The organism is Bacillus cereus, from assembly GCF_002577405.1.
Lineage (GTDB): Bacteria > Bacillota > Bacilli > Bacillales > Bacillaceae_G > Bacillus_A > Bacillus_A cereus_AU.
Window position 1 is genome coordinate 400,901 of sequence record NZ_NULR01000003.1, and the last position, 56,766, is coordinate 457,666.

Consider the following 56,766-nt stretch of genomic DNA (forward strand, 5'->3'; position numbering starts at 1 on the left):
TGTTATAATACTTATTTTTACCGTCTAAATAGATAACTTCAGAATTGAACTTAGGATCATCAATAGCTATATAAGCTCCTTCAATAGAAGCATTTTTTTCTAGTTCCAAAACCCTAAAGTTTCCCTCTACAACAAATTGCGTTCCATAACCAAATAATAATTTAACACCTTTTTTAACAATGATCGGTGACGTGATTTTATATTTTTTATCATCGAGCAATACTGTTTTAATTTCACTAGACTCAGCCTTATTAATAGCAGATTGAATTTTCTTTGAATCATTATTCCCTTTAAAGTCTTCTACATACAACTTATCATTTTGAGCTGAATTTTCTTTTTTATTGTATTGATATAAAGCAAAAATAATTAAAACTATACCTAAGAGTAAAGCGATTATTCTTTTCATAATACTCATCCTCTTATTATATTTCCTCTTTAGTTATACTTCTAACACTCTAATATTCGTCTCTTTTTTATTTTCCTCCTCCCTCGTTCCATAATCCTTTTACAATGTCATATTCTCTATTTAGCATAAGTATTTCTTCATTTTTTTAATAAAACATAGTGTGCTTGTACATAATGTGATACATTCCTTTGTTCCTGATAAGCTCTTACTGGCAATATAAGATGTACTGCTGCAGGTTGCTCTCCTGCTTCAATTAATATCGGCCTCATAGAACCACCAAAGCTTAAAGTAACTATATCTTCTTTTATTGCTTTTAAAGCATCGACCATAAATCGTCCATCGAAAGATATATTTAATTGTTTTTCGCCACGAATAGTATTTATTTTTTGTGTCTCAGATATTTTACCGATTTGAGTAGCGTTAGAAGAAATTTTAATAGTGGATTCGTTGATGATTTCTAAGTTGACGTTGTTATTTGCCCATTCACTTGCTAATAAACTTGATCGATCTACACCTTGTAAAATCTTTTTTCTATCCAAGTTAATAACCGTTTGAAATTCATTTGGAATGAGGCTAGACATATAATGAAATGATATCTTTATGAAGATTGATGAATGATTGTTCCGTTAAAAAAGTAAGGTACTGTTTCTTTCTTTTGTAACATATTTAGTAAATGTGCTGATATACGTAAATGCGGCGCTGCTATATGTAATTCCATCCAAGAAATCTCTTCGATTTCTTTCGGCCTTGATATATATGTCTCCCCGCCGATTATTTCGCCTAAAAAATTAAAGAAAATTGCATGATGGTCTCTCTCTTCGAAAAAAGCTTCGCTGATGGAACAAATCCCATGTACAGATATATGTAGCCCTGTTTCTTCTCTCACTTCCCGAATTACTGCCTCTTCTAACGTTTCTCCATATTTAACTGCGCCACCTGGTAATGTGTAATAAGAGCCATGCTTCCCTTTATTTTTTACCATTAAGATCTTTTCGTTAGTTTTATCATATAAAAGCGCGTATGTAACATTGACTTTTTTCATACTTACCTCCTCTATTTTTAATAAAAGGAATTTTCTGTCTTCATCTCATTCTACCATTAACTCGTTTCAAATTGTATTGTCCTTTCTTTACATTAACGGCGTTGTAATGAAAAAGAGCCCTATCATAAGGACTCTTTTTCAAATTAAGCTGTTTTTCGATGTAACGATTTTATTTCTTTCTTCTTTTCTGCATTTGGAGGACGGATTAATATAGAGATAACGAAAGAGATAACAGATAGAACACCGATTGTAATAAACGTTGGTTGAAATCCTCCAAGTAGTGCTCCAATGAACGATCCTGCAAGTGCACCAAAACCGAAACCTTGGTAAACAATCCCGTAGTTTGTACTATGGTTTTTTAATCCGAAGAAATCCCCGACGATGGCTGGGAATATAGTGATATTACCACCAAAGCAAAAGGCAACGCTTGCTACACAAGCAAAATATATCCCGTAATTTAGTGGAATGAAACTTAAAGTGAAAACGGACAATCCAATAACAACAAACGTTGCAGAGACAATTTTTAATCGACCTATTTTATCTGATAATGTTCCGAGAATGATTCTACCAATCGTATTAAAAACTGCGATCATTGCAACGGCGTTAGCAGCGGTTGCTGCACTAAGTCCAACGAGTTGTACTCCAATATCTTTTACCATACCGATTAAATACAACCCGCCCATACACGATGTAAATAGCATGAAAAACAAGAGATATACTTGTTTCGTTCTCATCATTTCACGCGGCGTATAATCATTGTGTGATGTTTCCGTTACTGTGTTACTTACAATTGCTTCACGTAAGAAGAACGATCCAGTTAATACTAAAAGTAAGACAATAATACCCCAATATAAAAATGCTTGTGATACACCAAGACTATCAATAAGATTACCGTTTACATATCTAAAAATTAAGCTCCCCATTCCGTATGCTGAAACAGATATACCAGAAATGAGCCCTTTACGGTTTGGAAACCATTTAATTAAATTAGATAGTGATGTAATATATGCTGTTCCATCAGCATATCCAACGACAACACCGGCCAATAAATAAAGTAATGGTAATGAGGAAACTTGTGAACTAAGTATTAAACCGAGTCCTAAAACAATTCCTGCAGTAGCGATAAGTTTACGAAGGCCAAATTTTTGTTGTAGCTTTCCTGCAAATAGAGTTGAAAATGATAAAGAAAAACTCGTAATAGAAAAAGTAATCGCGACTGAATTGAGATTCCATCCAAACTTACTTACAAGGGGTTGATTAAATAAACTCCATGTATAAATTGTTCCTAGGCCAATTTGAACAATGATTGTACCTAGAACAATTAGTAACGGATTTACAGATGTTTGTTTCATACGTACTGTCCCCTTCTTTTATCATGACATGAATTTTCACAGTTAGTATATCCATGATAAATTGCAAGATACTGTACGAAAAATGGAAATTAAGTTAGTTTACACAAAAAGACACTTCATAAAGAAGTGCCTTTTCGCAGGTTATATCAGATATCTTTAAAGAAAGCTTTGTTAAGATAAGACATTTTCAAATGCTTATGTATACATATTACCAAATGATCAATTAAATGTGATGGGACTTAAGACGTATTTTTCATTCATCATATAGTCGGATAAGAAATTAATATTCAATTTCATCAAAATCCTTCGGCTGCGGTACAGTTTGCATATTAGCTGCATCTTTTGGATCACTATAAATCGCATTTTGTTCTGTATTTGTATCTTTTATAATTTCTTTTTTGTTTTTGTTTATTTTTTTGTTCATTTAAGTTCACTCCTTTTTATTATAGGAGTAATTATGCCCTATTACCGCTACTAAATGTATCGGCGACTAAATTGCTAAATTCACGTAAATAATATAAATAATTATCACCGCCGTAGTTATATCTTTTATTGTACATTTTCGCAACAACTACATTATATTCAGGTATTACTAAAATGGTCGGTCCAGTAATTCCTAATATTTGATATGCTCCTTTTGGAACACGTTCACCAAGTTCACTTAATTGTGCAGGTTCATTTTGAACGAACCAAAACAAACCGTTTTGTGGTAGCTCATTATTTTTATACGTCGTACTCTGCAAACTCGTAGCAATTTCTATAACTTCTTTTGGAACAATCTGTTTACCATTTATCATACCTTGATTTAAATGAAGGTTGCCCCAATAAGCAAATTCTCTAGCTGAAACAAACAGATTTTTTTCAGTACCGTCATCTACTGTACCAACCTCACTGATCGCGTCTTCATTTGGATTATCAATTACTTTAACTAAATTTTCATTTTGCTGTATTCTCCATCCTGTTTCTTGGAAATTAGCAGGGGTAAATACACGCTCTTTTAACAATTCAGGAAAACTTATGTTATAAAGCTGATACATAAGACGCGTCATCATTCTTACATTAATATCTCTATACGCCCAAGCTTGTCCAGGTTCAAATTCACGAAAAATCGTCCCATCATCAGTTTCTTCCAAACCGTGCGAATGAGTTACTAAATGTCTTATCGTTGTTTTACCAAGTAATACAGCGTCGAAGTCTTTAAAATATTTTATCGCCTCATCATCAATTGAATCTATTTTCCCCTCATAAAGCGCATATGCTACCATTAATCCTAAATAACTTTTTCTCGCAGAAGCGACGTTGAACTGTGAATATGCTGTCACCTTTTTACTATTGGATGTATTTGAATGGTATCCACTATAATGCTCTAGTACAATTTTGTTATCCTTTATAATACAAAGCGCCGCAGCTGAACTATGATTTTTTTCTTTTATATTCTCTACCCAAGAAATCAATTTTTCGTATGTATACAAATAAATCCCCCTTAATACTAATAAAAAATTACAGCATGAAAGAAAAGTATAAAATAGTATTTACACCTTTCCTTCATGTGAAATATTATTGATTTTCTATGCTTAAATAATCCACCAGTTCCAGCAATTAAAACAGCCGAAACAGCCAGCGCAACCGAAACAGCCGCCGCAACGACCTGCACAACCACCACATCTGCCGCCACAACCTCCACAGCGTCCACAGCCGCCGCAACGACGTGCATCGTCTTGAATGTGATAATATGGATATTGATTTTGTTGTTGTTGATCCCAATACACAACATGACCAGATTGATAATCATTAAGGTTTAATGATTGTAGTTCTTGTTGAAACTGATTCATTACGAACCCCTCCATTTATCAATATAAATTCCGTCCAAATATTAAAATTAATATAGAAACAAGGCTATAGACTAAATGCGTACATCAACAAAATATGAACTTACACTAGGTGATGTACCTTGTTTTGCAGCCTATTTTCTTTATATCCTTTCAATGGACGAATTTACTATCAATAGAGTGAGTTAAAAATTGCTAATCCAACAATTTAGTAGTTCATCACTTAATTTTCTTTCTAGTAATTCTTTAACTGAAGGCATTGGCATGATTTTATAAGTATTTAAAGATTCTTGATTATAATCTATCCAGTGAAACGCTAAATGAGATTCTTTAGATTTTGGTATGAAATCAATATGTAACTCTTGTGAATCTATCTCAAAAATATGATTGATTTCATGGTGAAGAACTTCTCGATCTTGCCATTGATTTTCTATGACGCCTAAAAATTGTTTTATACTACAGTTTACTCCAATTTCTTCTCGTAGCTCTCTTATTAATGCATTTTCTGCTGATTCGCCAGTTTCAACGTGGCCACCAGGTAAGAAATAATGATGGCCAATATATTCAGCAACTAGTAATTTTTCATCTTTTATTATGACAGCTCGTACAATATGATGGAATTTACTTTTCATTGGGTATTCCTCCTAGAGTCATTCAATCTATAATTTCTAAAAAATTTTCATTTAAAAGCAGGATAATATAAATCATAGGTGTTTCATACGCAGGAATTATATTTATGACTGCAAGAATGCCTTTTATTTCGAGCCTTTACTTTATAAATGTTAAACCAATAAACGATATACTTGCTCGCCATCATAATCTTGTTCTAATGGTTGAAAACCGTTACGTTCATATAGTTTCTTTGCAAAAATATTATCTTTATGTACAGTTAATCTAATTTCTTTGCACTCTTTAAATCTATTTTTTATTAAATTAATAATTTCCTGTAATGCTGCTTTACCATAGCCATTTCCTTGCTGCTTTTGATCAATGATAAATCCGTTTATCCAATACATATTTGATGTTTCTCTTACAAAAGCATGCATAATAAAACCAACTATAAGATCGCCATCATATATAGCAAATGGTCTATACTCTACATTCTCACCATCTGGCTTTATATATACTTTAGCAAGCGAAACTGCTACAGCCGGGACAAATTTTGTTTGACTTTCTTTAACTTGTAACTTTAATGCGTCTTCCCAATTTTCTCTCGTAACAACCTTTAACTGGACATTCAATATTTTAAGCTCCTTTATAAAGAGGATGTATTTTTATATTCGACAGAGTGAAATAATTCCCTTTTTAGACAACACCTTATAAAGTGTTTTTTATAAAATCCTGATTGAATTTTAATAAGTGAGTACTTGATATTTAGAGATGTGTTGAAATTGTAGTTTGTATATAAAGGAAAAGGCTAGAAGTATGAATGAAGCAATTAACAAGCGTAGTAAAGTAAGATGTTCAGGTGTGTAAGATTCAAGCCCCATACGAATTGCTGGAAAAGCAGTTCCCCCTAGTAGAGTCGTAAAAGCGTGAACACATATGATTCGAAAATCCCATTTTTTTATTAAGCATGTTTCGCTTTTAAATAAAGTCACGGAGTTTATTTAAAAGCTCGATGTTTTGCCCCTTTGGATCTGTTTATCTAAAAGGGGTGGATAGTGAAAAGAAGATCTGAACTGAAAGGAGAATTAAGGAACTGTTGAGTAGTAATAAAGTTACTCAGCTAAAGGGCCAGTTCGTGGAATAACACCTTTAAAGAAAATTGGATATCTATGTTTAAGTAAAAATCCCGAAACCAATAAAGGATACGGGATTTTTATTTTTAAATATTGTGTATTACTGTCTAATGGAGCTTAGATTCCAGCCCACACATCTTTTCCATATCGTCCTTCACGTTGCAATTGGTCTAACCAATTTCTTGCCTCTTGTTCACTTACCCCATGATTTCGCTGATAAGCTTGACAAAGAGTATCCTCTACATCTGGAGCCATTCGACTTCCATCACCGCATATATAAAGATGAGCGCTGTTATCTAATAAAGAAATTAACTTGTCTCCATCTTGTTGCATTAAATGCTGTACATATGTTTTTGGATGTCCTTCCAGACGCGAAAAAGCTGTGTGTAAGGATAATATGCCATCCTTTTCATCTTTTTTTAATTCTGTACGATAGAGATAATCCTGTTCAGGATGACGACAACCGAAATACAGGTGAGCTTCTCCTAATTTTATGCCTTGCTGTTTCAGGATGCGACGTGATTGTAAAAACCCTCGGAATGGTGCAATCCCAGTTCCTGGTCCAACCATGATAATTGGCGTTTCAGGATTTTTTGGCAACTGAAAACCGGATTGTGGAGTACGAATAAAACAAGCAATATTGTCTTCGTTGTGACTTTGAGATAAATAGTTAGAAGCGACCCCTTTATATTCACCTTGTCCACTCCGTGCAGGTCCGCTTACAACACCAACTGTAATACTCAGGCGATCCTGGGCAACGAGTGGTGAGCTTGAAATAGAATAGTAACGTGGTTTGAGTGCAGGGAGAAGTTCTAAAAACCGCTCAAACGGCATTTCACATGCTTCGTACTTTTCGAGAAGATCTAACATGGAAATACGTTTCTTTAATATTTGCTCTTGGTAAGTTCCCTCTTCCACTAAAGTTTCCAATTCTCTTTTGTGCGGAGGGCAAACCGTAAAAGATGCCAGTTCCCGTATCTGTGCTCTCGTTGCTGCTTCCTGTACTTCCACACTATAGCTAAGAAGATCACGTAAACTAACAGGCATATCAAGTGGCAGATGAGCTGCGTTTCGTCCACTTGCTGTCAGTACTATTTTATCATTTCCATTCAAATTATACCTACGGAGAACGCGGCTGACATTTTCCTCACTGTTGTGTGGAAGCACTCCGAGATGGTCTCCTTCATGATAAGTAACTCCTTGCGGTAAGGCCACCTCGATATGCCGAGTGCTCCGATCACTGCCAGCTGATTGGAGTTCGCGATTTTCCACAATAGTTGCATTCATTGCTTCGTATGAACGAGCAAGAGGAGATCCTCCAAGGCCACTGACAAACTGAAGGCTTAGGGTACTGCGTTCTTTTTCTACATTTTCATTGAGCACCAATCCAAAAGCTTTCATCGCATCCGACCACATGCTTTGTTTCCATTGATTGAGCTGTTCCTCAAAGTCTCCACTGACATCTCCCTCTCCGCGTGTTGAGAACCTTGTGGCTCCCTGTTGAGCCATCTGCTCGTCAATATATCTTGGGACATTTTGATAGGTACTGGCCCAGTTATGATCTCCACAACCAAACACCGCATAATGAACACCTTGTAGCTCACCATGTTGTAGTTCTTCGAGCCATTGTACGAATTGTCCAGCATTGCTCGGTGGCTTTCCGTTATAAGAAGAAGTAACAATGAGAATGGCTCCTTCTTTCGGTAAGTTACCAATTCGGTCATTTAAAGGCGATACTTCAGTCCGTACGCCATGCAAACTCGCTGTATCTGCAAGTTCCCGTGCTACACCCTCAGCAGTTCCAGTATCAGAACCATAAAGAACAAGAAGCGGACGATTATTGAGTCCTTGGAGAGAAGCTGCATTCTGAACTTGCTTTTCCGTTTTGTGGTCCTCCGGCGTCTCTGCTACAGGTGTTAGGACAGATGGACGGATGGCAGCTTGATTTCGGGATCGAACCTGTATCTTAAAATCACCTGGCTTTAACGTTAATGTTTGTTTAATGTCCAGCTCATAATTCGCATAATCGATGAATTCAAAATGTTGGAGAAGCATTCCCAGTACGAGAGTGGCCTCATGAAGGGCAAACTGCATACCGATACATGCTCGCTGTCCATTTCCAAATGGCTTATAAGCATGATGAGGAACTTTATCCGGATCTTCAAACCGTTCAGGATGGAATTCTTCTGCATTGTCCCCCCATGCATCTTTATCTCGATGCAGCTGTGGAATAAGAACCATAATCCGCTCTTCTCTTTTCTTTACCGGATATTTTCCGCCAATCACCGTGTCTTCTTTTGCATAAAGGCTGAATGCTGGTGCGGTAGGCCATAGACGCAGCGATTCATTTAAAATCATCCGGATATACTTAAGCTGCAGAACTTGTTGATATGTCGGAGTGGGCCCTGTTAATACCCGATCTACTTCTTCGTAAGCTTTTCTCAATTTATCCGGATTTTTTAATAAGTAATAGATCGCAAAGGATAACAATCCACTTGTTGTCTCGTGCCCGGCTATTAAAAAGGTGATGATTTGGAAGCGAATATTTTCATCATCCAGTGTTTCGCCCGTTTCCGGATCCTTCACATTTAACATACGGGAAAGCAAATCATTTCCTTCCTGGTTTCCATTGGCCTTACGTTCGGCAATAATATTATCTACTAAAGAAAACATGGCTTGGATATCATGCTGAAATTGACGTTTAGTTCTCACCATGAGTTTGTCCTGTATATCTAATCGTTGTGTTTGATGCATCGCTTCATCTAGAGCACGGACCATGCTGGTGATAAAAGGATGAGGAGTCTCACGATAATAACTGTTGAATCGGTAATTAAAACCGCATAAACCAATCGTGTCCAATGTAAGACGGGTCATATCCTCCGGGACATCCACCTCTTCATTCGGATTAAGCCGTGCCCATTTTTGAACGAGCTGTACGGCAATATCGACCATCATGGCATGGTAATCCTTCATTGCCCGCTGACTGAATGTAGGCGTCAGAATATTATGGGCTTTTCTCCAGTTAGGCTCGTCTGTTCCACTTGTAAATAACCCGTCTCCAGCAAAGGGACGAACCTTTGCTAAAGGACCTTCTACACTTTTATCGAACCGTGACTGGTCACAGACTTCTTCTACCAGTTCATGCCCAGAAACGATAATGGCAGTACCTCCTGGAGTTTGAAGCTGAAAAATGGGACCGTACTCTTCCGCCAGCTTGATAAACGATAGGAGCGGTTTATCTTTATCAAGTAGAGGTACATTACCTAATGGACCAAACGTTTTAGGTTGGGGAATGTCATTAAGCTTTTTCATTAAAAACATCCTTTCAAAAGAGCATGTTATTTTAGTAATTATTCTTGCTTGAAAAATTTCACTTACCTGCACTACTTTAAAAAGTTTACTTTTAAGCTGTGTTTGATAACTTGTTTCCATCTCTCTCTGTCTTTTGTTACAGTTGTAAAGTTCCCGAAAACATGAGGGGTGGCCTGTTGATATGCAACGGATGATAACAACATGACAACGAGTTCCTCCGGATGCTGGTCTGCAAGAACATCCAATTCGATCCCTTTTACAATAAAAGGATAAGTTTGGTCGTGAAAAGGCTTGAGATTAAAAGTTAATCATATAAGATCGTTTAGCTTCATTTCTATACTTTACCAATATGCTTATGATTATGATGCTAGGTAAAGGATTGATCAATCCAGGATGATTTTTGGCAATTAGTTTTCCAACTTGCTAACAAAGGGGCCATGTTCCCTCATGAATTGAAAGGTTCATTCTTTTATGCAATCATTTCCAACCTATGACATATGTTATTGATAGATTGTCAGATATAAAAATGCAAACAGATTATGGATCAAGTTCTTTATCTCAAAGAGTTGCTGCGGAATGGTTATGTAAAGGATATTATAAATAACCTGTAGCGAACGTAAGAATTCACTTGAAAGAACGAAGACGAATGATGGTACAAACTTTAAATAAGTATTGTGCAGACATTGCAACGTGGGATATTCCTAGTGGCGGATTTTTTATATGGCTAAAGATTGTACCTAACATTCCGATGGAAAAACTATTTTCAAAGGCACTATCAAGAGGGGTTCTTTTAAATCCGGGATGTATTTATGAAGAAGAATCAAATCAGTACATACGTTTATCATATGGATATGCTTCCTCGGAACAAATTACTCACGAGGTTAAATTGCTCAGTGCATTAATCTGTGAGTTAATGGCTTGAAAAAGATCCTCTTTTACTTATAAGAGGATCTTTTTACGTATCTTATTTACCACAATCTCATTTCCTGTTCAAAAGCATTATAATTATGTACTTCCATTACAATATCTAAGTCAGAATGAAGAGTATCAATTCTAATAGGGATTGTTCCGCAAAGAACTGGACTATATAAAGTTAAATCCTCCATTATGTTTAGTTTATTCATAACCTCGTAAACCTTTATTATACCAAATCCCCCGTTAGTCCCTTGGTAGCCTTAATAATTGATTAAGCGACCATTGTCATTCCATTGACCGTACATTTTATTTTCTCTGGTATTTTCAATAAACTTATTCAATCTTTTATTAAAAATATTAGGTTCATTTTTATAACTTTGTATCGTATCAATTCTAATCCTTTGGTATAGATCAGGGAAATTAATAAAGTTTTGATATAACTGTTCATCTTCTTTCAGACGAGTTTTAATATCTGCATCTATAGTAAAAGATTCAGGTCGCATATCAGGAAGAACTCTTAGTCCTTCTTCTTTCATCAAACCTAATTGATATAATCTCCTTACTCTTTCCTTATTTAATTCTGTCCAATTACTGTTTTTCTTTCTTGGGGAAAGCCTTTGAGCAAGTTCAGTATCTGATATTTTCTTTTTTATGCCATCAATCCAACCAAAACATAGTGCCTCTTCAACTGCATCTAAATACTGAATTACTTCTGATTGTTCAGTTATACTTACTATCACCCAACAAAATTTTTCTGTTTTTGAATTTTCCTCAAACCAATCTCTTAATGCTAACCTTGTCGTAACTCTAAGTAAATTCTCTATTTCCATTTTTAAAACTATCCTTTCTAAAATAAATATATGTCCTAAATATAACATACTCTATTCTGTAGACAGTTTGCCTTGTTATACCATTTTCTTTTGCAATAGGGGTATGTGTAGCAGTAGAACAAAAACTTAGGTTAAGTATTAGCGGACATTCTCAGTGAAATATGTTCTTGATCTTTTTACAAAATCGTATGTTTCTGTTTCAAACGAATGAAAAATCATCTAAAATTAAGCTATTTTCATATAAAAAATGATAGTTTTATCATTTCTAATGTTTGTTGCATTATCCTGTTCCATTGCTACACATACCCATTAAGCTAAACAAAAATGGGTTACACAATAACTTCCGAGAACGATAATTATGTAAATGGGCTGTCCAAATGGATGGCTTATTTTATTTTCTTGCTTAGCGTGGTTTTTTCCAAAATGCTGGCGGGACCCTAAGTTGAACTATTAAAATAAAAAAAGAACCTTACAAAAATGTAATGTTAATGTCACAAAATAAGATAGTACATTGTTAGTAACTCTTTTAATATTGAATAGAATATTATTTAAAGGTAGAAAACAATGAAAAAATATAATAAGAATTTATTAGGATTTTATAAAAATTGTTTAACAAGGTATATTTTTTAGAATGTAACATGTTAAAGCATTAAAGGAGATTATGTAATGAATATTAAAGATTTAGATTATGAATGGTTCAACTTTATTAATAATAGAGTACAACAATATCCACTGATAGATAATGTAATGATTTTATTTGCAGAATATGTACAATATGCTTTCGTGTTACTACTCATACTATTATGGATAAAGAATAAACCTAATTTTCGTGTAATAGCTTTTCAATCGATGGTTGCGTTTACTTTAGCGTATTCCATCAATAGAATCATCGAGATATTTATTTATAGGGAGCGTCCTTTTGTCTCACATAGCATCACACAACTCGTAGATCATGCTGCTAATTCTTCTTTTCCAAGTGATCATGCGACATCAGCTATTGTAATTGCAGCTACACTATTGTTATCTGCATATCGTTTTAAATATACTTGGTTGTTCTTAGCGCTTGGTGTAGCTTTTTCAAGAATATGGGTAGGCGTACATTATCCATTTGATGTAATTGCAGGATGTGTACATGGATTATTAATAGCATTATTTACGCAGTATGTTGTATTTAACATACGTCCTGTTACTTCATTAATTAAAAAACCTATTTTTCAAGGAAAAAACTAGCTTTACAAATATTAAAAAGATATAACGTTGTCGGAATGAAAAAAGTGGTATATAATAAATATTAACATTACTAGTAATTATTTTAGGTATTCCTAGAATAAAGGAGCGATACATATGAAAATTACTATTTATTTCGGAAGTCATGAAGATCAAGATGTTCGTACTATGGACTGTCATTTAGATGTAGAAGATACAGAAGAGATTGTTTCTGTATCATAATATAAATAGTTGGGATGAACCCTCTTCCCTACGGCATTTAAGGCACCTTTTACAGGTGTCTTTTTTGTTGTTTTTTCATCAAAAACCCTTTACTTTAGAGTGTTTTAATAGTAAAATATAAATATACGAACAAACGTTCTTTTTACTTTAATTGTACATGAAGGGATGATTTTAACAATGGTTCAAGCAAAGCGCAGAGGAAGAAAAAAGCAAACACCTATTATTTCAAATACAGGCTTTATCGGCTCTGTCTTTATTGATACATTGGAATTACAAAAGAAATCCTATTATTTCGCTCGTAAAAAACTCCAAATCGTTCATCACGTTTTAGACGGTCTCTCTGGGGCAACGAGTTCTCTATTTAAAGAACATAACATTTCAGCATACATGTCATGTGTGTATTTACATAAACAAAAGAAAATTGGCTTCGTTCTTTCAACGAAACCATTTGAACAAAGTGATGGCGTTGCTTACTTTGTAAATTATTTAATCGAAAAGAATTTTTACGGCGGTCATGACGAAGATGTAGAATATCACGAAGTATTTAATACAGGTTTTATCGGTGTAGTATTTGCTGATTTATCTAGTATAGATCGCTTTAATTTCGAGCTTGAAATGAGTATGTTAACGAAATTAATGAAAGATATGATTATTCCGGTTAAAGAACTCTTTTTACGCCACAATGTACCGGCCTACATCTCCACTTCTCATTTAGAAGAACAAAACAAACTAGGTTTCGTTCTATCTGTAAAGCCATATGATGAACGTGCTGAAGCAGATTTATATTTTGAAGCGTATTTAAAAGAACGAGGATTATTTATTGGTGATGAAGAAGATGATGTTGATAAGATTGTTATTAGAAAAACAGCTGAATTACGATAAAAAAGCGCAGGATGATATTCCTGCGCTTTTTCAATATTATTTAATTACGTTCAATACTATACCCTTTTGAATGAATTTCTAAATTCAGCTTATTTGAGTGAGCCTTATTCAAAATAAGAAATACAATACCTCCTGCAATTGGAAGCATGTAGGCTGGAATATAATTTAATAATAGACCTGAAATTGCGAGTGCTATCGGCTGCATCATTTTACCTATACTTAATCCAATACTGAGCACTCTTCCCCTATATTCATCTGGAATCTCTTTTTGCATGAAATAAATTAAAGGGATATCGATTAATGCTATCATTAGCCCTAAAAAGAACATAATAACGCAATATATAGTAACGAATACAAAATTATTTACTTCAATACTTTTGAATAAAACAGGGATACCTGAAACTATCATAAAAATTGCCAACATAAAACTTATTTTTCTCAAAAAATAAGAATAAGAAAAACGATCAGTTATCTTTTTTACTAACATTGCACCAACTATCATTCCTATTGGAAAAGTCCCTTGAATGATACCAAATTGCTTCGAGCTAAGATTGAGCACTGTGTTTATAATGTATGGTAATGGGACTGTTACAGCAAACCCTAAGAAAAAATTAAGGGAAATCAAAATACTAAACGTATTCTTTAAGCTTTCTCTCTCCATGAAGTAATAGAATCCCTCTTTTATATCTTTAATAAAATTAATTTCTCTTATTGAACATTCCTCATTTATTTTGCGCTCGAACAATTTAAAGTGAATAAACATTATGAATATGCCTGAAAGAATAAATGAAATACCGTTTATTATTATGAACGTTTTTATATCTAAGACAGCAAAAACGATACCACCTAACATAGGACCGAGAATTAAAGATACAGAGTCAATAATTTTACTTATAGAATTAATATTCATTAACCTCTCTTCAGAAACAATATTCGGTTTCGCGGATTCTAATCCTATCCCAAAAAATGTTGTAAATACCGTTATAAAAAAGGTAGTAGCGTAAATGGTGATTAAGTTTAATCCATAATTACTGCTAAATATATAAACAGTAATTAATAGACCTCCACTTAGTAAATCCATACAAACGACCAATTTCTTTTTATCAACTTTATCTGCAATTACACCAGCAAATGGATTCATAACAATCATTGGAATAGTTCCTAAAATAAGCGTAATTGCGAAATTTAATGCTGATCCGGTTATTTGTAAAACGTATAATCCTAATGCAAAACTATAAATAGAGCTACCAAATATTGATACTGTTTTCCCAAATGAATAGAGACACATATTTCTTAGTTCTTGATTACTTTTTACATTTGGTGAATAAATTTGTAAGCGTCCCATAACTTCCCCCCTGTTTAACTTTGTATTACATACAGTGTAAGTTCTCGTGTAAACCCAATATCAATATGCTTTTACAAAAAATTTAAATAAAAAATTAAAAAAGATGGGGTTAACCCCATCTTTTTCCGAAAAATGAATATGTATAAATTTCTTCTCCTTCGACAAAGAAATTTTCGTATTTCCCGCCCCGTTCCAAATATTTAGAAGTCCTTTCATCAATGGAATGAAACTTTAGCTTTTGGATTTCTTCCTTAACTTTTGAAGATGTAAAATTCTCTCGAAGTCGAGGTGCAATTTGGCTATTTATGCTAAATTTATTAAATAAAATAAATGAACTTAATATATAACAATCAGGTTTAAAAAGAGGATTTAATTTATGTAATAAAAACTCCTCATGTTCAAAACTATAATTACTTGTACCTGACTGATCAATTACAATATCGGCAGAATAATTCTGAATAGGTATGTTTAAAAAGTCGGCACAGATAAATAAAATGTTTCTTTTAGGATTTGTTCTCTCAATTACATCCTTTAAAAGTAAAAGTTTATTCAAATCTCGATCAACAGCGATGTATAAGCAATTTTCTGGTAGTTCTTCATAAATATTTCTTAAAAAGAACCCAAAACCTGATCCTAAATCAAGTAATATCTTGTTATTTAAATCTAGCTGTATTAGTTTCCTTTTCGCCCATTCTCCGCCTCTTTGTATATTTTCCAAAAAAATAGTATCTGTTTCATGGATATAATCTGGGATAGAATCTTCAAGCGATGTCATTTCATACGCTTTAAATAATTTGCCAACTGTTAAAATCCCTGAATTAATCGCATATTCTTCATTACAATTACAAATTAACTTACCCTCAACAATTTGATTCTTATTAATAATGCCATCTTCAAGAATTAAATTCCCGTTACACTTAAAACATTTAAATAAATTAAGTACTTTTAAATCTATCCCTAAAATTGAATTCGACATTTCAGTTGCTAATGATAAATTATTTAACGCTTCCTTTAATTTATCTTTTCGTTCCTCTAAAGTTTTTATTTCTTGTTCAATCTTTTCATATTTTACTTTAAATAAAGATTGATAAAAAATATCTTTTTCGTAATCTATAGATTTCCCTAAATTTTTATAAAGGAACAGTTCTTTAATTTCATTCAGGCTAAACCCTAACCATTTGTACTCTAATATTAGTTCTATATCCTTTTGACAATACTCGTCAAAAAAATAATGACTGTCCTTTTTTTCAGGAATAATGAGCCCGAGGTCTATATAATGTCTTATCGTATCTATACTTATATTATTTACATCTGCAAACTTACTGATTTTCATACTATCACTACCATTTATATATTTGTTTATATATACTTCTTTTTTATTTTTAAAAATCCTTTTATCTCTTTATACAAAATTATTTATAGCATGAATTAGAATTGCTAATTTCAGAAATTGGAAATTTGGCGGTTCACGAAATTCTTAGCTTAATTGCCATGGGGCGGGATCGCATTTTCGTTTTAATTAAATAAAAATAAAAACCCGCGAATGATTCACGGGTTTTACTTTAATAACTAACTGCTATTGTTCCTTCACCTGCATGTACAGCGAATGAAATTGGTAATGGATATAGTTTGAAATCCATTTCAGGGAATGCTTGTCTAATATCTGCAATCCATTCTTCTGCTCCATCTTTATCATTGGCATGAAACATATGAAGTACTTTTGGTAATTCTTTTTCAAGCTCATTTTTAATATATTCTCTGCACTTTTGGATTTTGCGAACTTTCTTTTCAAGTAAAAGTTCTCCACCTTTTACTTCTAATATTAAGTTGACACTTAATAAACTTCCAAGTAAAAATTGAACTCCCTTTACACGCCCACTTGCGTATAGACCTTTTAAACTCTTTGGAAATACATAAAAAGGTCTTCTTTTTTCATTTACTAATGTTTTATGTATATCTTGTAAAGTCATACCATCATTGTATAACGATTTCGCTTTTCTAATTAGTTCATCCATTGGGTAACTTGTTGATTCACTATCTAACACAGTTAAAGGGAACCCTGCCATTTCTGCAGCAAGTTTCATATTTTGATAAGTTCCACTTACTTTTCCGCTAATAGCAACTGCAAAGCCTTCTTCATATTCTTCTTTGCATTTTGTAAATAACTCTACCATTTCCCCAATGTTAGGTTGTGATGTAGTGACAGTTTTACCTTCGTTTAACGCAGCATAGACACGTTCACGTACACCTTCTTCACAATCTTTGTACGACACTCCATCAATAATAACTTCAATTGGAATAACAAAGTTATCTCCTTCTGTTGTAAAACTCGCAGTTGTACTATCAGTAACCCAAGCAACACGCTTCATGTTGTTCCTCCCTTAATTCAATTCCTCTTTTCTAATTTTTCTATATATTTATGCTATGAAAAGAGAATATCCCTGTAATAGTAACAGGACTTTATTGTTTTGGCTATAGTAGATGAATATTAAATGTGACTATTTTTTGTCTATTTCAATAACAAAAGAAGAAAATCGAAGTATTTGCCCAATTTTCTTCTTACATACATTATTTAAAAGTTTCATTATCTAATATTACAACATAATCATTCGTCAACCGGCCAGCTTCTTTCGTATAACTGACAAGCCTTTGTATGTTATCACAGCAAATCTTTGCTCCCCATACGAGTAATGGTACACCGATAAAGTCGATATGGAACCTTCTAGAAAACAGACCCCCAAAAGTCATAGGTAAAGGCACTGTTGGTGATGTATTAGAAAAAATAATCTTTTCATGATTTTGATAATGTTTTTGCAAAATTTCCCCTAAATGCTTCATCGCAGGTACAACGACTTTTGATGCGCCACATCCAATCGTATATACAGGATTACCGTTTTCATCTATTCCATGAAAAATAATTTTCCCCATATCTTCTGTTTTTAATTTATTGAAGTACTCGACATTTAATATTTCTTCTTTCGTTAACTTTCGATCGGTTGGTAATTTATTTAAATGATATGCTGCAGCTAGTGAAGTTGTATGTGTGCCTCCGAAATCTGTGTAAATGAATATCATATTATCATCCCTTGTTGTAAAAGTTCAATGTTAATTAGTATTACCGTTCACAGTATTGTTAAACACGGGATGAATTTATTTTCAATTTTATTTATCAATACATTTCACAGTATTAGCAACTGTTTTTTCTGACTTTCGAATGTTGAATTTAGTAGCTAGTTTTAAAAAAATGTTATAAATACAATATCCAAAAATAGAACCTAGAACGTTACAGATTACATCATCAATATCAGTAATACGTCCCACTCCACTAAATAAAGACTCAGTTAATTGTAGCAATTCAATACTAACTGATATAGCAAATCCTAATAAAATAGTATTTTTGACCTTTTTATATTTATCCCATAAAATTGGCGCTAAAAATCCTAAAGGCATTAATAATAAAATATTCCCGCCTACATTTCTTACGATTAATCTAGTCATAAATAGGACATCACCATCATAAGCACTCCCTATTTGACCAATATCTTTAATAATTGATGCAAAGGGGATAATATTGATAGACCAATCAATATATTCAAAATTAGATGAAAAACCGATAGGTAGGGGAAACAAAGTAACTGAAACAACCATGCAAATGTATATTGTGAATAGAAAACGAATTAATTCTTTCCACCAGTTCATCTGTTTTTTGTTTTTCATGCTAATTAAAATAATCCGAACAACCAAGTAACAACTAACTCCTAAAATAATAAACAAACTACCACTAATCATATACAAATTGTTAACACATCCCCTCATATCAATATCACAATTCAAAGTTTGTATATCTAAATATAATAGTAATCATTTCAACTTAAAAACTTTAATACGTATAACTTTGTATGAAAAGAAATAACACCTTTTTCAACAAGTTGACAGATGTCAATTGCAGTGAAGATTTTACATCCTGAAGCAATTCCGAATTTGGTTTGTAGTGTATTGTTTATACATTCACTTCGGTTTGCGTAACCAAATACTTCTTCATATATTAAGTTTTTTTCTTTTTTACTAAAACAACTCCAGAGAAATCTATTTTCCCATGCATTTCTTTTACAATTTTGTCTATTTCATCTTTTGTTATTATCACGACAACTCCCCTTATCCTTTGGTGTTGTTATTTCCCCTTAATATTTTTCCATATAAAGGGGAAATAACCCTCCTATTCAACACCATAAATTACAAATAAACACAATGGAAATTATTTTAAATGTATTGATTCAGCAGAATATGCCTTAGACTGCGATGGCAATAAAGTAAACACGCACAAGATGATAGTAATAAGCAGCATCACAACTACTCCTATAATGACTACAAGCTGAATGGAGATGAACTGAGTTGCAATACCAGAGAGTATTGTAATAAAAATTGTTACCACTGCAGTAACGAGTCCATATATACTCCCGATTCGTCCCATCATATGAACAGGAACGTTATTTTGATAAAATGTATAAAAACCTGTATTTGCATATGCCATAAAGAAGGATAAAATAAATAATCCAATGGCAGCTATTAAAAACTCATTTGAAAAAGCATAAATTAAATAACCAATTGCGATAAGTAATGATCCTATTCCAATTAGAAATGAAGGTGCTAATTTTTTTGACAAGATTGTATTTGTTATTGCACCTAATATAAAGCCTGCACCAGCTATACTAACTAGAAAACCGTATTCACTATCTGATAACAATAAAACTTCTTTCGCAAATGAGAGCTCAAGTGAATCAATAGCAGTAGCTAATACCATCATCCCTTGAAATAGGAAGTAAACACATACGATATACACAGATTTTTTGCTAAAACTTAAAACTATGTTCCAATCTTTTTTTAATACAGCAAGAGATAATTTATCACTTGTTGTATTAGAATTGTATTTTCTATCAAGATTAGGCAAAAGTAATGTAATTAACCCTGATAACAGAAATGCTATAGCATTCATGTATATAGCAAACTCTGGTGTACTCGTAATTAATAAAACCCCTGCTATTGCTGGACCAATTAAAGATGTTCCAGATCCTATTAAACTACGTAATGAGTTGAAACGTTGTCTTTGTTCTACTGGAATTAATTTCGTCATATACGTCGTAGCAGTTGGCTCATAAATTGCACTGGCCATACTTATAAAGAATACGAATACATAAACAATCCAAAGTGACGGAAGTAAAGGTAAGATAGCGATAAATAACGCACGATATATATCGAGGTGAACCATTAACTTCCGTTTATTTAAACGATCAATCATACTCCCAGACCAAGCGTTTGTAAATAAGGTGGCTAATGGTTTTATTACATATAAAGCAGCAACAGCTAAGGCTGAGCCAACCATATTATAAACTAGTACATTAAGCGCTATTAAGTAAATCCATGCACCTAAATTCGCAATACCAACTCCGGACAGTAGTAATAAAGGATATTTCCAATCTTTAAGTAAGTTTTTCATTTTTGGCCCCCGCTTTCCAAATTGTTTTAAAACAATAAAAAAATCCCACCCCCAAGACTTTTAGTCTTAGGGACGAGATTTATCATCGCGGTGCCACCCTAGTTTATTAATATGTCGCCATATTAACCTTATCAGGTACTGCATTATTTTCATGCTTATACCTTAGCTCTATAACGGGAGCTCCCGTCACACCATCCCCAAATAATAGGTTCCGATGTGCTGCTCAGAGGCTTGGTTCAATAAAAAATTTTTACTCCTTTTCAGCTAAATGGAGCTCTCTGTGAAAAATTCATTTTATTTACTCTTCTCTTCATTGCATGTAATTTTATCCATATTAACAAGGGGATATTAAATTGTCAACAATAAGACGGAATAATCAGTTTTTGTTAGGGAGAATGCCCCTTATGAATTCGTATATTCTTTTTATTTCTAAAAGTACGGTGCGTGAAATTGCTTATAACCCAAATAAAAGAGCCTATTATACTATAAGCTCTTTCAAAATCCTAATTAATTTGTATTTGCTTCTTCTAACGGTTGTAACGGCGGTTCTAATTCTAGTTCTAGTGTATCTCCTTCTTGTAAATCTTGTCCTTTTTCAATACTTTGGCTCGTTACATAACCCGTACCAGAAGTTTTCAAATCTAATTTCAAAAGCTTAGAGAAATACATAACATCACGCATGGACCAACCTTTTACATTTGGCATTTGTGCGTTATTCCCTAATAAAAATATACGATCACCTTCACTCATTACCTCGCCAGACTGTGGATATTGTTTTATTATTTTTCCTTCTCCTAAAATTACCGGCTGTAGCTTCTCTTTTTCTACACTTTTCTCTATTGTATCCATCGATTGATTTACATAATTTTGTACTTTTAATTGAGATTGTTTCGCTGCATCTGCCATTTGTTTTTCTGTATATGGTTTTATCTTTAAATATTCAAGACTATTTTTCATAACCGGTTTAAATATTTCAGCAAGTGGCTGTGCTCCATACTCGTCTCCCTTTAATTTCGGTTGTTTAATAGCTAAGTATACGATTAGCTCAGGGTCATCAATCGGAGCCATCCCTAAAAATGAAAAAATATAATTTTCTTTCCCTTCCATATATCGTCCATTTTCAGGATTTGGAATTTGCGCTGTTCCTGTCTTTCCTCCAATTGGATAGCCATCCACTTTATACATTGTACCAGTTCCTTTTGAAGACGTAATAACACGCTCCATTAAGCTTCTTACCTTCTCCGCCGTTTCTTTTTTTATCGGATTTGCAATTTCTTTCGGTTGATTTTCCATAATAACTTGTTTATTTGATGGATTTACAACTTTATCAACGATATAAGGTTGCATCATTTTCCCGTCATTTGCTATAGCTGTAGCTGCTTGGATTAACTGAATAGGTGTTACTGTAGAACCTTGACCGAAAGAAGTTGTAACTTGTTGAATTTGTGTATTTAATAATAAAGTATTTTTACTCTCGCCAGGTAAATCTATTCCTGTTTTTTGATTGAATCCAAATTTATTCATATATTGCTTAAATTTATTCGGTTTCAGTAGCTGATCTTCTAAAATAGAAAAAGCTACGTTCGACGATCTCTCAAACCCTTCATCAAAAGTAATCGATCCCCATCCAAATCCGCCATTATGATCTTTTATATCCGATGAACCAACGGAATATTTTCCAGATTGAAAATATTCTTTCCCGTTATATACACCTTCATTAATTGCAGCAGCTAACGTAAACACTTTCATTGTTGAACCTGGTTCATATGCGTTTGCTATTGGATCATTTAAAAAGTATTCGATATCACCTTTATTCGGATTAAAACTAGGTTTACTAGACATTGCTAAAACTTTCCCTGTTTTTGGGTCTGCGATGATTCCTAGTAACATGGTAGGCTCATAGTGTTGCTCTGCTTTGTTCATCGCTTCTTCTAAAAAACTATTAATTTGTTTATCAAGCGTAAGATATACGTTATTTCCATGTTTAGCAGGTTCTACTTTTCCTATATCATTTGTAAGTGGAATACCTTTTTGTGAGCCTACATATTCTACATTCCCGTTTGTAGAGCGCAAATATTTATCCAAACTTTTTTCAAGTCCAAATTTCCCTTCTGTATTTCCTTTATTGTCGGGTCTAGCAAATCCAAGTATATAAGATGCAAAATCTTCATTTGGATATACTCTTGCTTTCTCTGGCGTAAAAGACACTCCTGGTATTTTCAGTTTTTTTATTTGATCTTTCATTTCTCTAGATAAATTTCGACCAACTTTTCCAATTTCAACTTGCGTACGTCCCTCGTGAAAATTTTTTATTACTTCTTCTTTATCAATTTCAAGTGCATCAGCTAATCGCCCTGCAGTTTCATCTTTATTTTTCACTTTATCTTTTCCTTTTAAATTCACAACAACACGATACGTTGTGGAATCTTGAACTAGCACTTTTCCAGTTTGATCATAAATTGTGCCACGATTCGCTTCTAAAACACCATTTTTATTATGTTGTTCATTCGCAAGATCCTTTACATCAACATTTTGTACGACCCCTACTGCTTGAATGTAAAAAAAACGTAAAAGCATAGTAAGAAACAAAATAATAAAAGCAATCATCATATACCGAGCGCCTTTATTTGTTTGAAGTTTATGCATACTTTTCTCCTTTCTTTTACATTTGATTAATGAAAAGATGCGCTTCTAAGTATGTTTTTATTTAATACTATATTTTTCGAAGTTTTTTTGGTAATCCCTTTATATTAGTAAAAAGCTAGATGTGTAAATATTTATTTTTAGTTTTTTTTATTTAATTTCCAATAAAATACGGTGCGTGAAATTTAAAAATCTTCAGATAAAAAGAACCTACTTATTTTGTAGGTTCTTAAGTTTAAGCTATATGGTTATATTTCGCTAAAAAAGGAATTCGTTTGGCTACCAATCCATACATTTTAAAAATAAATTTTGCTATCGGTTCAAACATACGTGCACTTTGCATTACTAAGCCGCTCGTAATAAATGTTAAGAAAGCAGCACCAAGTATATCTAGTGGATAATGAACGCCTACGTACATGCGTGATATGCCAACTAATACTGCCCAAATAAGTGCAATATACTTAAGTTTTTCACCTCTGAGAATAAATACGAATGCAATCGAAAATACAAGTACAGAATGATCACTAACAAACGATGAATCTGCTGCGTGAGGTACTAATTGATGTACATTATGTGTTACAAAAGGACGCGGATGGTAATATACCGCATGAATGAAAACATTTACTAGTAATGAAATAATAACTGAAAGTGTCGTATATAAAACTGTATATTGTTTTCTAATTGCATTCTCTTTCTTTCCGTTATTAAACCATAAGATAAGCATAAACAGAATTGCTACATAAACAGCACTATTTGTAATAGCGATCATTAGCATATCTAAAAGCTTGGACGATCCCGCTAAATGATTAAACCATTGAAATACTGTGTAATTCATAATATTCTCTCCTTAAATACAAGTGTTCTTGATTCACACAGTATACAACATCATTATGAAAATGGGCTTAAGCTTTTCTCATCTAATTCTCATTTTACAATGATGAAAATAATTTTATTGGAGAATTATGTATACAGCCTAAAAACCTTTGAATTTTATTTTTATGCTACCCTAATAATCCTAATACAATATAGTATTCGTAATAAACAAAATGATTTAATTACAAAAAAAGAAGGCATGTATAAAACACACCTTCTTTTCAATACTTTTGATCACTTATTTTTTTATACAAGGTATTGTAATCGTAACGATTGTTCCCTCGTTTTCTTTACTCTCTATTTGAATAGCTCCGTTATATTTCTCAACAAGACGTTTTGCAATAGACAAACCAAGCCCATTTCCCCCTTGCTTTCTACTTCTCGCTTTATCAACTCGATAAAAGCGGTTCAAAACAAAAGGTAACTCCGCTTCAGGTATTCCTGCTCCACGATCTATTATACAAATTTTAACTTGCCCCGATTGTATACTGGATTCGATACAAATATACTTACTAACATCTTTTGTATATTTAACTGCATTATCCATTATGATAATAATAATTTGTTCTAAGTACGGTGATGGCATTGACACATATGCTGCATCACCATCCAATTTCAGATCAAATTGAAAGTCAGTTTGAAGTATCGCAAAATTTTGCGTAACTTGTTTTAATACACTATTTACATGGACTGGATCATCTGCTATTGGATGCATTTGTTCAGATTCAGCTCTTGATAGTTCTAGCAATTCTACAACTAATTTATTTAAACGATCTACTTCTTTTAAACTAGATTGAAGAGATTTATCTACTACCGCTGGATCATGTTTCCCCCAGCGATTTAACATTGCTAGGTGTCCTTGAATAATTGTTAATGGTGTTCTTAGCTCATGAGATGCGTCTTCTACGAATTGTTTCTGTTGTGTAAAAGAAGTTTCTACCTCATCCATCATTTCGTTAAATAGAAATGATAATTTCGCAAGTTCATCATTATTTTCTCGTACTGGAACCCGTTCATTTAGTCCGTTTTTCTTAATACGCTTCATCGTATCTGTTATATTTTGAACACTTGATAATAGTTTTTTCGATATAAGTATCCCGCCTAAAAAACTAAATACCAATCCGAATACCCCAGAAATAACCATTACAACTAAGATGATTTTTAATAAGTGATCAAAAGTCTCTAAGTTTTTCGTAAGTTCAATCGTTCCAGTAAACCCTTTTGTTTGAATTGGTATACGTTCAACTAATATTCGATCTTCTAGATGTCTTGTTATTAAAGATTCATCTTCTGTAACATACTTCGGTTTTATCCAATTTTCATTAAAATCTCGTGAGACAGAAACAATCGGTTTCCCGTTAATGTCGATAATACGAATCATTTGATGTTTATCAATCATATTATTTAGAAAATCTTTACTGTTTTCAAATGTTTCACTTGAGAGACTATCAGTTTTATCTTTGAAATATGCCGATATTTCTGTCACTTGTCTATTTATCTGTTTCTGTTCATAATCTATAGTCCACTTATTAATTACTATAAATTGCAAAGTACTATATAACATGAATAAAATAAATACTAATGCAGTTGACCAAATTGTTAACTTCCACATTATAGGTAGATTTCGAATTCGAAACATGATATTTTTTATCATTTCATTATATATCCTGCACCTCGGACGGTTTGGATATATTCCTCCTTATCAACACTATGTAACTTATTTCGTAAATAACGAACATATACATCCACGATATTCGTCTCAACGATTGCGTCATATCCCCATACTTGATCCAATAAAACATCACGGGTAAGTACTCGATTAATATTTTTCATAAACATAAGTAATAGCTCAAATTCTTTATTTGTAAGTTCAATTTCTTCATTTCCTTTTGTAATAGTTCGAGATTCAATCTGGAGCTGTAAATCTTTAAACATAAGAAATGAGACGTGCTTATTTTCTGTATTTTCTTCTCGTCTAAAAATAACTCTCATACGCGCTAACAATTCTTCAATCGCAAATGGTTTTGGAAGATAATCATCAGCGCCACTATCTAATCCTGTCACACGGTCCATAATACTATCACGAGCAGTCAGCATAATAATAGGTGTCTTTTTAGTTGCTCTTAATCGACGACATACCTCAAGCCCATTTAATCCTGGAAGCATTAAATCGAGTAATATGAGATCGTAATTCTTTTCAAGCGCAACTTCTAATCCCTTTCTTCCATCAGGTTGTATATCTACTCTATATCCTTCATATTTTAATTCTAACTCTAAAAAATCCGATAAACTTTCCTCATCCTCAATAATTAGTATGTGTTGCAATGGTAATTCCTCCTATATGGTTAAATGAATGAGTAATCCTATTCCAAATATAATTGCGAAGATTTGATGTAATTTTCGATACATTATCAATTTCGTCTTCTTATTAGTTTGGTGTAAAAAAAATCCGACACATCCTAGTACGATTAAGGTTAAAAGAGAAAATATCCCGCTATAGAATAATAAAATATGCTGACTCCCGTTTAATAAAAAGTAAACACCGTGGGTGGTCGCAACAGATATTACAGTGTATCCAATTAATATGTGAAATTTTTTAATGAAAAGATACAATTCTTTAACCTTTTTAAATACATGTATATTTTTCTTTTTTAAAAATAACCATAAATGCCGTAAAAACCATAACAATGCAGCTATAATTGCTCCATATTCACCAATAGAACCTATTTTTTTATTTAGCCATTTTACATTTAATACGTTCCCATACGTAACATTAATAAATAGCAATTCCACACTGCAAATAATAATAGTAATACCTGTAATTTTAACATACATATGTAAATATTTATTTCTTAGTATCTTCTCCATTTTATTTAATCCCCTTACTTATAAAGATCCTGTAACAAGCAATGTATCAAATAAAAAAGAAAAGAGCATGAGAGAAAGATTAAAATAAAATGAGAATTCCAAACTACTTAAACTTTGTATTGATTTTTCTTTTTAGCTAACATTATCATTTTTTGAATAAACGGCGCCTTTGCATTTGTATAAGATACACGATCAAAAGGATATGTAGTTGCCAGCATCTCTTTTAATTCTTCATATTCTTTACGTGCCCATTCATGTTTTTTTAGAAAGTCTCGAAATAATAGATTGTTTCTCCATTCATCACTATTATAAATATAAACATGTAAATGGTAAGTACCAGCTCTCCATTCTCCCTTTCTAAAAAAACGCCAATTAGATGTTTTTTTTGGAACATACTCATAACCAATTTTCGAAAGGGGTTCAATCCACTTTTCGGTAATTTGTAAATCCGTTACGCCAATCATCATATCGATAAGGGGTTTCGCTCCTAATCCTTCTATGGATGTACTCCCTATATGTTCAATAGCAATCATTTCTTCTCCTAATAAAGAACAAAATTTATCTTTTTCTTTTAAATATTCTTCCTGCCATTCTTTTTGATATGGTTTAATAACAATTTGTTGATCCATTTTCTACACCTCTTTATAAAAATTTATCATTATATTTGTAAAATTTTATGTTATTGATATAGGATTTTTACAAAATATGTCGAATACTGAAATATACAACTTAATTATATTAAATACGAGGTAAAATATGAAAGATATTCCAGTTAAAATTCAGATTAATCATGTAGGTTTCCAATTAAAAGAACATCATAATTTTGATTGGCTTATAAAATTAGGGACCGTATTTGCAGTTTTTGACCAGCAAGATTCCGGTAATATAAGTTTTGGTGTGAAAAAAGATGGTCATAAGAAATTCATTAAATATGCAGGGGCACAAACAATTGCATATAATGGGAAGACGAATGAGGCTATTGAAAGATTAAAAAATTCAATTAATATATACGAGGAATTAAAGCATGATTCACTTATAAAATTAATTGAACATTTTCCGGTTCAATCTGGATATGTTGTAATATTTGATTGGTTTGATGGTGAATGCCTTCATCCACATTGGAGTTTCCCGCCTCCTGAGAAATATGTGAATCCCAATTCACCATTTTATAAATTTAGGCATTTATCTGTTAGGAAACGAATTCATTCATTGAACTCCATTTTTTCTTTCCATACATTTATAGAAAAGAAAAACTATGTAGCTATAGATTTTTATGATGGTAGTATTTTATATAATTTCAATACAAATGAGACGAAGATTTGTGATATTGATTTATACTCTAAAAAACCATACATAAATAAAATGGGAAGACTATGGGGCTCCTCTCGTTTTATGTCACCTGAGGAATTTCAGCTAAACGCTATAATTGATGAAAAAACAAATGTGTATAATATGGGTGCGATAGCCTTTGCACTTTTAGGTTGTGGACAAGACCGTTCCATTTTGAAATGGGACGCAAGCGAGGAATTATATGAGGTAGCATATAGTGCAGTAAATGAAAACCGTGCAGAACGGTATGCATCAGTTAAAGAATTTTATGAAGCTTGGTTAAAGGTGTCTAATGCGGTAGAGGAATAACCCTATATTATTAAAAGAATTATAGAGTTTATACTTATATCATGTATAATACATATGGAATGGAAATTCAGAATAACGAGGCAGATATCATGGACTTTGTTTATATTAATCAAAACGTATTAAATAATCTTCTATACATTTTAAGTAGTATATTTGTTTTTTATTTCATATATGATAGCGGGCGCTATTTAAAGAAATATAGAACAGTACTTATTACCGTTTGTACGAGTATCCCACTCATTTTATGTATGCGTTATCCTATCTATATGGATGAAAATTGTATTCATGATTTAAGGCAAATCCCTGTTTTAATAGGTACGCTTTATGGTGGATTCCCTGTCGGTATCATATTGTTTACTATTTTGTTAATTACAAGATTTGCATTTTATGGATTTAACATGTTAACAGTCATTGTTTACGGCACTATGCTTATCATTACAGCATTCGCATCTTCAAAATTCAATACATATAATAGAAAAGTTAAAGTAGCTTTTGCTATGTTTTTAACTTTTTTCCTAGCAATATTTACAACTGTGATTGTATTAACTTTATCAGACTTTGAAGTAAATAATTTGTATATTATTTATTTTATAATATTACCAACTACTTTGATGCTATTTATTGTTTATTTTAATGAAGTACTAAAAGATGCAGTATTTATGCGTTCAAAGTTGATTAAGATGGAAAAAATGGAGATTGTTAGCCAACTCGCTGCTAGTATATCACATGAAGTAAGGAATCCCTTAACTGTTGTAAAAGGGTTTACACAACTTTTAAAAACACCAAATTTAACTCCTGAATCAAGAGACAAATATATTGAACATATACTTGAAGAATTAAATCGTGCCCAGGAGATTATTGATGATTATTTAACGTTTGCCAAACCTGCATCAGAAAAACTAGATCATATTGCAGTAGAACAAGAATTAAATCGAGTTATTAATATGATCTTGCCATTATGTAATATGAATACGATACATATTACAAAAGATTTCTCTAAGGCAACAATTGTTGGTAATAAACAACACTTTCAACAATGTTTTTTAAACTTAATAAAAAATGGTATTGAAGCAATGCCTAATGGTGGCACCTTAAACATTTCTTCATCTATTAGTAATAATAAAGTTATAATACGAATTGAGGATAGCGGAGTTGGGATGTCACAAGAACAAATAAATCGATTCGGTGAACCATATTTTAGTACAAAAACGAAAGGTACTGGTTTAGGTACAATGGTCGCTGTAAAGATCATCGAAACGATGCAAGGTACTTTAAAAATCCGAAGTGTTGTTACTAAAGGCACAACTTTGATGATTACATTCCCAAAAAATAATGAGGATCCATCTTAAAACAAATAAAAAAGGAGCATAATAGCTCCTTTTTTATTTGTTTCGATACATGAGTATCTACTATGTTTTTTAAATTTACATTTGTGGAGACTAATTAATAATTAGTACCCCCCGCCCCAGCAGCTGCATCCTACAATAATTAATAAAATAAATAACACAACTAATAAAGCGAAACCTCCACCAAAACCACAAGAACCACCGTGACTCATATTTTCTCCTCCTTTTGGTTTGAAAACTAATAGGTAATTGATCATTTTAACTGGTTCGTATTATACATTATGTGTATATCCCTTTTTTGAGCATGTCTACCGAAAAATAAGTAAAAGCACTCGCTTGTGAGTGCTTTAAAATGGATACCAAAAATTTTGAAATACATTTATTTTTAAATATACTGCAATAATTAAAATGAAAACACCTACAAATAAAGCGGCAAAATCCCCATTTTTCGCTTTATTTGTATAGAACCATGTACGTTTATCTTTCTTTCCAAACCCTCTTAAATCCATTGCATTTGAAACTGTATCGATTCTTTCTAGAGAATGAATAATTAGAGGCCAGAAAATTAAGATACGGTTTTTCACACGAATCCATACACCTGCTTCTCCTTTTTCAAAAGCTACTCCTCTCGCTTCTTGCGCATGTTTAATGACTTTATATTCAGACTGAATATTGGGTATATAACGTAATGCAATATTTACTGCATATGTAATTTTATAATGAATGCCCAGTTTACTTAAACTGCTAACAAATTCGCTTGGATTTGTCGTATAAATAAAAAGAAGTGTGAATGGTAATAACGTAAAATATTTTAAAGAAAGTGTTGCTGCATAAAATAATGTTTCATATGTAATTGTTGCATAACCAATATGTAAAAATGAAGTATATGATCCGGTTAGTTCAGATCCATGGGCTGGTGTAATAAATAAAATCATGGCAGAGTTTAATAAACTAAATGTAAATATAACACTAAAAATAATTATAATTTTACGAAGTGGAATTTTAGCAATAAAAAGACCGATACATCCAATCATAAATAAAATTAGCAATATACGAAAATCAAAAAATAAAAAAGTAAGCGTCATACAAAATATAAATAGAAGCAATTTCACTGCTCCATCCATACGATGAAAATATGTATTATGCATCTTCCTCCCTCCTGTTAACATCGAAATAAAGTTCTATAAACTTTTCAGGATATGAAATCCCACTAAATCTAATTAGCTTAAACAAAGAACTTTCACTTAGATTGGCTCTTTGTAACGTTTCTTCATTCCCTAATACAGTAGAAACTGTATTATTCGCAATAATTTCCCCTTCATGTAGAACTACCGCTCGATCTGCATATTCTAATGCTAGATTCATATCGTGTGTGATAAACATAAATGATATTCCCTTTTTAGTCAGTTTTTTAATAAACGACATAAACTGTTTATAATGATAGTAATCTTGTCCAGCTGTCGGTTCATCTAATATGATAAGTTTGGGATTTGTGATTAATACAGATGCGATAGTTACTCTCTTTTTTTGCCCGTAGCTTAATGCCTGAATTGGCCAATTACGAAATGGATATAAACCACAGATTTTTAACGATTCTTCAGCTCTATATTTAACTTCTTCCTTAGAAAACTTTTTAAATTTCAAAGAAAATGAAACTTCCTCTAACACAGTAGGTTGTGTAATCATATGATTTGGATTTTGCATCACATAAGATATAATTTCCCCACGTTTATGAATAGACCAAGAATTGATAGTTACTCCATCTAACAAAATTTCTCCATTTTTTATTTTATTTATACCAATCAGACTATGGGCTAACGTTGATTTCCCAGCTCCATTATGTCCCAAAAGTGCTACAATTTCTCCTTCGCATATTGATAGACTTACATTTTTTAATACTTTTTGTTTATTAGGATATGAAAATGACAAATTCTCTACTTTAAGTAATTCCTTGTTTTTAGTATTACCTTTTAATACAACTTGCTTATTCATCCACTCTTTTATAGCGCTATAGATTCTTTCCTTGTGAAGATTTTCAAGTGGATATATTACGTCATTATTACTATCAAAATGTAATCTCTTTAGTGCTTCGATGTAAATAGGCTCTCTTAAGCCAATACGAGGTAATATATTTGATGCCAAAATCTCTTCTGGTGTCCCTATCGCAACAACTACACCTTCATCAATTAAAATAATTTTATCCACATCCAGTTTTAAAATTTCTTCTATTCGATGTTCAATAATTACAATTGTTTTATTATATTGTTTATGTATATCTTTAATAAGTTCGATCGTATGTAAGCTACTTAGCGGATCTAAGTTTGCTAACGGTTCATCGAACAATAATATATCGGCATTTGTTGTTAACAGACCTGCTAGAGAAACAGTTTGCTTTTGGCCTCCTGATAATTCATGTGGACTTTGTGTATGAAAAGTATGCATCTTCACCTTTGTTAATGAGTCAGAAACAATTTTTTTCATATCATCTTGATTTATACACTCATTTTCTAAATAAAAAGCTACATCTTCTTCTACTGTAAGACCAATAAATTGAGCATCTTGATCTTGCAAAATTGTTCCTACATGTTTACTCTGTTCAAAAATACTGCCTTCCCTCGGGTCTTTACCAGCAATTAAAACGTTACCCGTACTAATCCCTTCATATGAAAATGGGATTAGCCCATTGATACAATGAGCTAACGTTGATTTCCCTGAACCGCTTCGTCCAGCAATTAGTACTTTTTCACCAGAATTTATATGAAATGTAATGTCTTTTAAAGTAGGCTGCGCAGCATGCCCGTATTGAAAGGTGAAGTGTTCGAACGAAATAATTGGTTGCATGTTAACATCCCTACTTTTCAATTTTTAAATGTGTATGTTTTTTATTTGATTTAGCCAGACCAATTGTAATCGGTAATCCAAGAACTAAAAATACAATAACATCCGAAATTGTTGCCCCTAGTACTTGTATAACAATTTTGTCAAACGGTTCTCCCATCACAATAATATCGAATGCTCCAGCAAATATAATAGCAATGACAATACCAACTAACCCAGCAATTGCTAAATAAGAAATATCTCCCTTTCTATACGTCCCGTTTTTCACACTAAAACCAACTCTTTTTTGAATGAGACCCATCGCAAAACCAATAATGCCTGAACTAATAACCCAGCCCCACCAAATGCCCCAGCCAGCGATCGTATCTGTTACGGTATGACCAATTAGTCCTATTAACAGTCCGGCCACGGGACCAAATAAAGCTCCAAAAACAGTTAATATAGCTAAAGCAGGTTTAATAAATGTATTTGGAGCAATAGAAAATCCCCAAAGTCCTAAAATCCCGTATAAGGCCGCTCCAATTCCGATTGCTACTACTAACTTTGTTGATAATTTATTCATTACAATTCCCCTCTCGTATTATTCAACTTTTATTACTCTATATTTATTTTGAAAATGAATTATGCATCTACACTCCCTTTCTATACAACAAAAAATGACCTCTTACATAAGAGGTCATTTTCTTTCACGTTCAAGAATCCTCTTATCTTTCAAAAAACACATCGTGTCCTCTGTGGAATTAGCACCTTCCTATGAATTTACATAGGGGTTGCTGAGGTTTCATAGGGCCGTTCCCTCCACCTCTCTGGATAAGTATTAATTTGTAATTCGTATTATGGCACTAAGAAGAATAAATTTCAACACTTTTCTAATTATTTTTATTTTTTGTTAAATGGCACATTTATATCATTGTATTCTTATCGGAATTATGAAATAATGAATTCAAAATTGTTACGGGAGGAATGTATGATGAAAGTAATCGGTTTAATTGGTGGCCTAAGTTGGGAATCTACATCGTTATACTATAAACATATTAATACACTTACACTTTCTCAATACGATCAAAATGCGAAGCTTGTTTTATATAGTATGGACTTTGGTGAAGTAACTACTTTATTACAAAACCACCAATACGAAGAAGTGAAAAATGAATTAGTCACAGTTGCAAAAAAGGTTGAAAAATCTGGGGCTGAATGTTTATTAATGTGTTCAAATACGGTACATTTATTTGCTGAAGAAGTAGAAAATGCAATATCCATCCCGCTTCTTCATATTGGCGATGTAAGTGCTAAAAAAATGGTAGAACACAATATAAAACGTATCGGACTTTTAGGGACGAAACAAACGATGGAACAAGATTTCTATAAATCACGACTAGCAAATTATAATATTGAGACAATCATTCCAAATGACGAGGAAAGGACTTTTATCCATCATGTTATTTTAAATGAATTAAGTAAAGGGATTATTTCAGAAACATCAAAAGAAAAACTATTACTAATTACAAACTCATTAGTTCAAAATGGTGCGGAAGGTATACTACTCGGTTGTACTGAAATACCTTTGCTCATTTTCCAGAACGATCTAACAGTTCCTGTATTTGATACTGCTTTTTTACATGCAAATACTGCTGTGCAGTTTGCTGGATAATAAAAGCATAAAAATGTGCCCTCTATGTTTTTAATTGTCCAATCTATTAATTTAAAAGAGATTCAATAACTGTAATCGCTTCTTTTGATACCTATTTACAGCTTCAAGCTCTGTTAGCCTTTGTGCTAATAAGCTGTTTTTTATCATATGGTATTATCACAAATGGAACATTAGGTTGATAAATAATTGTCAGTCATCAAAAAAAGCATCTACAAAAGTAGATGCTTAACCGTGATAAGGAGTGTTCTGTGAGGTTAGGATAAGCTTTTCAGCTTGTCCTATGCTATCAATATATGATTTATTTTATAAAACGTGAATAGTTAATAGAATTATTTTATGCCTCTTTTCTAATTTATTCCTATATTAAAACGTCCCTAGTTTCTATACATACTAGAGACGATTCACATTTTTTAATTCTCTACATTTGTCGCTTCCTCAGTTAATCGCTTACTTTTCAATTCAAAATAAGCATCTAAAACTTCTTTTCCAATATCAGAGTTAATACCAGATTTATCATTTATAACCCACGGTACAACAATAGAAAATGCTACTTCTGGATCATCATATGGGGCATATCCTGCTAATGTTAAGTTATAGCATTCTCTACGATCGCCTTTCTCATTTCGCCCAATATCACTTTCTCCACCGTATACCGTTTGTGCGGTCCCTGTTTTACCAGCTGGTTTATACGGTGCTTTTTGGAACGCTCTTACTCCCGTTCCATCCCCTTCTTGGAATACCTTTCTAAATCCTTCTTTTACTTGATTTATATACTCCTCTTTCATATCTATTTTATTTAAAACGACTGGTTCTATTGAATGCACCACTTTACCAACTTCATCTTTTTGAACGGTTTGTTCTCTAATCTCTTGAACAATTTGCGGTTTCATTCGATAACCGCCATTTGCGATAGTTGATATATATTGTGCAAGCTGAAGTGGCGTATACGTATCATATTGTCCAATCGAATAATCTAATAAGAAACCAGGCTGATTATCTTTTCTTCCAATTTGTCCCGCAGTTTCATTCGGTAAATCAATACCAGTTTGTACGCCTAGTCCAAATTGCCTGAAATAATACCTCATTTTATCAAAGTATTCTTGTTTAATATCTAGTGAACTATTTTTCACATAATCCACGCCGGCAATTTTTAATGCTATATTAAACATATAAACGTTTGAAGAAACTTGTAACGCTCTTTGATCATCTATATTTCCAAACTCTTTCCAAGACTTCTTCTCCTTAGTACCTTTAAACTTCATAGGTGCATCATAAAAATGTGTTCCTGGAGTTATAGCATTTGTTTCAAACCCTGTTAACACTGTCGCACCTTTAACAGTTGATCCAAGCTCATATGAACTTGTCATCGTACCTAAAGCATAATCTTCCACTTCCGTTTTTCCATCTTTTTCTACAAGCTTTTTCCCAGCCATTGATAATACTTGGCCATTTTTCGGATTCATCATTACAACGAAAGCACGGTCTAACATCGATTCTGAACCTTTATATGCCTTTAATATTTTCTCTATGCTCTCTTCAACTTTTTTTTGTAATTCCATATCTATCGTTAAAGTTAAATTCTTTCCGCTTTTCCCTTCCGAAACCGTTTCTGTTCTTATCGTATTACCCTGTTTATCGGCAATGCTTCTTACTTCTTTTTTCGTACCGTGAAGTACATCTTCGTATTGCTGCTCGATATAACTTTTACCGACTCTATCATTTCGGCTATAATCACGCACCAAATAATAATCTAATCGTTCACTTGGTAATCCTTCATCGGCATTAGAAACATTTCCAAGAACGGATCGGAATAATCCATCATTTACATAGAATCTCTCCCAATCAACTGATGCGTCTACACCTGGGAGATTCGCTAAACTCTCACTAATTACAGTATATTCCTTTTCGCTAACATCTTTTTTAATAATTTGAGGTGCCATTTGATAACCAGAAGTCATTTTACTTTTAATAGCTAACACTTTTATATCTTTATCTGTTAATTCTTTAAGATTTTTATCTGTAACTCGTTTTCTTTTTAACTCTTCTATTTTTTTATCTAGCTTCTTTCCACTAATATCTTTCTCCCTAAATGAATCTATTTCTTTTTTTGATACTAGATTTTCAGCAAGTTTTGGATTTAATTGCATCCAAAAATCTTTCTTATCTGTCTCAGTTAACTTATTTATATCTTCTTGCGGCATTTCGATTATTTCTGCAAGTTGTCTTGCAGTTTTTAGCATTTCTTCTGATTTTACTCCTTTCATCTTTGTATATGTAATCGTGCGTAAAGATTTATTATCAACAACTGGGTTCCCTTCTCGATCAAATATTTTCCCACGCGGGACAGAAAGACTCACGGTTGCATTTTCTCTCTTCTCTACTTCATTTTTATACGTCTCTCCATCGATAATTTGCACTTTACCTAACTTTATTATCATGGCAGAAAATAATAAAAATACACAAAAGAATAAAATGTTTAACCGCACTGGCATTGCTCTACTACTTTTTTTCTTTTGCTTCTTCACTTTGTCATAATCTCCTCCTTTTAGCGATTTGAATAATAACGGTATCTCTATATTAAAAATAATGTACAACTTCTATACATTACTTCATATGAATATTACTATAATATTAAAAACTTAATTGAAATTAAAACAAAGGTAAAGAAAAGGTAAAGTTTACTAAAGTAAATATAAAAATACCCAATAACAAAAAGNNCTTTTTGTTATTGGGTATTTAATAATTTAAGAATTAATAGTAGATCGTATTGATATACAACTATCATCACAATTTGATAGAGATTGTTTACTTTGAATTTTCGGCAAGTACATCGTTACAGTTGTCCCGACACCAACCTCACTCATAATGCTTATTGTCCCTTGATGACTTTCAATAATTTTATAACTTAACATTAATCCAATACCGGTACCTTTTTCTTTCGTACTATAAAAAGGCTCACCTAATCTCTTAATTCTTTCTTCAGGTATTCCTATTCCTTCATCTATTACATGAATAATAACACCATCATTATTGATTTTTTTTATATGGATTGAAATTTCCCCACCATCTGGCATAGCTTCAATTGAATTTTGTAAAATATTAATAAATACCTGTTTCAGTTGATTTTCTGAGCATTCAATGATTACTTCTTGGGAATCTGTATATAAGTCCACTTGAATATTTGTCATAATTGCTTTTGTATTTATTAAAGATACGACATTTTTAAATATTTGATAAATATTTTTCTTTTCAGTATTTATTTCATCTGTTTTAGCAATTGATAAAAACTCTTGGAGGATTGATTCTATTCTTTCTATTTCGGAAAGCATAAGATCAAAATATTGCTCTTGATCTTCTTTATTAATTTGGAATAACTGTATAAACCCCTTAATTACAGTTAATGGATTCCTTACTTCATGAGCTACCCCAGCTGCTAATTGACCGATTGCTGCTAATGTATCTGATTTATTTAGCAACTCTTCTGTCTTTTTCCGCTCTGTAATATCGCGTACAATAATCATAATTTTATCATGTAATGATGGTAAGCATCTAGCTTCAAAGAAATCGACACTTCCATTAATTGCAAGTTGATATTCGACAATTGCATTTGTTCCTTTTTCTTTCACTTGACGAATTGCTTCTTGAAATTGCTGCGCTACTGGAGATGGTAATACTTCGTAAAACTTTTTTCCCATAAAAGCATCTGCGGGTACGTAAAATTTTGTAGGAGATCCTGCTTTATAATCTATAATTGTGCCATCATCTTCTGTTAAGAAACATAAATCTGGTAAAGCTTTAAAAATTAATTCCAATTCAGATGTTTGTTGTTTCAACTGCTTTTCTATCGCTTTTAAATGTGTAATATCTACGCCAACAGCCCAGTAGCTGAATCCTGTTACAGGAAACTGCTCTGATATATTTGACCACATGATTGTTTTAACTTCTCCGTTTTTACATGTTAAACGCATTTCCCAATCTCTAAAATTTTTTCCTCGAGTCAAAAATTTATTTTGTATTTGGTGACGATAATTATGGTCTGGGTACAATAATTGAAGTGCATTTGGATTCCCGATTATCTCTTTAGCAGTATAACCTGTTACAATTTCACATTCACGATTCCATAGAATAAAATCTCCATTATAATCAAGCGCATCAACCATGACAGGCATGTTTTGTAAAATTGTATGTAGCTCCTCCTCTTTTTGAGAGAGCAACGTTGCATTTTTACTTTGAAATACTTTTATTGCCCCATCTAAAATTAGGTTTGCTAGCATTTCAAAGTATTTTTGACAATTGAAAATTTCACTTTTTTGGGACCATACCACAAAAGATCCTAAATATTGATTGTATAAGAAAATGGGAATTTCAATTTTGGGAAGTTTACATATTTTCATTTCATTTATTCCAAATGAAAATATACATACTTTTTCAGCATCAAGAAGTTGATGTGATATGTTTGTTAATTTATAAAATTGTTCTGCCATGGTTTCTATTGTACTCACATCAATAAGTTCCATTAGCCGCGCATTCATTCCTTTTTCACCTCAATATGTAAAATTAATACAACTCCAAAATTCATACTTCTCCATTATACGAAGAATGTGCGTATAGGTATATAGCTGTAGAATAATTATTCAAACAAATTTTATTTTTCAATTAAAAATAGATAATAGTATACGCTTCAAGTGAAACTTTCATCCATCAGCTATTATCCATTCCGTACCAAGCGACTTATTATTTGTATGCTACCCTTCACCCTAACTTCCTTTATGTTCGTTAAATTTCAAAATGTTAAACGACTCTTAGCAGAATAAAAATACAAAAAATATAAAGTTCATAAAATTTTCACAATTATTATGAAAATTCAAAACATTTATTCCAATATATTCTATATAATAAAAAGTAATAAGGCTTCTGTGAATCTCATAGAATACCTTACCCCTAATAAAAAGTAAAAAAGAATCCTCATTGGATTCTTTTTTACTTTTTATGCTAACACATGCGTATACAGGGCATGTGCAACACCATGTTCTTCATTTGTCAACGTTTCGTATTGACACATCGCTTTTATTTCTTCAACCGCATTTCCCATTGCGATTGATATATTTGCTTTTTCCATCATGGAAACATCGTTTAGACCATCACCTATCGCTACAGTATTTTCAACTGGAATATTAAGATGTCCTGCTAAAGTATATAATCCATTGCCTTTTTGAGCATCTCGATGATTAATTTCTAAATTATGCCAATAGGAAGATGTAATTGCTAAATCTGTATTATGCAGAAACTGCTCTTTTAATTGTTTTAATTTCTCAATATCATAAGAAAATGGTAACAGTTTATGCACGTGGATATCTGTTTCTACAATTGGTTTACAACTTTCCGCACTATGAAAAGCTGTATGCTCAAGGTATAATGCTGCGATCGTTTCTAACTCTTCCAAGTCGAAATTTTCTTTTGTATTCTTCACATACTCGATTTCATTACGTACACTCTCTACTCCATAATCCGGTACATATACACCTTTATCTGTATAAAGCTGATAATATAAGCCATTCTCTTCAAGATATTCTACAATTTCAAGTGCCTGCATATTTTGAATGGGATATCTCTTCATCATTTTCTTGTCTTTATAAATAAGTGCACCATTTTCCGCAATAATTGGACACTCTAAATCAACTTCTAACAATAATCGTTCAATATCAACAATAGAACGTCCTGTACAAATTGCGACAACATGACCGGCTTCTTGACATTTTCGAATTGCTTCTGCATTCTCTTTACTAATCATTTTATTACCAGAAAGAAGAGTTCCATCTAAATCAATTGCGATTAATTTCATTATTTCTTCACCACTTTCTTTAAATACACGAGTTCTAATCGATTAAAAGGTATCGTTTTCATACAGAGCTCGTAAAGTACTATTTATTTATAATTTATGAAAAGCGTTTCAGGTCAAGAAATAATTTTAAAAAACATGAATGAAAATGAGATTTATTATCAATACTATAATTAATAAAAGGGCAACCACGATTTGGCTACCCTTCAAAAACTTATAGTTCTGGATCAAAAGTTTTACAATCTGTTTCTTCCGTAGTAGAAGCTTGTTTCCCTTTATTACTTACTACATAAATTGCATCTGCACTACATTTATTACCGTTAGCCCAAAATTTACAGTTGTTTACTTCACATAAAACGTCTTGTGCCATAGTATCACACCTCCTTGTTCTATTATCATTAACAAAATTCGGAGGTATGATACTCTTTGTTATGCATTTTTCATTACCTTTTTAGCTTTCTTAATGGTTCAATATCTCCTCGTACAATAGCATCTATATTTTCAGTTATTTTTTCAATGTCAAAATGCCACCATTGAATTTGCAATAATTCTTCTATTATTGCATTTGAAAATCTCTCTTTTATTTTATTGGCAGGGTTTCCACCAACAATTGTATATGGTGCGACGTCTCTGGTCACAACAGATTTAGCTGCAATTATTGCACCATCACCTATTTTTATTCCGGGCATAATAGTTGTATCCATACCAATCCAAACGTCATTTCCTATAACTGTATCCCCTTTGTATGGTAAATCAGACAAACTAGGTGTATACTTCTCCCACCCATTTCCAAATATATTAAATGGATATGCCGAAAATCCATCCATTCGATGATTTGCTCCGTTCATAATAAAGGTAACTCCAGATGCAATACAACAAAACTTTCCAATGGTAAGGCAATCTCCAAGAAATTCATAATGATGTAATACTCGATCTTCAAATGTTTCTCCATCTTTCGCATCATAATAAGAATAGTCACCAACGAGTATATTAGATTTCGTTATTGTATTTTTAATAAAATGAACGTTTTGATTTCCTTCAATTGGGTATTTAACATTTGGATTAGGATTCATTTTGCACAGCACTTCCTTTACCATTCATTTCACTTTCTACCGCTATTATTGGCTTTAAATTGTATATGGGTAAAATAAACAATAATCCAATTATAAATAGTAGAGCCGTTCCCTCATACATCGTACTTAATGAAAACATCTCCTTTAATGAACCAGCAATACTCATCGTTACTACCATTGAACCGGTAAATAGCGGACTTAAAATACCATTTACCCGTCCAATAAAATCAGTATCGCTATTTTGAATAATGAGCGTATTAATACCTATTTGGATACATGGAAGAGCTAACCCACTAAAAAGTTGTGCTGTAAGTGTCACCCATAAATTTGTAGAGTAGCCTATTATACCGATGCCAATTGCCTGACCAAGCATCCCTACAATTAACATTTTTTGCGGAGCAACATTTTTCGCAAACACCATCGCTAAAGCTCCTCCAACAATCATCCCCACACCATTTACTGTTAGTAACCATTGTAAACTCTCTTTTGATAACCCTAACTGCTCAGTCACAATAAATATACCTAGTGGCTGAATTAAACCTATACCTAGTCCTGCTGCCATAAAACATAGTCCAAGCAAAGTTAATGCTTTTTTCTTTTTTACATATTTAATACCATCCAGCATTTCCTGTAACAGCGTTATTTTTTTCTTTTCGGCTTCGTTTTCAAGATCTTTTGGAAGAACTAACAATACAACTGCTGCAAGTAAAAACGCGATACCTGTTATAATGATTGAAATATAAATTCCAAAACTATGAAAAATAAATGTGCCGAGAATTGGCCCTAACACCATAAATATTGCAAATATCGTTTGATATATAGACATTGCTAATTGAATTTGTTCTGCCGATAAATGCTGTTTAAATAACTTCATTCCCGATGGTTGAGAAAACTGAGAAAGGATTGCAGAGATAAGCGTCACAAAAAATACGATTTTCCACGTTCCAAACATAAGTGTAATTAATACTGCAAATACTGATAAAGAACTCAAAGTCTCACACCATATCATTGTCTTCTTTGGCTTCCACCTATCAGCAAAAGTTCCACCAATAAATGAGAAAATAAAAATCGGGGCAAATTCAGCAACTGAGATCATGGAAATAGCGAAAGCATCACCTTTCGTCATCTCCATAACATACAATAATACCGCAAAGTTTCGAACCCATATTCCTATTTGTAGAAATAATGCTGATGCGAGAATCCCTTGCACAAACCGATTTTTTAACACTTGTGATACCCCATGATTTTGTTTCGTTTCCACAGTCGTTGACATAAAAAAGCCTCCTATTTCATGTTCTGAACAGGAGGCAGCACAAATCATATGAAAAGACTATATTTTCGCGGCGCGAAACACATCCCTTTTCTATAAATGTACATACTAACCCTATTCAGAAGAATATTTCGTTTTTTAACGAAGATCTCTTACAAATAGAATTAGTTGATCATTGGGATGTTTTCACCCTTCCGTTTCGAATTTAAATAACACATACATACTCTATGTAAATCATTTTCGATGTATGCATGTCTAAAAATAAATATTCTAGAATGTTAATGGTAATTCCTCTAAAGAACGCATTAAATAATTACCTTGCCATTTGATTTTTTCACGATTCCCTTTTATTTGTAGTTCAGGCATACGCTTTAACAAAGTAGAAATAGCAATCTTTGCTTCTAGCCTAGCAAGTGGAGCTCCTAGACAGAAATGGCTACCATGACCAAAGGCAATATGACGATTATTTTCCCTCGTAATATCAAATACTTCCGGATTTTCAAATACTGTTTCATCACGGTTGGCAGAAGCTAATGCAATGATAACCATGTCTCCTTTTTGTATTGTTTGATCGTGGATTTGAAAAGGTTCAGCCGCCCATCTTGCAGTTGTAATCTCAACTGGAGAATAATAACGTAAACCTTCCTCAATAGCAGAATCAATTAACGTTGGATTTTCTTTTAATAATTGTAATTGATTAGGGTTTTCAAGAAGTGCTAATACCGTATTTGTAATTAAATTCACAGTCGTCTCGTGTCCTGCTACGATTAATAGCATTATCATTGAATATAGCTCTGGAGCACTAAGTTTATGCCCTTCATTTTCTGCAAGTATTAGCGCACTAACCAAATCTTCTTTTGGATCTTTTCGTTTTACATCAACTATATATTGAAGATATGTAATAAACTCAGATAGTTGTTTTTCGATTTCTTTTATTTCTTCAGGTGTTTCTGGCGATGCAATGACAGCATGCGACCAAATTCTAAATTTCGCTTGATCCTCTTTTGGAATTCCAAGCATCTCGCTTATTACAATAATCGGTAATAGGAATGAATAATCATCTACAAGATTTAATGTACCTTTTTGCTCTGCATCACTTATTAAACTATCCGCGATTTTCTGAATTCTTCCGTCTAATTGTGTAATCATCTTCGGTGTAAATGCTTTTTGGACTAAAGATCGTAAACGACTGTGGTTAGGTGGATCTGAATTTAACATGTGCGTTGTTAAATGATCACTATTGTCAATGGAAAGATACATGTTCTTTGTATCTTGAGGAAACACATTTACCAGATCTTTTTTTAAGCGATTATCTTTTAAAAGTGGCAGAGCATCTTCATATCTTGTAATAAGCCATTCGGCACCTAATTCAGTTTTATTTACGAATAAGATAGGTTGCACTTTTCTTGATTCTTTATAAATTTCATAAGCATCTTCTTTAAAATGAGCTGAAGCTAAATTAATACCATCTTCTATTCTTAGTCCAACTTTATTTTTCATTGACATTGTATTCCCTCACTCTCATTAGTTTTTGAAAACCAACCAACATTTGCATTATACTCTAATAAAAACGTGAAAATTGTAAATTTTTAATCAAAATCTCACTTCGTATGTTGAAAAATAAAAAAGTGAGAAAGTATAATCCTTCTACTCTCTCACTCTTCTTTATGCAAAGCACATAAAATTACTAATTTGTTGATATCGGTAACTTACTTTACGACGACGACCACCTTGCCAAGTGTAACCTGATACTCCATTGCTTCTAACTTCAGTCGGAAAGAACCATAGGTCTCTTCCAAAAGGTCCAGGACGATGTAAACGTAAATATCCCCATCTTCCTAGACAGTTACACATCCATGATTTCATATTTCCTGCTTGTGCTGGAGAAGCAAATGTAGATGGTAGCGATGGAGCTTGTGATGGTGGTGGTGACGTTGGAGCATCTTCCGCGTCATCTGGTCTATAATCCTCTTGTTCAATATCTCTAAGTTCATCTACAGTTTCATATGCGTATTGCTGTGGATAATAATACATCGCTTGATCATATGGATAGTTTTGTTGGTTATACATTTTAATAAATCACCTTCTTTTCATTAATTACCTTTAACATTCATATGTAATACACCATCTATAGGAAGCTTATGTATAGCCTAAATTCATAAAAAAAGTCCGCCTTCATTTTTCATCAATAGAGGCGGACCTTTTTATGTAATTAATAATTAATATCTTTCCTATTATTTTAATTTCACACTATAAAAACGCATTTCATCTAACGAACCTTCAAATTCAAATACAAATTATTTGTAAAATATTTTATTTTTATGAAGAAAACACTTTATAAATCACTTTATTTATATGTATAATTATATAAAAAGAAAACATGGGAGAAATTTCTATAATGAAAACACTAACTAATTACAAATACCTTTTAAAAAACTGGCGATATATTTTCATATGCATACTCCCTACAATTAGTTTATTTTACATTTTCGACGTTATATTTGAACTACTGTACCACCAAGATTTCTACTTATCTAACTTAATATCTGCTGTAATCTTATTCATTCTATTTATCAATATTAAAGATAAATTTAAAATTAAAGATGATAGTACTTTATGATTTAACATGATTCTTTTAGGTTCAATACTTTTTCTAATTAGATTCTTATTAGAAACTCACACTGCCCCAAAATGATTGCTCGTATCCTTTTCTTCTGTACAAATATCTTTTGTCGCTTTCAGTGTAATTGGTATATTGCTATTTATTATGTTGATGCGACATGTTTTACAAACAAAAAGAGCATCTTCAATATCGGATGCCCTCATGTGATTACAATTTTTTCTGAGTATTATATAATTATGCTCTTATTTATTTTCACTTTATTATTACTAATAAAAATGTAAGAGATAAAAATAAACAAAGTGGAATATATAAATTTGTATCCATCCTAGCAAACTTTGTATCTTTTTTTCGTTTAAAGATACCAAAATAATTAAACTCACCAATTACCCTTATGAAAAAAACAATCATACAAATCCAGGAACCGGCTTGAACAATAACATTAGGAACTGCAATGTGAACAACATTTGTTTGTTGTAATAAAATTATTGCTGCTATACTTAATAACAACGCAATGACCAGTGTAATTCCTGTATGAGGTGTAAACGCTTTTTCTCCCGTTATAGTTGGAATAACACTATTTGTTCCCCACGTACCTCCAAAAGCCCAATAAACATGCAAAAAGCTAACTAAGAATAATATACAAACAGAGATATATGTAATAATAAGCATTTTGCCCTCCATTTATTTTATTTCAGTTCCCATTTTTAACATATATTATGAGGCCTTCATTCGCAACCTATATTTAATTACGCAAAAAAACCCTTAACAATTTATCTATTTAACGATAAATCATTAAAGGGTTACTAAATTTCATTACGCATTATACCTATTCCTTCTACGTTCCATCCTTGTTTGTCCTTGAGCAGTCCCTTCTTTATATTGATCTATTTGCTCTTTCATTTCATACGTTGCAGCTGGTTCTTCGTAATTACGCTCATGGACTTTTTCTGGATTTTTACGTTTAGACGTCTTTCTCCCAAATTTAAATAATTTCATTTTTAATTTTGGTAATCTTGGAAGACGGACCTTAAATGATAGCCTTTTGCGTTTCTTTTTTTGTTGAAATAGATTTGTTTTCTCTTTATTATCTTTCTCTTTGCGGTGTATTAATATCGCAAGTAATCCCCCTAATATAAGACCTCCAACTAAAAATAGAAGATATACATACTGACTTGTCATTAAGCTTGTCATGCGTTCAAGTATGACTAACGACTGTATTTCTTTTATATCCCATAGTAAAGCAGCCCATAATGAGAATAAGCCCAAAGTAAGTCCATATGTACGAAAACGGAATAAACACGGAATTAACGCGATACAAGCGGCGATTTTTGCGTTCGAAATGATTGAACTTGTTGATATATCCTGATTCCAAATGACTAACAGTAGTGTTATAAATGGTGCATACGCTATCCAGCTACATATACGTGAATATATCTTTTTCGCAAAATAACTACCAAAACTAGTAAAAAATAATAGTCCTCCAATATATAAAGATTGTTCTAGCGGGATTTGCTTTATAATTCCTGCAATTGGAAAGAGGCCGCTCAGTAGCATTAATAGCACATCTAATTTCTTCACAATTCCCCATTCCTTTCAATTTTTTCAATTAATAAAACTCGTTTTTCCATATGATATAGTTTTTGTATTTCTAAAAAACATCTTAATCCTGTATGTTAATAAAGTAAATACTTAAAAGAAGTGATACATGACAAAGGATAGCATTATTTACATTAAAAAATGACAAATCCTGATCGATATAACGAGCAGGATTTGTTTACTATTATTTAAAGTAAAATAATTGAATCTTTCTTTTCTATTTTCATTATATCTACATCCAATTCATCATCAAACTCTTTGAACTCTCTTGCATCTATATCAGTCATGTAACTTTTTATTACTTTAGCCATATGCATGGAATACGTCATGTGTATATTTTTTTCCAAGAGCATACTTGAATTACAGCACATGTAATGAATCATTTTTACGACATAATCCCTTTCTACAGTTTTTGCACCTAACGGTAGAATTTCAAGTATATATCGCTGCAAAATTTCACTACAATGTAATGCGTATTCGCCAGTACTATAATACATACCTTTTTGATCCGCATATAAACCTGTACCATCCGTCACATCATCACATTCCATCATACCGTAGCATGGTACATCAAAATCTGTATTTATTCTTATCACGTTTAAGTTTGAAACTTTTTTCATATTCGGAACAATCTCAGGTACAATATCTATATCAATTTTTTCATTTTGTAACTCTTTTATCCAATATTTTCTCATATTCGCATCTACAATGAAATAAACTTGTTCATTCCGCTCTTTCGCATGTTGTAAAATTTCCATTAATGTTTCGGAAACATATTGTTTAAAAAGAGCACCCATATCATTTCTTTTTGATGGTTGCGGCAAAAATGCATTATGTTTATTTACATTTAATAATAACCGGTCAATCGTTTGCCACTCTGTATTCCCATATAATTTATATAAAATTTCTCTGCCTTGTATTTTTGAAAAAATAGGCAAGAAATCAAATTTCGAAATTCGTTCAATTGATAAATTGACATATGTACAAGGTAAATTTATCTTATTCCAACTCCGTTTCAAAAATCCTTTCTGTTCTAATAAACTAAGAATACAATTAACAATTGTTTGACGAGATACACTTTTACCTATAAATAAATTAATAAATGCTGAAATACGATTTGTTCGTACAAACCCTTCTCGAACGATTTGTTTTGGGTCAATTTTCTCTCGCCCATCACAATTTTCCATTGCGATTAACGCTAATGTCGCATCACTCCGCTCTCCTGCAGTTGCATAAACAGCTTTCATAACATCATCTACAAGATTTGTTTTATATTTCTGGCAATATTGCATTTTATATGGATTTTGCAACACTTTTTCAATATTAAACCTCGCTACTTTTAGCAATACTGGAGAATCTGCATTTAATACATAAGATGACTCACCGATCTTAGCTAAAACAATTTCACTATCAATTAATGCTTGTTCTACTTCCATTAATATATTGTCGGTCCAAACTTCTAACGTTAAGGTCTCTAATCCTTTTGGTGCAATTAAAGGAAATAATTCATTTTCATTATTTGTTACTACCTTTTTACATTCTGGAAGTAATGTGAAATAAGAGAATTTTTGCTGAAATTCTTTAAATAAATACTCTCTATCCGTTACTTTTATACCAGATTTTATTTTAGTACCTTGCACTTTATATATTCTCTCATTATATGGAAGTAACACCGTTATATTTGTCCCGATGATATAGTCTTTCGGATATTGGAGTATATGATCTAGTTCAACTTCTCCACCTATATGAAAATCATCTTTTAAATTTCTAAATAACTTAATCCATTTCATACCGTTTGTCGCTTGCTGTACTTTCAGTTTTACAAACCTCAACTTTTTATTATTTAATGCAGAATCTGTGGTAGAAATCAATATCATGCCCCGTTTTCGTCTCAAAAGTAAAGGAATATCTGGATGGTTATATTCTTGATAGAACCTTCGAATGCCCACTGAAACATTTAATAAAGGGATATTCTCTCCTGCACGAGTTATGCATTCAAACCGATATACATAAGCGAAATAATCTTGTGTTTTTTCATCTTTAATTGGTTCTGACATGGCCTCACAAATATTTTGTGATCGTAGTGGTGAAAAAAAGATTTCTTCTTCAATTTTATCTTCCATTTTTACAGGGCACTCACAAAAAATATGTGAAATTAAAGCGGGTACCCACTTAGCATACGTTTCATTATCATGTAAGACTGGCAAATTAGAAATTAAATCGTTATGCCATTCATATTTGGGTGGTTCTATTAATTTGTTCGGTTTCCAATCATGAATGACCTCATACCAGCTTTGTAAAATATAATCGAGTTGTTCTTGTATTATAGGTTCTTTTGATATAATCCATGGTGTATTTTCATTTAACACATACGGATTATGCTGAATAAACAATATATCAGAAAACATATCATACAATCTTTCATTCAAACCTTTCAACTTACTCGTTAATAGAAACGTCTTATAATGTATTTCTACAATGTCCAGCCATTCAATAGGAAAATATATAAATGATACACTTTCGTTTAAAAGGGGTGCTACTATATTTTCAAATGTTAATAACCGCAATTTTTCCATATAATGATTACTTCCTTTCTTCATTCGTCTTGATCATCAAAAAACTAGAAAAAACCGTTACTTAATCTAATCAATTTAAACCAAGTATTTAAAAGAAAATCGAATAACGTTTTATTTAAATTATACGTTATTAAAACAACTATTTTAAAAGTTTAAAGTAATTATCATTTACATCACCCTCTAACATCGATAAAATTATACATTCTGATTATATAATATATAAAAGTATTATATTTATTATTTACAATAATTTTACAAAAAACTAAGAAACCAACAATAAATTCTATATCTAATAGAAAGCACTCTATCATTTAATAATATAATAATAGGTTAATAAACAAGCCATTTTTTACTAAAACATAGAATAATATGAACCCTAATTGAAGGGAGGTATAAAAGAATGTCCTGGAATAATGATTGGTGGAAATCTAAAGAAAAGCACCATTTTATCATTAATTCGTTGTATACAAACGAATCTTTTACCTTCCGACTCCCCAGATACTTCATTTCAATTATCCTGCGTTCATCTTCATCAAGAGCATGCTTTAACGTCCGTTCAATTTGTTTAAAGCGTATCTCATGATTCTTATCGTCACCTTTCATTTTAGGAAAAAGAACGATGCCTCCCGCTTGAGCCTGTTCTTCTTGATTTTTCATCCGGACGCACAATGCTTTGTAGTTTTTCAACTCCTTCACCACAGTCTACGCATCTCCTTTTCATCGATGTCCTCAAAAAATGACAATTGATTCATACGATACGGTTCCCCTCCGTTCGATCTGATTACTATTTAAGACATTACTTCATTTCTTTTTGACATTCTTTTAAATAATCGATAGCCTCTTGAACTTGTCCTTTTGTTGAAAGTAATTCCATCACATTTCCTTCTGTGTTAAATACACGAATTTGCCTTTCCTTGTACTCCATCCCTAACATCCCATCATCACCTAAAAGCTTTACGTTAGCTTTCATTCTCTCCACCTCACTTTAAAAGGATTATTTTGCTGAATCTCCATTTCATATCCATCTCCTCAATTCAAAATCATTTCATATTACACCCATACTATGCATCTATTAAATAAGAATGGAATTTTTTGGAGGTGAACACATGTCTAAAGAAGAAGAATTGAATTCACCCGAAATTTTATACGGTGCTGCATTAGATCCAGAGGCGATTGGTCCTACATTTTCGCCATTCCAATCACCATCAGGGCCTACCGGCATCACTGGTAGTACTGGGCCTACTGGGAACACCGGAAATACCGGCGATACTGGACCTACCGGGAACACTGGGAATACTGGGCCTATTGGACCCACCGGGCCACCTGCCCCAGGAACTACCTGTTTCCAAGATATCAGAACCGCACTTCAACATTGTACAGGACGTTTCGTTTCTCTTCACCTTACGGGATGTTGTGATTCGATTCAAGGTCAAATCTCTAGTGTAGATGAAGGAAGCATTGTTTTTATTTCTGATGAAGGAACAAGTGTCATTTCTATCTGTGATATTATTTTATTTACTTCTGTTCTTCTTGCCTATGTCACAAATAGGGATGCTGACTCTGTATCAATTATTAACACTTCAACTAATACAACCATCGCACCACCTATACTTGTTGGCCGTAATCCCCAAGGTATAGCTATAACTCCAGATGGCACTCGTGCCTATGTCACTAATTTTTCTAACGGTAATGTATCTGTTATCAATACTATTACTAATACAGTTGTTGGAGTACCTATACCTGTTGGTTCTAATCCCAGCAGTATCGCTATAACTCCAGATGGTACTCGCGCCTATGTCACTAATGGCGGACCTGATAATAATGTATCTGTCATTAATACACTCACTAATACAGTTATTGGAGCACCTATACCTGTTGGTTCTAATCCTCGAAATATAGCCATAACACCAGATGGTACTCACGCCTTTGTTGTTAATCAACTTACCAATGATATATCTGTTATCAATACACTCACTAATACAGTTATTGGAGCACCTATACCTGTTGGTTCTAACCCCGATGGTATAGCTATAACTCCAGATGGTACTCGTGCCTATGTCACTAATGTTTCTGACGGTAATGTATCTGTTATCAATACTCTCACTTTCACAGTCATTGGAATACCTATATTCGTGGGTGCTTCCCCTCGAAGAATAGCTATTCCGCCAGATGGCTCTCGCGCCTATGTTACTAATCAGGGTAACAATAATATATCTGTCATCAATACTCTCACTAACACAGTCATTGGAGCACCTATACCTGCTGGTCTTTCTCCTCATGGTATAGCTATAACACCCAATGGCTCTCGCGCCTATGTTACTAATTCTAATCAAGTGGTGTCTGTCATTAATACTATCTCCAATACAGTAATCGGAGCACCCATACCTGTTGGACTTGACCCTTTCGATATAGCTATAACACCAAGTTGTATTTAAATTTTTATATTTGCATACAAAATCTAGTAATATCTCTTCTTCCACACTATGATTCAGCTAGTAAACAGCTATAGTTAACATACACTCATTTACCCTTAAAGAGCACTGTTCGAAGGTGCTCTTTTTATTTATCCGAATAATCCTCACAATTCTGCACATACTACCTGTAAACTGCTTTCTTAACAGTGATAGCAGCTCGGAACCTTTTTAAAAATGGAGCAGTTAGCTTTTTCTAGCTGCTCTTTGTTTAGAAAAGTGCACGCAATCAACTGGACATACATATAATATTTTGAGTTCCTCTCTTTATAAAATGAAGTAGTCTTTACAAAACGAATCTCGTCACGGGAGCACTTTATTAAGTGCTCTTTTTTGCTTTTAAACTAATACAAAATGAAATTTTTATTATATCCCCTCAAAAAAAACCACAATATGTTAATATATACATAGATTAACATTTTTTTTAGACATTTAAGAAAGGATGATAAAATGGTTATTTTCCAATGGATAGAATCATGGTTATCTAGTGATATTCTTCATTTTAATTTATTTGTAGGTATGACAACCCTTCTCTCTCTTGCGTCTGTTGTCTTATTCTCTATAACGTTTAAGAAAATAGGTACCAACGATACAGAAAGACTTAGAATCAAGCTCCAAATATCTTATACAATGTGCACTTCACTAATTGTCTTATTAGCCATATTGATTCTATGGATGCCTACAAATACTATCTATTTAAGACAGTATCTCATCATGATAATTTCCATTTCACTTCTTTTCGGATCAATATCAGGCCTGTACCATTATAGAAAAAAACAGGTTTCTCCGGACCAGTTTCCTTGTATCCCTTGAACTCCTTGTACACAGAACCTGTTATAACTAACAGGTTCTTTAATTTTTATCATCATACAATAACTATTTTGTTAAATTTCTCAATTCACAAAGTACTAACTTTATAAAATGAGTTCATACATATTTATTGAATACATTTTAAGTTCTTATAAAATCAAATAATTTAGGAGTTGATTAGTATGACAAATAAACCACTAGTAATAACGCTTCCTCCTATATCAAAAACCAAAATTACATTTTATTCTTCTTCTGGTGAAGTAATTAACCACACTTTTTTAACAAACAAAACTTCAGAGCCTATAGCAACATTTGCATATTGTCCTATAGAATTCGAAAGATTTGAAACTAAAAGAATGCCAGTACTTATAAAATAATTTTCCATAGATATTTCCCTAAATCCCCAAGATTTCAGGGGATTATTTTATATCAAATAACGCTTTTGTTCAATTTATACCTTTTAATCCTCACGCTTTGTCAAAATATAATCTTATATATCTTTCAACTTATTATGATGCAAGTGCCACACTAAATTGCTGGACAAGCATAAAATAAATTGAGTCTAATAATAAAGGAGGAATAAATATAAAAAAAGGTCACATGCTTACAGTCAAACTCACTTCATTTAATGGGACTTCGCTGACTGGCATCACTACAGAAGGCTTCACACTGACAGCGAACGTCACGATGAAAACAATTTATCATCAAGTAATTCTCAATCAACACCCCGTTTATCCCCTAATCATGAACTATAGCACAGCCTTCATATCTGGTAGCAGAACTGCTATCTTGAATGCCGTGACTGCACTCGCAAATGCTGGGGCAAGCACGCAGGTCCGTCTGGAACCCTACAACAATACCGTAGCATCCTTCCGGCCTGTTCCCTCAATAATATAAGTCAGATACCCGTCACAGTTGGATCTTAATTTCCGACCGTGACGGGTATGGAGCTGTTCAGACGAATAGTCCTCGAAATTACGATTGGTACATATCCTTATATTTATCGATCCGCCCAGCTCTGCAGAAGTTACGTACACATATCAAGATACAATTAATATTTCACTTGTCGGTTTCAGTTCTTATTCGTTGCGATAGGTAAGACTTTGAAGTTATCTCCATCTTTTCCCCCGCTTAACACTGTACGTGCGACTTTCATCGCATACAGCGTCCCATCTTATTCTTCTATACTAAAGTAACTAGATTACAAGCTTTACGGAGTTTGTTTATTTTCTTCAATTGTTTATCATTCAATTGAAGTATTCTCATATATGTTCTAATCGTCTCTTCATTTGTAGCGTGAATCAGTCTGTGGACAAATTCGTGTACAATAATTAGGTTATTAAACTCGTCAGTTCCTCCCATACCTTTCGGTATTTTATGATGACAGTGTGCTTCATCAGCTAATAGAAAGATTCCTGTAACAGCACATTTTCCATTTTGCATAGAATATCTCGACATTCTGTTATCTGTATACTCCACGCTCTGCCCTTTATTGGACGATAGCAACATCTTCTGCATTTCATTGGCAATGTTACCTTTTAGGCTTTTGATGAGTTTTTGTCTCCCTTTTATAGTGTAGTTACACATGTCTTGACTGAAACTTTGAGGGAATCTTGTTTGTATGTCCGCTAGTGGATATACATGATTACCTGCTATTTCAAAGGTTCTATAATTATTCCTGTGAATTCTTTTGTATAATGCGTTTGCATTGGTAGGAATCTTATATTTCCCTATTGATTTCAGACGATTAAACAAGGTTTTCGAGAGACGAAAGGCTATTTCAGTGAAGTCTACGGTTACATGTGTTGCGATTTTGTAATAATTTTTTATGCCAAGCACATAGGAATTATAGTCCTGTACTGTCTTTCCTGACGGACTCTTCTGAATTGCTTTAATCAGTATCCTTGCTTTTTCAAGAATATCCTTTATCTTTTTCTTGCTTACGTGTGTGTTGGCTACGTACCTTTTACTCTTTTTAACAGATTTGATGGAGAACCCTAGAAAATCTGAAGATTTTCTTTTTAGGTTAGTTATAGTTGATTTTTCGTTAGATATATCAAGGTTTAACATCTTTTTAAGATAACCCTCTACTGCATAGAATATTTTAGTTGCAGATTGATGGTTGTTTGTAAATATTTTAAAGTCATCTGCATACCTAACTATATACATTCTCTTCAATTTGGATTTTGCTAACCGATAGTTTTTAGTTTGGACTGTATGTGGTTTTCTTGTTTTGATAGTATCCCACTGACTAGATATCCACCAATCCAAATCATTTAATACAACATTGCTAAGTAATGGACTTAGGATTCCTCCTTGCGGAGTCCCTTTTGTAGGGATGCCTACTCCTTTAATTAGTGCTTTTAGCATTTTCGAGATGATTGTTAGTACTCGTCTATCAGTTATACCTATGTTATATAGTTGTTTCAGCAATTTAGAATGGTTTACATTATCAAAGAAACCTTGTATATCAATATCTACTACGTGACTATATCCTCCTCGATTCATCAAGAATTGGCATCTAGCCATTGCATGATGTGTTGACCTGTTAGGTCTGAATCCGTATGAGTGTTTGTAGAACTTTGCTTCACATATTGGCTCTAGAACCTGTTTGAACATTTGTTGTATCAATCTATCTCTCATAGTAGGTATTCCTAATGGACGTTTCTTTCCATTTGGTTTAGGGATTTCTACCCTACGTACCGTATTAGGTTTGTAGTCTACAAGAGTTTTTCTTATATTATTAACAAAAGAATCTACATCTTTCATTTTATAATGGTCGATTGTAATACCATCTGTTCCTTCGGTTTTAGAACCAGTGTTAGCCTTTATGTTTCTATATGCCAATAGAATATTTTCTTTTGATATGATGTGTTTATATAGATTTACACCTTTAGTAGCATTGTTTTCACTACGTTCATATAAATCATCAAACACTTTTTGCATATCATAATATTCTGCATGTCGTAATGTTGTACTCACCGATGTATTATTTCCCCTTTCTTACGAAAAGTCCCATCATCCTACTCGATCCTGTGAGTTGCATCTAGTTAATTTAGTTTTCAAAGAACAAGACTAGGGACTATCCCTCCACATTCATTACATGCTTCATCGGTACTGTATCCCCACCTTCACAAGAATGAAGCAATTTCGGTTCGTTAGAACCTTATATGCATCTGTCCGCTAGTAGGCGTTGATGACAGCTTCTTGCTTACCACGTTCCGATTAACCTAGCTATACATATGTCCTTAGGTGCTTGCTGTAAGCCTGTTATCTTTACATCCTCATCGTTGGATGTTCCGAATTTCATATTATCTACTCTTACTTTTCGGTAAATAACGTCGTCATTAACGACATACATATTTCTAATGTATTAATAGTTTAGACCCGTATATTCGCAAGTTCGTCAGTCCGTTTGGACATTCTCACCATAGATAGTTTGTAGCATCCCGGCCTATCCATTACCATATGATTTCTCACTTAGGTTTTGTTCAGCCGACTTCACCTAGCTTCATACAATTTGTGACTACTATTACGCCTTGCATGTAGGAGTATCAGATAAGTAGTTTCAGCTCAACCTGACGGCTTTCATTCCTACTTTCAGTCAATCAGTTGTTGTTATCAAATTGATAACCCTCCTATTTCGTGTTTACACACTTATAAGGAAACGTGTCGCGCAAATAACTATTTTGTTTAACTTATAAAATATAATCGCTTGTCCATTTCCTTTGGCTCTACTCCAGCATTTACTATTAGTAATACGAATTTATAGAGGTGAATTATATTGGACGAATTTTTATCTTCTGCTGCACTAAATCCGGGCTCAATCGGACCTACACTCCCGCCTATGCAACCTTTTCAATTTCCTACGGGGCCCACTGGAGCAACGGGTGCTACTGGAGCTACCGGCAATACTGGACCAACTGGAGACACTGGGCCGACTGGCAATACTGGACCAACCGGCAATACTGGACCAACTGGAGACACTGGACCAACCGGCAATACTGGACCAACTGGAGACACTGGGCCGACTGGCAATACTGGACCAACCGG

Annotated in this window: 49 protein-coding genes, 5 pseudogenes, 1 riboswitch and 1 other annotated feature (1 of these 56 running past the window's edge); of the genes and pseudogenes, 10 read left to right on the plus strand and 44 right to left on the minus strand. The window is 32.8% G+C overall.

What is annotated here, in order from left to right; all coding sequences use genetic code 11:
- The 11 genes and pseudogenes from COC96_RS07070 to COC96_RS07120 all read right to left on the minus strand — a co-directional run.
- Positions 1-406: the beginning of a hypothetical protein gene (locus tag COC96_RS07070; RefSeq protein WP_098266567.1), read on the minus strand. The gene continues 518 nt to the left of window position 1, outside the view; 406 of the gene's 924 nt are visible here — the first part of the coding sequence; the start codon lies at positions 404-406; its stop codon lies beyond the left edge, outside the window.
- Between the two features lie 197 nt (positions 407-603).
- Positions 604-984: pseudogene (locus tag COC96_RS07075) on the minus strand (DNA polymerase III subunit beta); the annotation flags it as partial.
- A 20-nt stretch (positions 985-1,004) separates the two neighbouring features.
- A complete protein-coding gene (locus COC96_RS07080) occupies positions 1,005-1,448 on the minus strand; it encodes an NUDIX hydrolase (protein WP_098768574.1) in 444 nt (147 codons plus the stop codon).
- 143 nt (positions 1,449-1,591) lie between these two features.
- Positions 1,592-2,800, minus strand: coding sequence for an L-lactate MFS transporter (locus COC96_RS07085; protein WP_098768575.1), 1,209 nt, complete (start codon positions 2,798-2,800; stop codon positions 1,592-1,594).
- A 280-nt stretch (positions 2,801-3,080) separates the two neighbouring features.
- Positions 3,081-3,224, minus strand: a complete 144-nt coding sequence (locus COC96_RS27480) for a hypothetical protein (RefSeq protein ID WP_097903603.1) — start codon at positions 3,222-3,224, stop codon at positions 3,081-3,083.
- 31 nt (positions 3,225-3,255) lie between these two features.
- The gene (locus COC96_RS07095) at positions 3,256-4,272 is read right to left on the minus strand and encodes a serine hydrolase domain-containing protein (protein ID WP_098768576.1); all 1,017 of its coding nucleotides are present in this window, start codon (positions 4,270-4,272) and stop codon (positions 3,256-3,258) included.
- 102 nt (positions 4,273-4,374) lie between these two features.
- Entirely contained in the window at positions 4,375-4,632 is a 258-nt protein-coding gene (locus tag COC96_RS07100) for a heterocycloanthracin/sonorensin family bacteriocin (protein WP_141536126.1), read from the minus strand.
- A gap of 182 nt (positions 4,633-4,814) precedes the next feature.
- Positions 4,815-5,261: an NUDIX domain-containing protein gene (locus COC96_RS07105; RefSeq protein WP_098266572.1), complete on the minus strand. Its 447-nt coding sequence runs from the start codon at positions 5,259-5,261 to the stop codon at positions 4,815-4,817.
- A gap of 150 nt (positions 5,262-5,411) precedes the next feature.
- The gene (locus COC96_RS07110) at positions 5,412-5,870 is read right to left on the minus strand and encodes a GNAT family N-acetyltransferase (protein WP_098266573.1); all 459 of its coding nucleotides are present in this window, start codon (positions 5,868-5,870) and stop codon (positions 5,412-5,414) included.
- Between the two features lie 150 nt (positions 5,871-6,020).
- Positions 6,021-6,200 (minus strand): annotated as a pseudogene (locus COC96_RS07115) (EamA family transporter); the annotation flags it as partial.
- A gap of 288 nt (positions 6,201-6,488) precedes the next feature.
- The gene (locus COC96_RS07120; RefSeq protein WP_180234951.1) at positions 6,489-9,683 is read right to left on the minus strand and encodes a bifunctional cytochrome P450/NADPH--P450 reductase; all 3,195 of its coding nucleotides are present in this window, start codon (positions 9,681-9,683) and stop codon (positions 6,489-6,491) included.
- 499 nt (positions 9,684-10,182) lie between these two features.
- On the opposite strand from COC96_RS07120, the pseudogene COC96_RS07125 reads away from it, so the two are divergent.
- Positions 10,183-10,605, plus strand: a pseudogene (locus COC96_RS07125) (PLP-dependent aminotransferase family protein); the annotation flags it as partial.
- A 55-nt stretch (positions 10,606-10,660) separates the two neighbouring features.
- Here COC96_RS07125 and COC96_RS07130 read toward each other — a convergent pair.
- A pseudogene (locus tag COC96_RS07130) lies at positions 10,661-10,828 on the minus strand (DUF4269 domain-containing protein); the annotation flags it as partial.
- A gap of 30 nt (positions 10,829-10,858) precedes the next feature.
- Positions 10,859-11,428 (minus strand): YdeI/OmpD-associated family protein, encoded by a 570-nt coding sequence (locus COC96_RS07135; protein WP_098768577.1) that lies wholly within the window; start codon positions 11,426-11,428, stop codon positions 10,859-10,861.
- A 666-nt stretch (positions 11,429-12,094) separates the two neighbouring features.
- On the opposite strand from COC96_RS07135, the gene COC96_RS07140 reads away from it, so the two are divergent.
- Together COC96_RS07140 and COC96_RS07150 are read left to right on the plus strand one after the other, a co-directional pair.
- Positions 12,095-12,658 carry an undecaprenyl-diphosphatase gene (locus COC96_RS07140; protein WP_097906403.1) on the plus strand — a complete coding sequence of 188 codons (564 nt, stop codon included), beginning with the start codon at positions 12,095-12,097 and terminating at the stop codon, positions 12,656-12,658.
- A 384-nt stretch (positions 12,659-13,042) separates the two neighbouring features.
- Positions 13,043-13,759 (plus strand): hypothetical protein, encoded by a 717-nt coding sequence (locus COC96_RS07150; protein WP_142339965.1) that lies wholly within the window; start codon positions 13,043-13,045, stop codon positions 13,757-13,759.
- Positions 13,760-13,799: 40 nt separating this feature from the next.
- On the opposite strand, the gene COC96_RS07155 is transcribed toward COC96_RS07150, so the two are convergent.
- The 13 genes and pseudogenes from COC96_RS07155 to COC96_RS07215 form a co-directional block, all read right to left on the minus strand.
- Complete coding sequence (locus COC96_RS07155; RefSeq protein ID WP_098768579.1) at positions 13,800-15,104, minus strand: MFS transporter; 1,305 nt, start codon at positions 15,102-15,104, stop codon at positions 13,800-13,802.
- A gap of 109 nt (positions 15,105-15,213) precedes the next feature.
- The gene (locus tag COC96_RS07160; protein WP_098768580.1) at positions 15,214-16,437 is read right to left on the minus strand and encodes a MerR family transcriptional regulator; all 1,224 of its coding nucleotides are present in this window, start codon (positions 16,435-16,437) and stop codon (positions 15,214-15,216) included.
- 229 nt (positions 16,438-16,666) lie between these two features.
- The gene (locus tag COC96_RS07165; protein ID WP_098266928.1) at positions 16,667-17,473 is read right to left on the minus strand and encodes a DegV family protein; all 807 of its coding nucleotides are present in this window, start codon (positions 17,471-17,473) and stop codon (positions 16,667-16,669) included.
- 199 nt (positions 17,474-17,672) lie between these two features.
- Positions 17,673-18,179 carry a DUF3189 family protein gene (locus COC96_RS07170; RefSeq protein ID WP_098266927.1) on the minus strand — a complete coding sequence of 169 codons (507 nt, stop codon included), beginning with the start codon at positions 18,177-18,179 and terminating at the stop codon, positions 17,673-17,675.
- An 87-nt stretch (positions 18,180-18,266) separates the two neighbouring features.
- Complete coding sequence (locus COC96_RS07175) at positions 18,267-18,899, minus strand: VanZ family protein (protein ID WP_142339966.1); 633 nt, start codon at positions 18,897-18,899, stop codon at positions 18,267-18,269.
- A 95-nt stretch (positions 18,900-18,994) separates the two neighbouring features.
- Positions 18,995-19,248, minus strand: a pseudogene (locus tag COC96_RS07180) (penicillin-binding protein); the annotation flags it as partial.
- Positions 19,249-19,359: 111 nt separating this feature from the next.
- Positions 19,360-20,598 carry an MFS transporter gene (locus tag COC96_RS07185; protein WP_098768582.1) on the minus strand — a complete coding sequence of 413 codons (1,239 nt, stop codon included), beginning with the start codon at positions 20,596-20,598 and terminating at the stop codon, positions 19,360-19,362.
- 65 nt (positions 20,599-20,663) lie between these two features.
- Positions 20,664-20,921 (minus strand) — a binding site (T-box leader).
- A 184-nt stretch (positions 20,922-21,105) separates the two neighbouring features.
- Positions 21,106-23,244, minus strand: coding sequence for a penicillin-binding protein (locus tag COC96_RS07190; RefSeq protein WP_098768583.1), 2,139 nt, complete (start codon positions 23,242-23,244; stop codon positions 21,106-21,108).
- A gap of 232 nt (positions 23,245-23,476) precedes the next feature.
- Complete coding sequence (locus COC96_RS07195) at positions 23,477-24,076, minus strand: undecaprenyl-diphosphatase (RefSeq protein WP_098266924.1); 600 nt, start codon at positions 24,074-24,076, stop codon at positions 23,477-23,479.
- A 276-nt stretch (positions 24,077-24,352) separates the two neighbouring features.
- Positions 24,353-25,768 carry a HAMP domain-containing sensor histidine kinase gene (locus COC96_RS07200; protein WP_098266923.1) on the minus strand — a complete coding sequence of 472 codons (1,416 nt, stop codon included), beginning with the start codon at positions 25,766-25,768 and terminating at the stop codon, positions 24,353-24,355.
- Positions 25,765-26,439, minus strand: a complete 675-nt coding sequence (locus COC96_RS07205; RefSeq protein ID WP_098266922.1) for a response regulator transcription factor — start codon at positions 26,437-26,439, stop codon at positions 25,765-25,767. The genes COC96_RS07200 and COC96_RS07205 overlap by 4 nt, the downstream gene beginning before the upstream one ends.
- A gap of 12 nt (positions 26,440-26,451) precedes the next feature.
- Positions 26,452-26,982: a hypothetical protein gene (locus tag COC96_RS07210; RefSeq protein ID WP_098266921.1), complete on the minus strand. Its 531-nt coding sequence runs from the start codon at positions 26,980-26,982 to the stop codon at positions 26,452-26,454.
- 107 nt (positions 26,983-27,089) lie between these two features.
- Complete coding sequence (locus COC96_RS07215) at positions 27,090-27,611, minus strand: GrpB family protein (protein WP_098266920.1); 522 nt, start codon at positions 27,609-27,611, stop codon at positions 27,090-27,092.
- Between the two features lie 127 nt (positions 27,612-27,738).
- Between COC96_RS07215 and COC96_RS07220 the strand changes: the two genes are divergently transcribed.
- Both COC96_RS07220 and COC96_RS07225 read left to right on the plus strand, forming a co-directional pair.
- A complete protein-coding gene (locus tag COC96_RS07220; protein WP_098266919.1) occupies positions 27,739-28,620 on the plus strand; it encodes a protein kinase domain-containing protein in 882 nt (293 codons plus the stop codon).
- Positions 28,621-28,661: 41 nt separating this feature from the next.
- Positions 28,662-29,969 carry a sensor histidine kinase gene (locus COC96_RS07225; RefSeq protein ID WP_098266918.1) on the plus strand — a complete coding sequence of 436 codons (1,308 nt, stop codon included), beginning with the start codon at positions 28,662-28,664 and terminating at the stop codon, positions 29,967-29,969.
- Between the two features lie 101 nt (positions 29,970-30,070).
- Here the strand turns inward: COC96_RS07225 and COC96_RS07230 are convergent, their stop codons facing one another.
- From COC96_RS07230 to COC96_RS07245, 4 genes are all read right to left on the minus strand, one after another.
- Positions 30,071-30,178 carry a YjcZ family sporulation protein gene (locus COC96_RS07230; RefSeq protein ID WP_088229366.1) on the minus strand — a complete coding sequence of 36 codons (108 nt, stop codon included), beginning with the start codon at positions 30,176-30,178 and terminating at the stop codon, positions 30,071-30,073.
- Between the two features lie 135 nt (positions 30,179-30,313).
- Positions 30,314-31,114: an energy-coupling factor transporter transmembrane component T family protein gene (locus COC96_RS07235; RefSeq protein ID WP_141536180.1), complete on the minus strand. Its 801-nt coding sequence runs from the start codon at positions 31,112-31,114 to the stop codon at positions 30,314-30,316.
- On the minus strand, positions 31,107-32,807 hold the full coding sequence (locus COC96_RS07240; protein ID WP_141536179.1) for an ABC transporter ATP-binding protein: 1,701 nt from the start codon (positions 32,805-32,807) through the stop codon (positions 31,107-31,109). Before COC96_RS07240 ends, COC96_RS07235 begins: the two co-directional genes overlap by 8 nt.
- A gap of 10 nt (positions 32,808-32,817) precedes the next feature.
- Positions 32,818-33,366: an ECF-type riboflavin transporter substrate-binding protein gene (locus COC96_RS07245; protein WP_098266915.1), complete on the minus strand. Its 549-nt coding sequence runs from the start codon at positions 33,364-33,366 to the stop codon at positions 32,818-32,820.
- A 139-nt stretch (positions 33,367-33,505) separates the two neighbouring features.
- Positions 33,506-33,621: riboswitch (SAM riboswitch) on the minus strand.
- Positions 33,622-33,771: 150 nt separating this feature from the next.
- On the opposite strand from COC96_RS07245, the gene COC96_RS07250 reads away from it, so the two are divergent.
- Entirely contained in the window at positions 33,772-34,455 is a 684-nt protein-coding gene (locus COC96_RS07250) for an aspartate/glutamate racemase family protein (RefSeq protein WP_142339967.1), read from the plus strand.
- A 410-nt stretch (positions 34,456-34,865) separates the two neighbouring features.
- Here COC96_RS07250 and COC96_RS07255 read toward each other — a convergent pair whose 3' ends face one another.
- The 8 genes from COC96_RS07255 to COC96_RS07295 form a co-directional block, all read right to left on the minus strand.
- The gene (locus COC96_RS07255) at positions 34,866-36,980 is read right to left on the minus strand and encodes a peptidoglycan D,D-transpeptidase FtsI family protein (protein ID WP_098266913.1); all 2,115 of its coding nucleotides are present in this window, start codon (positions 36,978-36,980) and stop codon (positions 34,866-34,868) included.
- Positions 36,981-37,199: 219 nt separating this feature from the next.
- Positions 37,200-38,987: a PAS domain-containing sensor histidine kinase gene (locus COC96_RS07260; RefSeq protein WP_098266912.1), complete on the minus strand. Its 1,788-nt coding sequence runs from the start codon at positions 38,985-38,987 to the stop codon at positions 37,200-37,202.
- Positions 38,988-39,442: 455 nt separating this feature from the next.
- Entirely contained in the window at positions 39,443-40,297 is an 855-nt protein-coding gene (locus COC96_RS07265) for a Cof-type HAD-IIB family hydrolase (protein ID WP_098266911.1), read from the minus strand.
- Between the two features lie 211 nt (positions 40,298-40,508).
- Complete coding sequence (locus COC96_RS07270) at positions 40,509-40,664, minus strand: DUF1540 domain-containing protein (RefSeq protein ID WP_000046094.1); 156 nt, start codon at positions 40,662-40,664, stop codon at positions 40,509-40,511.
- Positions 40,665-40,737: 73 nt separating this feature from the next.
- Positions 40,738-41,367 carry a Vat family streptogramin A O-acetyltransferase gene (locus COC96_RS07275; RefSeq protein WP_098266910.1) on the minus strand — a complete coding sequence of 210 codons (630 nt, stop codon included), beginning with the start codon at positions 41,365-41,367 and terminating at the stop codon, positions 40,738-40,740.
- A complete protein-coding gene (locus tag COC96_RS07280) occupies positions 41,357-42,640 on the minus strand; it encodes an MFS transporter (RefSeq protein ID WP_098266909.1) in 1,284 nt (427 codons plus the stop codon). Before COC96_RS07280 ends, COC96_RS07275 begins: the two co-directional genes overlap by 11 nt.
- A gap of 267 nt (positions 42,641-42,907) precedes the next feature.
- Positions 42,908-44,143: a cytochrome P450 family protein gene (locus COC96_RS07290; protein ID WP_098266908.1), complete on the minus strand. Its 1,236-nt coding sequence runs from the start codon at positions 44,141-44,143 to the stop codon at positions 42,908-42,910.
- A gap of 159 nt (positions 44,144-44,302) precedes the next feature.
- The gene (locus COC96_RS07295; protein ID WP_098266907.1) at positions 44,303-44,707 is read right to left on the minus strand and encodes a hypothetical protein; all 405 of its coding nucleotides are present in this window, start codon (positions 44,705-44,707) and stop codon (positions 44,303-44,305) included.
- Between the two features lie 325 nt (positions 44,708-45,032).
- On the opposite strand from COC96_RS07295, the gene COC96_RS07300 reads away from it, so the two are divergent.
- Positions 45,033-45,257, plus strand: a complete 225-nt coding sequence (locus tag COC96_RS07300; RefSeq protein WP_098266955.1) for a hypothetical protein — start codon at positions 45,033-45,035, stop codon at positions 45,255-45,257.
- A gap of 255 nt (positions 45,258-45,512) precedes the next feature.
- Here the strand turns inward: COC96_RS07300 and COC96_RS07305 are convergent, their stop codons facing one another.
- The 5 genes from COC96_RS07305 to COC96_RS27485 form a co-directional block, all read right to left on the minus strand.
- Positions 45,513-45,929 (minus strand): DUF3995 domain-containing protein, encoded by a 417-nt coding sequence (locus COC96_RS07305; protein ID WP_098266906.1) that lies wholly within the window; start codon positions 45,927-45,929, stop codon positions 45,513-45,515.
- 144 nt (positions 45,930-46,073) lie between these two features.
- A complete protein-coding gene (locus tag COC96_RS07310; protein ID WP_098768585.1) occupies positions 46,074-46,838 on the minus strand; it encodes a DUF3959 family protein in 765 nt (254 codons plus the stop codon).
- Positions 46,839-47,044: 206 nt separating this feature from the next.
- Complete coding sequence (locus tag COC96_RS07315) at positions 47,045-49,432, minus strand: RNaseH domain-containing protein (RefSeq protein ID WP_142339968.1); 2,388 nt, start codon at positions 49,430-49,432, stop codon at positions 47,045-47,047.
- Between the two features lie 330 nt (positions 49,433-49,762).
- Positions 49,763-50,131 (minus strand): hypothetical protein, encoded by a 369-nt coding sequence (locus COC96_RS07320; RefSeq protein WP_225316027.1) that lies wholly within the window; start codon positions 50,129-50,131, stop codon positions 49,763-49,765.
- A gap of 97 nt (positions 50,132-50,228) precedes the next feature.
- Positions 50,229-50,402 (minus strand): hypothetical protein, encoded by a 174-nt coding sequence (locus tag COC96_RS27485; RefSeq protein ID WP_176538763.1) that lies wholly within the window; start codon positions 50,400-50,402, stop codon positions 50,229-50,231.
- 136 nt (positions 50,403-50,538) lie between these two features.
- Here COC96_RS27485 and COC96_RS07330 point away from each other — a divergent pair, with 136 nt between their 5' ends.
- Positions 50,539-51,867 carry a beta-propeller fold lactonase family protein gene (locus tag COC96_RS07330; protein WP_255287913.1) on the plus strand — a complete coding sequence of 443 codons (1,329 nt, stop codon included), beginning with the start codon at positions 50,539-50,541 and terminating at the stop codon, positions 51,865-51,867.
- A gap of 1,028 nt (positions 51,868-52,895) precedes the next feature.
- On the plus strand, positions 52,896-53,090 hold the full coding sequence (locus tag COC96_RS07340) for a hypothetical protein (RefSeq protein WP_098266902.1): 195 nt from the start codon (positions 52,896-52,898) through the stop codon (positions 53,088-53,090).
- 805 nt (positions 53,091-53,895) lie between these two features.
- Here COC96_RS07340 and ltrA read toward each other — a convergent pair.
- A complete protein-coding gene (ltrA, locus tag COC96_RS07350) occupies positions 53,896-55,695 on the minus strand; it encodes a group II intron reverse transcriptase/maturase (RefSeq protein ID WP_098768588.1) in 1,800 nt (599 codons plus the stop codon).
- Between the two features lie 802 nt (positions 55,696-56,497).
- On the opposite strand from ltrA, the gene COC96_RS07355 reads away from it, so the two are divergent.
- Positions 56,498-56,766, plus strand: a 269-nt coding sequence (locus COC96_RS07355) for an exosporium leader peptide-containing protein (RefSeq protein WP_142339969.1), incomplete at its 3' end; no start/stop codon positions are given.

Coding starts and splice junctions, on each gene's coding strand:
- COC96_RS07080 (WP_098768574.1), bottom strand. CDS start 1,448: ATGAAAAAAGTCAATGTTACATACGCGCTTTTATATGATAAAACTAAC.
- COC96_RS07085 (WP_098768575.1), bottom strand. CDS start 2,800: ATGAAACAAACATCTGTAAATCCGTTACTAATTGTTCTAGGTACAATC.
- COC96_RS27480 (WP_097903603.1), bottom strand. CDS start 3,224: ATGAACAAAAAAATAAACAAAAACAAAAAAGAAATTATAAAAGATACA.
- COC96_RS07100 (WP_141536126.1), bottom strand. CDS start 4,632: ATGAATCAGTTTCAACAAGAACTACAATCATTAAACCTTAATGATTAT.
- COC96_RS07105 (WP_098266572.1), bottom strand. CDS start 5,261: ATGAAAAGTAAATTCCATCATATTGTACGAGCTGTCATAATAAAAGAT.
- COC96_RS07120 (WP_180234951.1), bottom strand. CDS start 9,683: ATGAAAAAGCTTAATGACATTCCCCAACCTAAAACGTTTGGTCCATTA.
- COC96_RS07135 (WP_098768577.1), bottom strand. CDS start 11,428: ATGGAAATAGAGAATTTACTTAGAGTTACGACAAGGTTAGCATTAAGA.
- COC96_RS07140 (WP_097906403.1), top strand. CDS start 12,095: ATGAATATTAAAGATTTAGATTATGAATGGTTCAACTTTATTAATAAT.
- COC96_RS07150 (WP_142339965.1), top strand. CDS start 13,043: ATGATTTTAACAATGGTTCAAGCAAAGCGCAGAGGAAGAAAAAAGCAA.
- COC96_RS07155 (WP_098768579.1), bottom strand. CDS start 15,104: ATGGGACGCTTACAAATTTATTCACCAAATGTAAAAAGTAATCAAGAA.
- COC96_RS07160 (WP_098768580.1), bottom strand. CDS start 16,437: ATGAAAATCAGTAAGTTTGCAGATGTAAATAATATAAGTATAGATACG.
- COC96_RS07165 (WP_098266928.1), bottom strand. CDS start 17,473: ATGAAGCGTGTTGCTTGGGTTACTGATAGTACAACTGCGAGTTTTACA.
- COC96_RS07170 (WP_098266927.1), bottom strand. CDS start 18,179: ATGATATTCATTTACACAGATTTCGGAGGCACACATACAACTTCACTA.
- COC96_RS07185 (WP_098768582.1), bottom strand. CDS start 20,598: ATGAAAAACTTACTTAAAGATTGGAAATATCCTTTATTACTACTGTCC.
- COC96_RS07190 (WP_098768583.1), bottom strand. CDS start 23,244: ATGCATAAACTTCAAACAAATAAAGGCGCTCGGTATATGATGATTGCT.
- COC96_RS07195 (WP_098266924.1), bottom strand. CDS start 24,076: ATGAATTACACAGTATTTCAATGGTTTAATCATTTAGCGGGATCGTCC.
- COC96_RS07200 (WP_098266923.1), bottom strand. CDS start 25,768: ATGATAAAAAATATCATGTTTCGAATTCGAAATCTACCTATAATGTGG.
- COC96_RS07210 (WP_098266921.1), bottom strand. CDS start 26,982: ATGGAGAAGATACTAAGAAATAAATATTTACATATGTATGTTAAAATT.
- COC96_RS07215 (WP_098266920.1), bottom strand. CDS start 27,611: ATGGATCAACAAATTGTTATTAAACCATATCAAAAAGAATGGCAGGAA.
- COC96_RS07220 (WP_098266919.1), top strand. CDS start 27,739: ATGAAAGATATTCCAGTTAAAATTCAGATTAATCATGTAGGTTTCCAA.
- COC96_RS07225 (WP_098266918.1), top strand. CDS start 28,662: ATGTATAATACATATGGAATGGAAATTCAGAATAACGAGGCAGATATC.
- COC96_RS07230 (WP_088229366.1), bottom strand. CDS start 30,178: ATGAGTCACGGTGGTTCTTGTGGTTTTGGTGGAGGTTTCGCTTTATTA.
- COC96_RS07235 (WP_141536180.1), bottom strand. CDS start 31,114: ATGCATAATACATATTTTCATCGTATGGATGGAGCAGTGAAATTGCTT.
- COC96_RS07240 (WP_141536179.1), bottom strand. CDS start 32,807: ATGCAACCAATTATTTCGTTCGAACACTTCACCTTTCAATACGGGCAT.
- COC96_RS07245 (WP_098266915.1), bottom strand. CDS start 33,366: ATGAATAAATTATCAACAAAGTTAGTAGTAGCAATCGGAATTGGAGCG.
- COC96_RS07250 (WP_142339967.1), top strand. CDS start 33,772: ATGATGAAAGTAATCGGTTTAATTGGTGGCCTAAGTTGGGAATCTACA.
- COC96_RS07260 (WP_098266912.1), bottom strand. CDS start 38,987: ATGAATGCGCGGCTAATGGAACTTATTGATGTGAGTACAATAGAAACC.
- COC96_RS07265 (WP_098266911.1), bottom strand. CDS start 40,297: ATGAAATTAATCGCAATTGATTTAGATGGAACTCTTCTTTCTGGTAAT.
- COC96_RS07270 (WP_000046094.1), bottom strand. CDS start 40,664: ATGGCACAAGACGTTTTATGTGAAGTAAACAACTGTAAATTTTGGGCT.
- COC96_RS07275 (WP_098266910.1), bottom strand. CDS start 41,367: ATGAATCCTAATCCAAATGTTAAATACCCAATTGAAGGAAATCAAAAC.
- COC96_RS07280 (WP_098266909.1), bottom strand. CDS start 42,640: ATGTCAACGACTGTGGAAACGAAACAAAATCATGGGGTATCACAAGTG.
- COC96_RS07290 (WP_098266908.1), bottom strand. CDS start 44,143: ATGTCAATGAAAAATAAAGTTGGACTAAGAATAGAAGATGGTATTAAT.
- COC96_RS07295 (WP_098266907.1), bottom strand. CDS start 44,707: ATGTATAACCAACAAAACTATCCATATGATCAAGCGATGTATTATTAT.
- COC96_RS07305 (WP_098266906.1), bottom strand. CDS start 45,929: ATGCTTATTATTACATATATCTCTGTTTGTATATTATTCTTAGTTAGC.
- COC96_RS07315 (WP_142339968.1), bottom strand. CDS start 49,432: ATGGAAAAATTGCGGTTATTAACATTTGAAAATATAGTAGCACCCCTT.
- COC96_RS27485 (WP_176538763.1), bottom strand. CDS start 50,402: ATGAAAGCTAACGTAAAGCTTTTAGGTGATGATGGGATGTTAGGGATG.
- COC96_RS07330 (WP_255287913.1), top strand. CDS start 50,539: ATGTCTAAAGAAGAAGAATTGAATTCACCCGAAATTTTATACGGTGCT.
- COC96_RS07340 (WP_098266902.1), top strand. CDS start 52,896: ATGACAAATAAACCACTAGTAATAACGCTTCCTCCTATATCAAAAACC.